Genomic DNA, 55,433 nt, shown 5'->3' with positions numbered 1-55,433 from the left:
GCACGGTCGGGCGGTCCTCGCCGTACCTGAAGACCACGTCCTCGAACCGCACCCCGACCGGCCGCGCGTCGTCCGCGGCGCCGGCCGGCTCGTCCGGCTCGGCCGGCAGGTCCTCGATCTCCTTGATCCGCTTCATCGCGGCGAGCCCCTGCTGGAGCTGGACGCCGCCCTGGACCAGCTGCCCGATCGGCGGCACGAGGTAGAACAGGTAGAGCAGGAACGCGATCAGCGACGACACCTCCAGCACGCCCGAGGCGACCCGGGCCCCGCCGACGGCCAGCACGCACAGGAAGGCGATCTGCACCGCCATGTACGTCGCCACCCCGGCCAGCGACGTCCACCCGGCGACCTGCAGCCCCCGGTCGCGGGCACGCACGGCCGCGTCGCCCACCACGGCGATCTCCCGCTCCTCCACGCCGCTCGCCTTGACGGTCCGGTACGCCTGCAGCGCACGGTCCAGCACCGCCCCCATCTCGCCCACGGCCTCCTGGGCCTGCGTCTGGGCGCGCTGGATCCGCGGCATGATCAACGCGACCAGCCCGCCGATCAGCACCACCACGAGCAACGTGACCAGCAGCAGCACGCCGTCCATGGTCGCCATCATGACGATGGCCCCGACCAGCATGAACACCGCGCTGACCGACTCGACGATGCCGTTGGTGAGCACGGCCCGCAGCAGCGTCGTGTCACCGGTCACCCGCGACAGCAGGTCGCCGGGCTTGAGCCGGTCCACGTCGGCGACCCGCAACCGCAGCATCCGGTCGACGAGCCTGCGCCTGGCGGAGAGCACGATGCCCTCGCCGGTGCGCTCCATCAGGTAATTGCCCACGGCCGACACGACGGCGCCGATCACGACCGCCACGACCAGTCCTAACAGCGGCGTGCTCATCGACTGTCCCGCGCCGAACGCGTCCACCACGTATTTGGCCAGCAACGGCATCGCGAGCCCCGCCGCTGAGCCGATCAAACCCAGCAGCCCGCCCAGGATCAGGATCTTCCTGTGCGGGCGGACGTAGGCGAGCAACTCCTTGACCACCGCAACCCCCTTCACGACATTTCCCGTCTTGCTCCAACGAACGGGAAGGCGCCGTCAACACCCCCCGCGAGGGTCAACCTAAATTGACGACCGGAGTATGTCAACTTTGGTTGACCCTCATTCTCAAGGAGGAGACGACATCCGGACGCGGCGGCCGGACGAATAGGGCGTCGAGGAACCCGGCCGGAACCTCGCACCTACACGATCAGCCCTTCGAAAGGACCGAACATGGAGCTCCGGATCAACCGGCGCGCTCTTGTCGGACTTGGCCTCGCCGCAGCGGTCGCCGCGTCGTCGTTGGCCGTGCTCCGCACCGACTCCGGCATTGCTTCCTCGCACCGCGAGGCTCCTGCCATCGCGGCCGACCCGCAGCACGACAACACCGACGTGTACGCGTTCGTCAGCCCCGACAAAGCCGACACCGTGACCCTGCTGGCCAACTGGATCCCGCTCGAGGAGCCCCAGGGCGGCCCGAACTTCTACCCGTTCGCCACGAAGTCCCGGTACAACATAAAGATCGACAACAACGGCGACGCCGTCACCGACATCACCTACCAGTGGACGTTCCGCAACGAGGACAAGCGCGGCAACACCACGTTCCTGTACAACAACGGCCCGGTCACCTCTCTGGACGACCCGAACCTGCTCTTCCGCCAGCGCTACACGCTCAAGCGGATCACCCCCGGCGGCGGCAAGACGCTGGTGGACGACGGCATCGTCGCGCCGAGCAACGTCGGCCAGGCCTCCATGCCCGACTACGCGAGCCTGCGCAACCAGTCCATCAAGAACCTGCCGGGCGGCGGCAAGACCTTCGCCGGGCAGTCCGACGAGGCCTTCTTCCTCGACCTGCGGGTGTTCGACCTGCTCTACCGCGGCGACCTGTCCGGGGTGGGCAACGACACCCTGAAGGGCTACAACGTCAACACGGTGGGCATCCAGGTTCCCGCCACCGACCTGGCGCTCAAGGGCGACGCCAAGCGCAACCCCGTGATCGGGGTCTGCTCCACCACCGACAAGTTCAACGGCAAGAACTTCGTGCAGGTCTCCCGCCTGTGCAACCCGCTGGTGAACGAGGTCGTGGCGCCCGCCGGCCTGAAGGACGCGTACAACGCGCTGGACCCGTCGAAGGACGCCGACGTCAAGGCCTTGGTGAACCGGGTCACCGACCCCGAGGTGGCCAGGCTGCTGGAGGCCATCTACGGCATCAAGGCGCCCCCGACCCCGCGCGACGACCTGGTCGAGATCTTCCTGAAGGGCATCGCGAAGCAGAACGGCCCGATCAAGGCCGACCTGAACTCGCAGATCCTCAACAAGGACGCGGGCAGGCTGCGTCCCTCCGAGCAGCTGCGGCTCAACATGTCGATCCCGCCCGCCAAGGACCCGAACAGGCTCGGCGTGCTGGGCGGTGACCTGCAGGGCTTCCCGAACGGCCGCCGTCTCTCCGACGACGTCGTGGACATCGCGCTGCAGGCCGTGGCGGGGGCCGCGCGGTCCGGCAAGCTCGTGCCCGGGCTGACCGACAAGGTGGACAAGAACGACAAGCCCGTCGGGCAGACGTTCCCGTACATCCCGCTGCCCAGCAACGTGGCAGTGAACACGCGCTAACCCTCGGGACCGGCCTGCTCCCTCTCCAAGCGGGCCGGTCCGTACCGGCGGCAGGCCTCCCGTCTCCCATCGTCTGCCGCCGACAGAAAGGGCCGGCCGGCCGTGCTCCCCGTCGCGGCCGGCCGGCCCCGCATCCCAGCAGCCCTGGAGCCTTGGACATGCGTGCCTTCGTGATATTCGCCGGCCTGGCCCTCATCGTGGCCATGGCCTTCACCGTCGTCTCCTTCTCAGCGGCGCCCGCGCCGGAACCGGCGGCGGCCGCACCCGACACCGAGACCCTGCAGCAGCGGCTCAAGCGGCTGCCGGCCGACTACCGCGGCTGGGCCCAGCTCGCCGTCCAGTACGTGGACCAGGCCAGGGTCACCGGCGACCCGTCGTACTACAACAAGGCGGAAGGCGCCCTCGACACCGCCGCCAAGCTGAAACCCGGTGACGACACCGTCCTCACCGGGCAGGCCGCGCTGGCCGCCGGCCGCCACGAGTTCTCCGACGCGGCGCGCCTGGCCGAGCGCGCCCTCGACGCCAACCCCTACAGCGCCGCGGCCCTCGGCGTGCTGGCCGACGCGAAGACGCAGCTCGGCGACCTGCGCGCGGCGCAGCGGGCCGTGGACGGCATGCTGGACCTGCGCCCGGGGGTGGCGGCCTTCGCCCGCGCCTCCTACGCGGCCGAGCTGCGCGGCGACGCGGCCAAGGCCCGCGAATACCTCGAACTGGCGCACGACGACGCCTGGGCCCCGGCCGACCTCGCCTACGCCCGCTACTACCTGGGAGAGCTGGCCCTGCACTCCGGCGACCTGGACACGGCCGCCGGCTGGTACGCCAAGGCCCTGCAGGCCTACCCCGCCTACACGCCCGCCCTCGCGGGACAGGCCAGAGCCGCGGCCCTGGACGGGCGGCCGACCGAGGCACTCGACCTGTACGACACCGTGGTCGAACGCCTCCCGCTCCCCCAATACCTCATCGAGCAGGGCGAGACCCGGCTCAAGGCGGGCCGGCCGGCCGACTGGACGCTGCTCAAGGCGCAGCGCAAGCTGTTCCAGACCGCGGGCGTGCGTGACGACCTGACGTGGGCGGAGTTCGAGGCCGACCACGGGGACCCGGAGCGGGCCGTGCGGTACGCCACGGCCGAGTACGAGCTTCACCCGAACCTGGTCAGCGCCGACGCCCTGGCCTGGTCCCTGTTCAAGGCGGGCAGGCCCGCCGAGGCGCTGCCGTACGCGGAGAAGGCCACCGCCACCGGGTGGCGCAACCCGCTGCTGAGCTACCACCGGGCCCGGATCGAGCAGGCCCTCGGCCGGCCGGTGCGGGTGGACCCCGGCTTCGATCCGACCCTGTCCGCCCTGGCGAGGTTCTCATGAGAGTCGTCCGGCTCGTCCTGCTGTCCGCCGTGGCGGCCCTGGCGTCGTCGCTGTGCGGGAGCGCGCTTCTGAGCACCCCGGCCGGCGCGCAAACCACGACCACCCTCCAGCAGGCCGCCCACCCGCTGGGGCGGTTCACCGTCAACCACTACAACGGCCTGCGCGTCACGGCCTCCGAGGTGCGCAACCTCGCCGTCGTGGACCTGGCCGAGCTGCCCACACTGCAGGCCAAGCCGTCCGTGACGGCCGGGTACGCGGCCGGGCGCTGCACCGCCCTGGCCGCCGCCCAGCGGCTGGTGATCGGCGGCCGCGTCGTGCCGTGGCGGGTCGAGAACGCCGGCTTCGCCTACGCGCCCGGTGAAGGCGGCCTGCCGACCAGCCGGTTGACCTGCCGGCTCGTGGCCGAAGTCCGCGCGGCAGGGGCCGTGGAGTTCAGCGACGGGTTCGAGCAGGACCGGATCGGCTGGCGCGAGATCGTCGCGGTCGGCGACGGGGTACGGCTGACCGGCTCGTCGGTGCCCACCGCGAGCGTCAGCCGGGAGCTCCAGGCATACCCGGAGGATCTGCTGGCGGACCCGCTGGACGTGCGCACCGCCACGTTCACCGTCGCCGGCCCCGGGCTCGCTCTGCCCGATGCGACCGGCTCCAACGCCCAGGGCGGCGGCGGACTGTCCGGTGAGATCGGGATCGGCGGCCCCATCGGGGACGCGCTGGCCGCACTGGACCGCACGTTCACCGGCCTGATCGGCTCGGACACGCTGACGGTGCCGCTCGGGCTGCTGGCGGTCGGGCTGGCCGTGGTGCTCGGGGCCGGGCACGCGCTGATCCCGGGGCACGGCAAGACCATCATGGCGGCGTACCTGGCCGGGCGGCGCGGCCGCCCGCGCGACGCGCTCGTGGTGGGCGCGACGGTGACGGCCACGCACACGCTCGGGGTGCTGGTGGTGGGGTTGCTGCTGAGCGCGTTCACGGCGCTGGCCGGAGAGTCGGTGCTGGGCTGGCTGGGGATCGCCAGCGGCGCCCTGATCGCCGCCATCGGCCTCCGCCTCCTCCTGAACGCCCGCAACCCCGGCTCACATGGCCACGGTCATGGTCATGGGCACGGGCACGGGCACGGGCATTCGCCCAACCCCAACCCCAACCTCGACCCCGAGCACGAGCACGAGCACGAGCACGAGCACGAGCACGGCGAGGGCCACGGCCACGAGCGCAGGCACCAGCGCACGGGCCTGGTGGGGCTCGGCATCGCGGGCGGGCTCGTCCCCAGCCCCTCGGCCCTGATCGTCCTGCTGGGAGCCATCGCGCTCGGCCGGACGTGGTTCGGGGTGGCGCTGGTGACCGCCTACGGCCTCGGCATGGCGGCCACCCTCACCGTCACGGGCCTGCTCCTGGTCAAGCTCGTGGACCGGCTGGAACGCCGCGCCTCGGCCGGCCGCCGCCTGGCGGCCCGGCTCTCGGGCCTGGCCCCGCTGGGCACGGCCACGATGGTCGTCCTGCTGGGCGCGGGCCTGGCCCTCCGCTCGGCGGCCGCCCTGTGACCCGGCGCGCCCCGGCCCACCTCATGGAACCATCAGGTGGGCCGGCGGCCGCGCCGGGTGGAGGGAAGATCGTGCCGGCCTGAGAGGAACTCCTGGAAGGCGATCTTGACCTTGATCGCCGGCCGCCGCCACCGTTCCTCCCGGCGGATGGCCCGGGCCAGCTTGCGCGGCGAGCGGGTGGCGAAGAACCAGTGGGCCCACGGGGAGCCGGGCCGCGCCAGCCGGATCGCGCCGACCAGCAGCATCGGCGGGACGAACAGGCCCGCCATCCCGGTCCAGATCTTGCCCTTGAGCAGGGTGACGACGGCGAGCAGCAGGTTGGCCACGATCAGCGCCGCGGGGTTGACCCAGGTGCCGTAGTTCCAGGTGAGGGGGCGCAGGCCGACGAGCAGCAGCCCGGTGACGGCGACCGCGATGAAGACCGCGTCCACCGAGGTGCGCCCCTCCTCCTCCCAGTAGACGTCATGCAGGTGCAGGAGCAGCGCGAACTCGTCCAGCACCAGCGCGGAGCCCAGGCCGAACAGGCACGCCGCGGCGGCCGCGCCGATCTGCGAGCTGGAGGAGACGATGAGCCCGGCGACGCCGCCCACCAGCATCAGCACCACCCCGAACACGGCGTGGTGGATGTGCATCTCGCCCACGTTCACGTTACGGAACCAGCCGACCTTCGCCCTGATCAGCCGGACGTTGATGCGGGTCGCGATGAAGGCCACGATGAGCGTGACGAAGTAACAGAACAGCGGCAGCCGTCCTGTCGCGATGATGCTCTGCTGAAACCATTGCTCCATGACCCTGAATCAGATGTTACGAGCCGTCTGCCCGTTCTAGGTCGCTTGCCGCAAACAGCATCGTCCGGAAAGCTCGGGAAAGTGAGACGGCGCACCGTCCTTGCCGCCGTGGCCCTGATCGCCCTGGCGGCGGCCGGCGCCGTGGTGGCGGGCAACCTCGATCCCGGCGAGCACGTCGGCTGGGGCGACGCCGCCCAGGTGCTGATCACCGTCTCCACGATCGCCGTGCCGCTGGTGCTGTGGATGCGGCGGCCCACCACGCTCGTCCCCGTGCCCGACGCCAAGGCCGCGCTGCGCGAGCTCGTACGCGTCCAGTGGCGCGACGAGGCGGCGGCCCGCTCCCTCAACGACCCCGGCCCCATCCCCGTCGACTGGTACGCCCACGGCCGCCCGGTGGGCGACCCGGTGGCCTGGTTCCGCACCCTGGGCCCGCGCCGGATGGTGATCACGGGCGGTGCCGGCACCGGCAAGACCACACTGGCCGTGCAACTCCTGCTGGGCCTGGCCGAGACGGCGGAGGAAGGCGAGCCCGTACCGGTGATGCTGTCCCTGACGGAATGGGACCTGTCCAGGTGGCCGGACCTGGCCGGCTGGGTGGCCGACCGCCTGGCCGCCAGCTACCCGGGCCTGCGCTCCCCCCAATATGGCGAGGACGCCCCCGCCTGGCTGGCGCACGGCGGTCACCTGCTGCCCGTGCTCGACGGCCTGGACGAGTTGCCCGCCGCGGCCAGGGCGGAGGTCATCACCCGCCTCAACCGCGGCCTGGGTGAGGGCGACCAGGTGATCGTCACCAGCCGGAGACCCGAGTACGACGCGGCGGTCAGGGAGGCGGGCCGGACGCTCACGGGCGCGGCGGTGATCGTGCCGAAGGCGCTGACCTCGCAGGTGGCGGCCGACTACCTGCGCTCGGCTCTCCCGGAAGGCGGGCAGCGGCCCTGGCTGGACGCGCTGCGGTCGAGGAGGTCAGCGGCGCTCGCGGCCGTGGCGGCCACGCCGCTCGGCTTATGGCTGCTCCGCACCGTCTACGCCGACCACGACCCCGACCCGGAGATCACCGAACCCGAGCTCTGGCACCACCTCCTGGACCGCCTCGTCCCGGCCCTGATGACTGCCAGACCACCGGCCGGCGCCCCCTCCCGGCCGCGCCACCGCTGGAGCCCCGAGGCCGCGACGACGTGGCTGCGCACGCTGGCCGGTCAGCCGGACGTGACCTGGTGGCGGATCGCCTCCCGGCTCACCACGCCCGCGGAGCGCCACCTGCTGCCGTTCGTCGCGGGACTGGCGCTCGCGGTGCTGACGGCCGGTCCCATGGCCGCCGCCGGCGCCGTCGCCCGCGTCACGTTCGGCATGAGCGAGGTGTGGCTGCTCGTCACGACGGCGGTCGCGCTGCCACTGATCTTCGCCCGGGCCGTGTACACGTGGTCCTCCGACAGTCCCGGCACGGTCACCCTGCGCCGCCACGTCATGCGCAGGCCCGAGGTGCGGGCCCTGCCCGTCGGTGTGGTCTCCGGCGCCGCCATCGGCCTGCTCGTCAGCCTCGGCGCCGGGGAGAGCGAGTCTCTTCTGGTCACCGTGGTCACCGGGATCGTCGGCGCCGTGGCCGTCGGTGTGCCCCTCGGGACCACCGTCTGGCTGGTGCAGTGGCTGGAGCATCCGACTCCCGACCTCTCGGCGGTGACCCCGCCCTCCTCCTGGCGGTCGGACCGGGCGCTCACCCTGGCGCGGGCGCTCGGCTCGCTGATCCTGGTCATCCCGCTGTCGTTGCTGGTGACCGTGGCGTCCGGCCCGCATGAGGGGGCGCCGTTCGTCTTCATGCTCGCCTGGCTCGCGGCCCTGGCCTTCGGGCTGCTCTTCGGCGGGCACCATGCCTGGGTGCTCTGCGTGCTCGCCGTGTGCCGCCTGGCCCTCACCGGCAGGCTGCCGTTCCGGTTGATGCCGTTCCTGGCGGACATGCACCGGCTGGGCGTGCTGCGCGCGGTCGGCCCCGTCTACCAGTTCCGCCACGAGCGGCTGCGCGCGCACCTGTCAGGACAGGAATGCCCGTAAGAGGGCGGCCGTGCCCTCCAGGTGCTCCGCCACCGCCTGCCTGGCCGCGTCCGGGTCCCCGGCGAGGATGGCCTCCACGATGGCCCGGTGCTGCGTGGCGGCGTGGTCCAGGTTGACCTGCAGCATCGGGATCGCGTTGAGCAGGTCGCCGACCCGGGAGCGGGCGTCCGCGCAGGTCGTGGCCAGCAGCGTCGAGCCGGTCAGCTCCGCGATGGACAGGTGGAAGGCCGTGTCGAGGCGGCGGTAGTCCTCCAGGCCGGCCGCGTCGAGGTCGGACAGCCTGCCGACCAGCACGGCCCGCTGATCCGGTGAGAGGCCGGAGGCGGCCAGCACCTGGGCGGCCCCGCACTCCACCGCCAGCCGGAACGTGAGCGCGTCGGCCACCTCGGCCATGCCCATCTTCGCCACGGCCTGGCGCAGCTCGCCGGCGCCCGGCTTGGGCGGGACATAGGTGACGAAGGCGCCGCCGTAGCGGCCGCGCCGTACGTCGAGGTAGCCCGCGTCGGACAGCGCGCGGATCGCCTCGCGCAGGGTGACCCTGCTGATGCCGAGCCGGACCGCGAGCTCGCGCTCCGGGGGGAGCTTGCCGCCCGGAGCCACCACGCCGAGCTTGATCGCCTGGAGCAGCCGTTCCACGGTCTCCTCGAAGGCGTTACCGGCCCTGACCGGGCGCAACACCGTCATCAAACGCGCCGACTCGTCCAACGTGTCCTCAGGTCTTGACAAGCGATCCCGCCATACACATCAATGGTCTGAGACTAGCCCAATTAACGGGAAAGCGCGTCAGGCCAGATCGGAGCGACGTAGCGTGAGCGAGCGAGCGAGCACCGGGTTCCTTTCCGCCGGCGAGCTACGCGACGAGGTGGATTCCGGGCGCATCGACACCGTGCTCCTCGCGATCGCCGACATGCAGGGCAGGCTGCAGGGCAAGAGGCTCTCCGCACGCTACTTTCTGGACGAGGTGCTGCACCACGGCTCCGAGGGCTGCAACTACCTGCTCGCCGTGGACGTGGACATGAACACGGTCTCCGGCTACTCCATGTCGTCCTGGGACCGGGGCTACGGCGACTTCGTGATGAAGCCGGACCTGGCGACCCTGCGCAGGGTGCCATGGCAGGAGGGCACCGCGATGCTCATGGCGGACCTGGCATGGGAGAGCGGCGGCGAGGTGGCCGCCTCGCCCCGCCAGATCCTCCGCCGCCAGCTCGGCCGCCTCGCCCAGCGCGGCCTTGCCGCCTACGTCGGCACCGAGCTGGAGTTCTGCGTCTACGAGGACACCTACGAGGAGGCCTGGAAACGCGCCTACCGCGACATGTCGCCGGCCAACCTCTACAACGTCGACTACTCGCTGCTCGGCACGGCCCGCGTCGAACCGCTGCTGCGGCGGATCAGGCGGGAGATGGAAGGCGCGGGCATGTACGTCGAGTCCGCCAAGGGCGAGTGCAACCTGGGCCAGCACGAGATCGTCTTCCGCTACGACGAGGCGCTGCGGACCTGCGACAACCACTCCGTCTACAAGAACGGCGCCAAGGAGATCGCCGCCCAGGAGGGCAAGTCGATCACCTTCATGGCCAAGCCCAACCAGCGTGAGGGCAACTCCTGCCACGTCCACATCTCGCTCAGGAGCCTCGACGGCGACCCGGTCATGGCGGGTGAGGGGCCGTACGGGCTGTCCCCGCTCGGCGCCCGGTTCATCGCCGGGCAACTGGCCTGCATGCGCGAGCTCACCCTGCTGTACGCCCCCAACATCAACTCCTACAAGCGCTACGTGCCCGGCAGCTTCGCCCCCACGGCCGTCAGGTGGGGCGTCGACAACCGCACGTGCTCGCTCCGGCTCGTCGGCCACGGCCGGTCGCTGCGCGTGGAGAACCGGGTGCCGGGCGGCGACGTCAACCCGTACCTGGCGGTGTCCGCGCTGGTGGCGGCCGGGCTGCACGGCATCGAGAACGAGTTGCCGCTGGAGGGCGCCTTCGAGGGCAACGCCTACGAGTCCGGCGGCGAGACCGTGCCGCACACTCTGCGGGACGCGCTGGCGCTGTTCGAGGGGTCGAAGACGGCCCGTGACGCGTTCGGCGAGGAAGTGGTCGAGCACTACGCCAACAACGCGCGGGTGGAGCTGGCCGCCTTCGACGCGGCGGTGACGGACTGGGAGCTGTTCCGTGGTTTCGAGCGAATGTGACAGGTGCCGATGAAGATCGTTAATCCGGCGACGGAGGACGTCGTCGCGGACGTCGAACTGGCCGACGCGGCCGAGGTCGATCGGGCGGTGGAGCGTGCCAGGAAGGCGTACGCGGCCTGGCGCGCGGTCGCGCCGGGCGACCGGGCGCGGTTGCTGCGCAGGTTCGCCGACCTGGTGGGCGAGCACGGGGAGGAGCTGGCGGGGCTGGAGCTGGCCAACGCCGGGCACCCGATCGGCAGCGCCCGCTGGGAGGCCGGCACCGTGCGCGACGTGCTGCACTTCTACGCCGGCGCCCCCGAGCGCGACCACGGCAAGCAGATCCCGGTGGCCGGGGGTGTGGACATCACGTTCCAGGAGCCGCTGGGCGTCGTGGGCGTGATCGTGCCGTGGAACTTCCCCATGCTGATCATGTCGTGGGGCGTCGCCCCCGCGCTGGCGGCGGGCAACACGGTGATCGTCAAGCCGGCCGAATGGACCCCGCTGACGGCGCTGAGGCTGGCCGAGCTGGCCCTGGCGGCGGGCCTCCCCGAGGGGGTGCTCCAGGTGCTGCCCGGGGCCGGGGAGGTCGCGGGGGCCCGGCTGGTCGAGCATCCCGACGTGGCCAAGATCGTGTTCACCGGCTCGACCGAGGTGGGCAAGGAGATCGCCGCCAAGGCGGGGGCGCAGGTCAAGCGGCTCACGCTGGAGCTAGGCGGCAAGTCCGCAAATATCATCTTTGCGGACTCAGACCTCGAAAAAGCGGCAAAAACCGCGCCTTATGCCGTCTTCGACAACGCCGGCCAGGACTGCTGCGCCCGCTCCAGGATCCTCGTCCAGGCCGCCGCGTACGACGAGTTCATGGCCCTGCTCGCCCCCGCCGTCCAGGCGGTGAAGGTCGGCGACCCGCTCGACGAGAGCACCGAGATGGGCCCGCTGATCAGCGCCGAGCACCTCGACCGGGTGCGCGGCTTCGTCCAGGGCACCCCCTACCTGCAAGGATCCTGCCCGCGGGGCAAGGGCTACTGGTTCCCGCCGACCGTGCTGACGCCCGAGGTCACGGATCCGGCGTTCACCGAGGAGATCTTCGGGCCGGTGGTGTCGGTGGTGCCGTTCGCGGACGAGGCGGAGGCCGTACGGATCGCCAACGACACCCCCTACGGCCTCAGCGGCTCCATCTGGACCCGTGACATCGGGCGGGCGCTGCGCGTGGCCAGGGCGGTCGAGTCGGGCGCGCTCTCGGTCAACTCGCACTCCTCGGTGCGCTACTGGACCCCCTTCGGCGGCTTCAAGCAGTCGGGGCTCGGCAGGGAGCTCGGCCCGGACGCCCTGGCGGCGTTCACCGAGACCAAGAACGTCTTCATATCGGCGGAGTGAAGGGCCGACGAAGGAGGCACTTCGCGAAGCGAACGAGGAGCGGTGAACGACCATGAGTACGAAGTGGAGGGCCGGCGAGGGAATGAGCGATCACATGCGGCGTTTGCAGGACCGGGTGGCGGTCATCACCGGGGCGGGCAGCGGGATCGGGCTGGCCACCGCCCGCCGGTTCGCCGCCGAGGGCGCCAAGGTGGTGTGCGCGGACATCGACGAGGAGACCGGCGCCAAGGCCGCGAGCGAGGTCGCGGGCCTGTTCGTCAAGACCGACGTGACCCGCGAGGACGATGTCGTCCGGATGTACGAGGCGGCCCACGAGACCTACGGCAGTGTGGACATCGCGTTCAACAACGCCGGCATCTCGCCGCCCGACGACGACTCCATCCTGGAGACCGGTATCGACGCCTGGCGCCGCGTCCAGGAGGTGAACCTGACCAGCGTCTACCTGTGTTGCAAGCACGTCATCCCGTACATGCGCCGCCAGGGCAAGGGCTCGATCATCAACACGGCCTCCTTCGTCGCGGTGATGGGCTCGGCCACCTCGCAGATCTCGTACACGGCCTCCAAGGGCGGGGTGCTCGCGATGTCGCGGGAGCTGGGCGTGCAGTTCGCCCGGGAGGGCATCAGGGTGAACGCCCTGTGCCCGGGGCCGGTGAACACGCCGCTGCTGCAGGAGTTGTTCGCCAAGGACCCGGAGCGGGCGCAGCGGCGCCTTGTGCACATTCCGGTGGGCCGCTTCGCCGAGGCGTCAGAGATCGCGGCGGCGGTGGCCTTCCTGGCCAGCGACGACGCGTCGTTCATCACGGGCAGCGAGTTCCTGGTGGACGGCGGCATCTCCGGCGCCTACGTCACACCGTTCTAGGAGGTAACACGCTCGTGCGCCGTCCCGTCATCGGCATCACGTCCTACGTCGAGCCCGCGAAGTTCACGGTGTGGGACCTGCCCGCCGCGTTGCTTCCGTACATGTACGTGGAGCAGGTCGTACGCGCCGGCGGCCAGCCCGTCATACTGCCACCGGCCGGCGATCCCGGCCCGGTCGTGAGCCGCCTGGACGGCCTGATCCTGGCAGGGGGCGGCGACATCGACCCGGCCAGGTACGGCGAACGGCCGCACGAGCGCACCGGCCACGTCCGCGAGTTCCGCGACGACGCCGAGTTCGCCGTGCTGCGCGCGGCCCTCGACGCGGGCCTGCCGTTCCTCGGCGTCTGCCGCGGCCTACAGGTCCTCAACGTCGCCCTCGGCGGCAGCCTGCACCAGCACCTCCCCGACGTGGTCGGGCACCCGGGTCACTCCCCGGAGCCCGGCCGCTTCGGCCACCTGCCCGTCACGCCGAGGTCCGGCACCCGCCTGGCCAAGGCGCTGGGCACGGATCCCGTGACGGTCCCGCACTACCACCACCAGGCCGTCGACCGCCTGGCCCCCGGGCTCACGGTCACCGCCACCGCCGACGACGGCACGATCGAGGCGGTCGAGCCGGACTCCGGCGGCTTCGCCATGGCCGTGCAGTGGCACCCGGAGGCGGCCGAGGACTGCGCGCTCTTCGAGGCGCTGGTGGCCGCCTGCTGACCCGACGCGGGCCGGGAACGTGCCCACCGCGGCCCCGCACCCCCTGATCGGCACCCACCTGATCGGCACCCACCGCCGCACGTCCGCCCGGTTCACTCCCTGATCATCGGTCGTTCACTCACTTCACCGGCTGCAGCACGCTCTCGAACTCCACGACGCCCGCGCCGTACCGCTCGTCGGCGGCGCGGCGCTGTTCGTCGGTGGCGAGCCAGACGCCGACCTCCACCCGGTTCCGCGGCACGCTGGAGGACGCCGTGATCAGGGCGTCGCCCAGCCCGCTCTGGACCCGCTCCTGGATCGAGTTCAGCTCGGCCTCGGTCCGCCGCGCGCCGCTCACGCACAACGCTCCGCCCCACACTTCGCGGATCCACGCCTCGCGCTCCGACAGATCACCGGTGAACCTCAGGTTCAGCACCAGCCGCGCGGGGTCGTTGGCGTCCGGTGAGTCCGCGCCCCGCTCGCCCAGGTAGTCCTGGTCGAGCCAGGCCCCCGCGAACTCCTCGGCCGTGCCCGCCCGCGCGATGGCCCGCTCCAGGGCGGGCTGCGTGGCCTTGGCCGGATCGACCGGCCGCCAGCCGCCGGTCGGCGCCGGGCACGGGCTGGAGAAGTCCTCCGCCGGCGGAGTCTTCCGCTCGGGCGGGCCCGGCGGCTCGGTGAGCGTCAGGCTGGCCCCGTCCCAGGTGCCGACCACCCGGTAGTCACCCCATCTCACGCCGGCCTTCGACTCGTACCGCACCGCCTCCCAGTCCCAGCCGACGACGTCGGGGCCGCCGCACTGCGGCGGCAGCGAATCGGCCACCGCGGAGCAGATCTGCGGCCCGTGGCCGCCGCCTTCGAGCACGGTCACGCTGGCCTCGTAGCGGGCCTGCGCAGTGGCCTCGTGGCGGGGCTGCGCGGGCGGCGCGCCGGCCTCCCCGGTGCCACAGGAGGTGAGCGTCAGAGTGGCCGCCAGGCCGAGGGTCGCCGTTCGCCGGTTCATACTCGATACGACGCCACCACCTTCCAGACGGTTCACCTCAGGCCCGAACGCGACAACACCCCCGCGACAGCACTAGGCTTGACGGACATCACCGGCGAAACCGTGCGGGAGAGCACCCTGACAGCCGGTCAGGGTCCCTGAAGGAGCAAGCCCTCCCCGCGAACCTCTCAAGGCAAAGGACCGCACGGCCGAGGTGACCTCTGGAAAGCAGGCCTGTCGGCCTCGCCGAAGGTGAAAGTCCGGTAAAAGTCGGGCGAAGCTCTCAGGCATCGATGACAGAGGGGGAGGATGCTGGCATCCAATCCTGTCCTGAGGTGCGTCAAATGTCCCGACCTACACCGCTACGAGACGTTCACGAGAGCCTCGGCGCCACGCTCACCGACTTCGCGGGATGGCTCATGCCACTCCGGTACGGGAGCGAATCCGCGGAGCACAGGGCCGTCCGCGAGGCCGCCGGGCTGTTCGACCTCTCGCACATGGGGGAGATCTTCCTGACCGGGCCGCAGGCCGGGCAGGCGCTGGACTACGCGCTGGTGGGCCACCTGTCGGCGCTGACGCCCGGGCGGGCCAGGTACACCATGATCGTGAACGAGCGGGGCGGGGTGCTCGACGACCTCATCGTCTACCGGCTTGAGGACGAGCAGTTCATGGTCGTGGCAAATGCCTCGAACTACGAAAAAGTCGGAAATGAGCTGACTAATCGTGCGAAGGCGTACGACGTGGTGGTCGAGGATCGCTCGGACCAGTACGCACTGATCGCCGTCCAGGGTCCCCGCGCCCAGGAGATCCTCGCCACGCTCACCGACGCCGACCTCGCCGGGCTCAAGTATTACGCGGGCCTGCCGGGGCTGGTCGACGGGCGGCAGGCTCTCATCGCCCGTACCGGCTACACCGGCGAGGACGGGTTCGAGCTGTTCGTCGCCAACCAGGACGCGGTGCCGCTCTGGCACGCGCTCATGGCGGCGGGCGAGCCTCACGGGCTCAAGCCGGCGGGCCTGTCCAGCCGGGACACCCTCAGGCTGGAGGCGGGCATGCCGCTGTACGGCAACGAGCTCGGCCCGGAGCTGACCCCGTTCGACGCGGGGCTGGGCAGGGTGGTGAAATTCGACAAGCCGGGCGACTTCGTCGGCAGGTCGGCGCTCGAGGCGGTCAAGGACGACCAGCCGCGGCGCAGGCTCGTCGGCCTGGTCGCGCGGGGCCGCCGGGTGCCGCGCCACGGTTACCCGGTCACCAAGGACGGCGCCGTCGTCGGCGAGGTCACCAGCGGTGCGCCTTCCCAGAGCCTGGGCAGGCCCATCGCGATGGCCTACGTGGACGCCGGGGCCGGCTCAGGCCTGGCTGTGGACATCCGGGGCAGCCATGAACCCATGGACCTGGTCGAGCTGCCCTTTTACAGGAGGAACAAGTGAGCAACATCCCCGACGAGCTGAACTACACCAAGGAACACGAGTGGGTGGCCGGTATCGACGACGGCCTCATCGTGACCGTCGGCATCACGGCCTTCGCCGCCGACGCCCTTGGTGATGTCGTCTTCGTGCAGCTCCCCGAGGTCGGTTCGAACGTCGAGGCGGGCGACTCCGTCGGCGAGGTGGAGTCGACCAAGTCGGTGAACGAGATCTACACGCCGGTCGGCGGCGAGATCGTCGAGGTGAACCCGGCCGTGGTGGACGACCCGAGCCTGGCCAACAGCGACCCGTACGGTGACGGCTGGATGTTCCGGGTGCGCATGGAGGGCGACCCCGAGGACCTGCTGTCCCCGGAGGAGTACACCGCTCTCACCGCCGGCGAGTCCTGACCCCGCCCGGCGAGAGACCTGCTCACCACCCTGCCACCTACTGTGTCGGACCATAGCGGCAGGCCGGCAAGCAGATTTCCGCATTGGCCCGCCGGGGCCCCCGACACCGGGCCCCGGCTCCTTCGAAGGGACGCGTACATCAATGGCGATCAGCGTCTTCGACCTTTTCAAGATCGGTATCGGCCCGTCGAGCTCTCACACGGGAGGCCCGATGGCGGCCGCGCACAAGTTCGCCCGCGGGCTGCACGAGGACGACCTCCTGCCGCGCGTGGCGCGCGTCGAGGCCATCCTGTACGGTTCGCTCGGCCTGACCGGCAAGGGCCACGGCAGTGACAAGGCGGTCCTGCTGGGCCTGTCCGGCGAGAAACCCGAACTGGTCGACGTGGACTCCGTCGAGGCCCGGGTGGCCGAGATGCGCGACACCGGTCTGATCAAGCTCTACGGGACCCACGAGATCCCCTTCTCCGTGGGCATGGACCTCGTCTTCGAACGCAAGATCTCCCTCCCCGAGCACCCGAACGGCATGCGCTTCACCGCCTTCGACGCGGCCGGCGAGCGGCTGCGGGAGAAGGTCTACTTCTCGGTCGGCGGTGGCTTCGTCGTGGACGAGAAGGCCACCGGCGCCGACCGCATCAAACCGGACGACACCGTCCTGCCCTACCCGTTCACCACCGGGGAGGAGCTTCTCAAGCTCTGCTCCCAGACGGGCCTGTCGATCTCCGCCCTGATGATGGAGAACGAGAAGGCGTTCGGCCGTACGGAGGAGGAGATCCGTACGGGCATCCTCCACCTCTGGCAGGTCATGTCGGAGTGCGTGCGCCGCGGCATCTCCAAGGAGGGCGTGTTGCCCGGCGGGCTCAAGGTCAAGCGCCGCGCCAACCAGCTCCACCGCCGCCTGCAGTCGGAGTCGGCGGAGAAGGACCCGCTGCAGGTGATGGACTGGGTGGCGCTGTTCGCGCTGGCGGTCAACGAGGAGAACGCCGCCGGGGGCCGCATCGTCACCGCCCCCACCAACGGTGCCGCCGGCATCATCCCGGCCGTACTGACCTACTACACGCGCTTCGTCCCGCGCGCGGACGACGACGGCGTGGTCCGCTTCCTCCTCACGGCCGCCGCCATCGGCGTCCTGTTCAAGGAGAACGCCTCGATCTCGGGTGCGGAGGTGGGCTGCCAGGGCGAGGTCGGCTCGGCCTGCTCGATGGCCTCTGCCGCCCTCACGGAGGTCCTCGGCGGCACGCCGGAGCAGGTGGAGAACGCCGCCGAGATCGGCATCGAGCACAACCTGGGGCTGACCTGCGACCCGATCGGCGGCCTGGTCCAGATCCCGTGCATCGAGCGCAACGCGGTCGCCTCCAACAAGGCGATCACGGCCGCCAGGATCGCCCTGCGCGGCGACGGCCGCCACTACGTGGCCCTGGACAAGGCCATCAAGACGATGCGGGACACCGGCCGCGACATGCTCGACAAGTACAAGGAGACCTCACGCGGCGGCCTGGCCGTCAACGTGATCGAGTGCTGACCACGCTTTCGAGTGGTACCATAATGTTGTACCACTTGAAAGGAGCGTGGATCGTGTCCATCACCGCCAGCGAGGCACGCCGCCGACTGTTCCCGCTCATCGAAGAGGTCAACAACGATCGCACCGCCGTGGAGATCGTCTCCAAGAGCGGCAACGCCTACCTCGTGGCCGCAGAGGAATACGAAGCCCTCCAGGAGACGGCCTACCTGCTCCGCTCACCCGCCAACGCACGCCGCCTGATCGAGTCCTACCAGGAGGCGGTCGCCGGGCGCCACGAGCGGCACGAACTGCTGGACGACGAGACCCCTCGGTGAAAGTGGCGTTCACCAGCCAGGGCTGGGCGGACTACGTCCACTGGCAGACGGCCGACCGGCAGATCCTCAAACGGATCAACCGGCTCATCGAGGACACCCTGCGCGATCCGTACGAGGGCATCGGCAAGCCCGAGCCCCTCAAGTACGGACTGGCGGGCGCGTGGTCGCGACGCATCACCGACGAGCATCGCCTGGTCTATCTGGCGGTGGACGACGAGATCGTCATCTTGCAGGCTCGTTACCACTACGAATAGCGGCGGCCTGGCCGTTCAACGTGATCGAGTGCTGAGAAACTGTAAGAACCTTACAGAACTCAAGGTTTCCGCCTAGGCTGGGGAACATGGAAACCGTCCCGCTCCAGGAGGCGCGCGAGAAGCTCGGCGTGCTCGTCGCGCAGGCCCACCACGCCCATCACCCGGTGACGATCACCCGCCACGGCAAGGCGGAGGCCGTGCTCGTCTCGGCCGCGGACTATGCCGAGCTCAAGGAGCGACTGCGGCGACTCCAGGACGAGGAGGATCGTCGCGTCATTAGGGAGGGCATCGCTCGGATCGAACGCGGGGAGCCCGATCCGGAGGGTACCGTTGTCATCACAGCCAGTTCACGTGAAGAGCTGGAAGCCAAGTTGGCCGCATCGCTCGGACTCACCGAGGAGTGATCCTGCGCACCGTCATCTGGGAGCCCCCAACCCATGAGGTCGCTTCTTGCCTCCCTGTCCGAGTCCGCCGCTTACTGATGAGCCTGGTGGCCGATCTGGCCACCGGCCCGATACCTCCAAAGGACGCGCTGTCCAACGCTCACATCCCTGAGGCTTACGAGATCCATACCTCGGCACTGACCGTGAAGTTCACCATTTATGAGGACGAAGTGCGCCTCCTGGTGATCCGCTCCAACAGCTGAGTCAGCGGCGCACGTGCAGGCGGACGACGGTGGGGGCGTCGTCGTCGACGATCTCGCGGCGGATCCGGCCCACGATGTCCTGGTCCAGCTTGCTCACCACCGCGCCCACATCTGACGGCGACGGGCAGGTCAGGCCGATGCGCAGGCCGTCCGTCCCGACCCGTACCCGCACCCGGCCCAGTCCCTCCACGCCCTTGAGGCCGACGAAGAGCATCGCGGTGCCCGTGCCGCTGGAGTCGCCCCGGCGACCCCAGCCCAGGCAGAGCAGCAGCCAGCGGAGCGCCACCAGGGACAGGAACAGCAGGGCGGAGGCCAGCGCCCACAGCGGCCAGGGCTCGTCGGCGAGGCTCCGGTGGACGTGGCCCGGCAGGACGCGGGCGTTCGGCGGCAGGTCGAAGAAGCGGTCCTGGCCGCGTAGCCAGGCGTAGGCGCCCAGTCCCGCCAGCGTCGCGCCCACGAGGGCGAGGCCGACGCGGTTGCCGGCGTACTGGCGCATCACCCGTCCCTCCGCCGCAGCCGGACCACGACCTCGCCCGTGCCGAGGGTGCCGACACCCGCCAGCCGGTCCCCCACCGCGGTGCCGACCTGCCGGAGCATCGCTCCCGAACTCTCCGCCGAGGTCATGACGGTGACCTCGATGGTGCGCCTGCGCAGCCGTACCCGGGCTCGGTCGACCCCGGCGACCTGCTGGGCGGCGGCGCGCAGCGTGCGGCGCAGGCCCGAGCGGGTGATGCCGACGACGATCAGCGGGTCGGAGGTCTCCACCGGCACCAGCGTGCAGCGGCCGGGCACGGCCGCCAGCAGCAGCATCAGCGTGCCCACCGCCACGAGCGACAGTGCCGTCTGGGACAGCTCCGGCCACGTCGTCCTGCTCGCGAGCTTGACCGCGTCGTCCACGGGGACCCAGCCGAGTGGCGCGCCGAGCAGACCTGAGACCACCTCGGCCGCCGTCGCCGCGGACGCGGCGGCCAGGGTGAGCGAGACGAGGGCCCCGGGCAGCGTGCGCGCCGGCCTGAGCACTCTGCTCGCCCTGCGCAACCCCGTGCGCTGCGGGGTGACGGCGGCACCGGGAAGTATCTGCTGAAGCGTGGTCATCACAACGACAGACGTACATGGAGCCCCGATCGCCCGGACCGCGCCCCCGCCGCCGATTTGCCCGAACATTACGGGGCCAGACGCCAACATGAACCAGCCTCATATTTATTTGCCCCATATGCCGTTACGCTGCTGGTATGGATGACCGCCAGCGCTACGACCGCGCCACAGCGGCTCTGGAGCCGCCGTTCGCCGTCCTCGACCTGGCGGCCATGCGGGCCAACGCGGCGGACCTCGTACGGCGGGCGGCGGGCAAGCCGATCCGGGTGGTCAGCAAGTCGGTACGCAGCCGCCCGCTCCTCGAACGCATCCTGGCCATGGACGGCTTCCACGGCCTCATGGCCTACACGCTGCCCGAGGCGCTCTGGCTGGCCGCGCACGGCTTCACCGACATCCTGGTCGCCTACCCCACGGCCGACCGGCGGGCGCTGCGGGCCCTGGCCGGGGACGCGCAGGCGGCCGGGCAGATCACGGTGACCATCGACTCTCCCGCCCACCTGGACTTCATCGAGGCGGCCGTGGCCGCGGTCCAGCCACGCGCAGAGATCCGGATATGTATGGACATTGACGCCGGATATATCGCCCTCAGCGGGAGGTTCCGGGCTGGCGCCCTCCGCTCCCCCATCCGCGAGCCCCACGAAGCCGCCGACCTGGCCGCCGACCTCGCCGGGCGCCCCGGCTTCCGGCTGACGGGGCTGCTGGCGTACGAGGCCCAGATCGCCGGACTCGGCGACGCCCCGCCCGGGAACGCCGCCCGCACCCGGGCCATCCGCCTCATGCAGTCACGCTCGGCCAAAGAACTCATCGTCAGGCGCGGCCACATCGTCAACGCGGTGCGCCGGCTCGCCGACCTGGAGTTCGTCAACGGCGGCGGCACCGGCTCGATCGAGCGCACCGCACGCGAGAAGGCCGTCACGGAGGTGGCGGCCGGATCGGGGTTCTTCCACCCGAGGCTGTTCGACTTCTACCGCCGGTTCACCGGCCACCCGGCTGCCCTGTTCGCCCTGCCGGTGGTGCGCCGGCCGACTCTGGACTCGGTCACCGTGCTCGGCGGCGGCTATCTGGCCTCGGGCGCTCCCGGCCCGGCCCGCCTGCCGCAGCCGTACCTGCCCGCGGGGCTGCGCTACGTCCCGGACGAGGGCGCGGGCGAGGTGCAGACGCCGCTGCTCGGCCAGGCGGCGCAGGACCTGCGGATCGGGGACCGGGTGTGGTTCAGGCACGCCAAGGCGGGCGAGTTGTGCGAGCACTTCGACACGCTGCACCTCATCGAGGGTGACACCGTGGTCGAATCGGTCCCCACGTATCGGGGCGAGGGGCGGACCTTCCTCTGACGGCAGGTCAGCGGCGCTTCCTGCGCCGCCGCCAGAGCACGATGGCGGCCCCGACGACCAGCACGGCGCCGATCCCGATCAGCACCGGCGCGAGGTCGGGCGGCTCCTCCTCCCACACCTCCGAGTCCTTGCCGTAGTCGACCGGCCGCGGCGTCACCCCCAGGGCGTCGCCCACGGACGCCACCAGATGCTCGGCCTTGTGCCTGACGTCGGCCACCGTACGCTCGGCGACCCGCCGGGGGCTCACCCGGTCGGCGATGGCGTCGACCGTCTGGGCCAGCTCCGCGCGCGTCCGCGCGATCCGCCGCTCCAGCTCGTCGGGATCGGTGTCAGCCATGGCTCTCCTCTCGACCGTGCGCGTGGCCGCGCCACTCCGCGTGCCGTGCGAGCTCCGTCCGTTTGTCGTCGCGATCAGTCTGTCAGGTTGCGACACCGTACGGCACGGCGCCCCGGTCCGGCATGTCGCCCGATCTCCTGGTCCGTCACCCGGACCCGGACGACCGGGCGGGCCGGTAGGTTGGCGTCAGGAACTCAGGAGGGCCCATTGACCGAAACCAAGCTCGCGCCCGGCGACGCCGCGCCCGAGTTCACACTGCCCGCGGCCGACGGCACCACCGTCTCCCTCGACGCCTACCGTGGCAAGCGGGTGATCCTCTACTTCTACCCCGCGGCGATGACGCCGGGCTGCACCAAGCAGGCCTGCGACTTCCGTGACAGCCTGAGCCGGCTCACGGCCGAGGGTTTCGTCGTCCTCGGCGTGTCGAAGGACAAGCCGGCGAAGCTGGTCAAGTTCGCCGAGCGCGACTCCCTGACCTTCCCGCTGCTGTCCGACCCGGAGCTGACCGTGCACCAGGCCTACGGTGCCTACGGCCCCAAGAAGCTCTACGGCAAGGAGGTGGTGGGCGTCATCCGCTCGACGTTCGTCATCGACGGGGACGGCAAGATCGAGCAGGCGCTCTACAACGTGAAGGCCACCGGCCACGTGGCCTCGCTGCAGAAGAAACTCGGCCTGGCCTGACCCGCGAAGCGGTTGATGCGCCAGGCAGGATATTTGACCTGATCTGGTAATTCCGTTCAGGGAGAAAAGGTCGGCGGCGTTTTCCGGGCAGGCGTTCTGTTGTCCCTGCCGCGAGCGGCCGGCAGGTGCGGCACGCATTCTCGAAAGCCGCTCGCGGAAAGGCGCCGCCGAGTCCTGCGGCGTCACCGGCACGCGGGCCAGACACACGAGCGTCGGCCAGGCCCGCATCGGCCGCCCGTGCAGCGCCCCGCCGAATTGACACCCTCCTTCGTGGGCAGGGTCGGCAGCGTCTTGTTCCCGCATGCCCTGACCAGCGAGTTCTCGCGTTTCCCGCCCTCCTGGGACCACCCGCGCGCGTTGCCGCTCCCTGCCCGAAGCCGGGTCCCGGACGCGTGCGCAGGCTGTAAGATTGCGCACGTGGCAGGGAAATCCGCCGGCTCTCCATGTCGACCGCTCAGGCGGTGACCATACGGAGAATCCACGGATCCATGCCCGAATCGCCGGTCCCCGAATGAAACGGGAAAGGCGAAAAGGGGTCGTAGCCCAATGGCAGAGGCGCAGTCTTTAGGTGGCTGTTAGTGTGGGTTCGAATCCCACCGGCCCTACACACGCGATATTTCTTTGTCAATGAAGGCGGCCGGGCAGTGAGACCGCGGGCTAACCGGTGCGGGTGGGCACCGGCCTGACGGTGACCGGCGGCAGAGGGTCACCGATCGGCGGCGGCACGACGCAATAGACGCCGTCGGACCGGGGTCCGCAGGACGACACGATGCCGCCGGGGTGGTGGAAGTCCTGCCTGGGACCCCAGCCGGGAGCCCAGCGCGCCTCGGACGGGGCGTTCCGGTCCGTGACGCTGCTGACGAACAGCACGGCGCCACCGCCGAGCAGCCCGCCGACGACCAGGCCGATGAGCCCCGCACCGATGATCTGGGCCTGCTTCTGCCGGAAGAAGTCCCCGAAGGTGGACTCGCGCTCCCGAGCGCCCGGCCCAGGCACACCCGGCATGGTGTCCTGTTGCCGCCGATAGCCCGATCGCGGTCCGGGGCCTTCCAGGAATTCGCCGTAGCGCAGCCGGTCGCCCGGCTCCTCCGGCGGCTGCCGGAGGCCGCCGGTGCCCTCTGATGGGGTCGGGTCGCGCGGTGCTTCCTCTTCACCGCGCGACCCGGCGTTTTGATCATGATCCGCCATCACGATCTCCCTTTACTCGCCCGCGAAGGGCGCTCCCAGAAGACAGCATGCCCCAACCCCCGTAAGCCCGGCGTAAGACCCGGAGCGCATAAGACCTGGGTCGTACTCGCACTTCCACCTCCAGGCGGAACCGGGCCGGGCCGGGGGTACATATCGTGATGATGTGTTCGGCAGGATGCGGGCGCGGTCGCGCCGCCACGAGAAGCTGACGACCGTCTCCCGGGTGGCGCCGCTGGCCGTGTTGTGCCTGATCCTGGTCATCCCGTTCGTGACCAGCAAAGGGCCCGACCTCTACTCCGCCCTGGCCCGCTATCTGGGTTTGTCGGCGGTGCTGCTGCTGCCGCTGGCGTGGCGCCGCCGGCCGCTCACCTCCTTCGCCGTCATCGCGCTGATCAGCTTCGGCCAGTGGCTGGCGCAGCTCACCCCGATGCCGGCGAACCTGGCGATCCTGATCGCGCTCTGGGCGGTGGCCTACCAGTGCACGTTCCGCTGGGCGCTCGCGGCGGTGCTGGTGACGGAGCTGGGTGTGTTCCTGGCGCTGGTCAAATGGCAGACGCCGACACTCGGCATGTTCTTCAGCGGCTCGATCTTCGTGGTGACGGTATGGCTGTACGGACTGTACGCCAGCACCCGCCGGCGCTATCTGGAGGGCCTGGAGGAGCGGGCCGAGCGGGCCGAGCACGAGCGGGACCAGCAGGCCAGGATGGCCGCCGCGGCCGAGCGCGCCAGGATCGCCAGGGAGCTGCACGACGTCGTGGCGCACAATGTCAGTGTGATGGTGGTGCAGGCCGACGGCGCCGGCTACGCCCTGGACAGCGACCCCGAGGAGGCCCGCCAGGCGGTCAGGAACATCTCCAGGACCGGCCGCGCCGCCCTCGCTGAGATGCGCAGGCTGGTCGGGGTGCTGCGCGCGGACGAGACCACGAGCACCGACTACACCCCGCAGCCCGGGCTCGGGCAGCTCGAAGAGCTCGTACGCGGCTCGGCCGTACCGGCCCGGCTGCACATCGGCGGGGTGCCCTGCGACCTGCCGGAGGGCCAGCAGCTGGCCGTCTACCGCATCGTCCAGGAGGCCCTGACGAACACCCTCAAACACGGCGGCCCCGGTGTGCGAGCGTCCGTGGAGGTCGACTACGGGGGCCCGGAGCTGGTCGTACGCGTGACCGACGACGGCCGGGGCGCGGCGGCCCCGAAGAGCCTCGACGGCCACGGCCTGATCGGCATGCGCGAGCGGGTCGGCATGTTCGGCGGCACCCTGGCCGCGGGCCCCGGGCAGGGCGGCGGCTTCGAGGTGCTGGCCCGGTTGCCCATGGTCAAGGCGGCGTAGGAAAGGAGGGCCCGGGGTGATTCGCGTGATGCTGGTCGACGACCAGGAGCTGTTGCGGGCCGGGTTCAGGATGGTGCTCGGCGCCCAGCCGGACATCGAGATCGTGGCGGAGGCCGGCGACGGGCTCGCGGCGCTGGAGCTGCTGAAGACGACCGAGGTGGACGTCGTGCTCATGGACGTGCGCATGCCGCACATGGACGGCGTGGAGGCCACCCGGCGTGTCGAGGGGCCGAAGGTGCTCATCCTGACCACGTTCGACCTGGACGAATACGCGTTCGCGGCGATCAAGGCGGGTGCGGCCGGATTCCTGCTGAAGGACGTGCCGCCCGACGACCTGGTCAACGCCATCAAGCTCGTGCACGCGGGCGACGCGGTGGTGGCGCCGCGTACGCTGCGGCGCATGCTGGACAGCTTCGCCGCGCATCTGCCGACCGAGGAGCTGGCGGCGGTCAGCGACCTGACGCCGCGCGAGCGCGAAGTGCTGCTCATGGTGGCCCGCGGTCTGTCCAACGCGGAGATCGCGGCCGGCCTGGAGGTCGCTGAGGCCACGGTGAAGACGCACCTGGGCCGGGTGCTGGCCAAGCTGGGGCTGCGGGATCGGGCGCAGGTGGTGGTCTACGCGTACGAGGCCGGGCTGATCGTGCCGTCGCATCGGCCGAAAGTCTGACCGGAGGTCATCCAGCCGCGTACGCGAAGTCCCTCCTCAGGGCCCATGAACGGCGAATTTTCCACTCCTAACGTGGTTTGCGCTGTTAACCCCCGACAAGGAGTGACCGTGACGCTCACGGAGAACCGGCGCCAGGCCCCACCCGCCGTGGTGGCCACCGATCTGACCAAGGTGTACGGCCAGGGCGACGCCGGCGTGCACGCCCTGCGCGGAGTGAACGTGGCCTTCGCCACGGGCGCGTTCACCGCCATCATGGGCCCGTCGGGCTCGGGCAAGTCCACCCTGATGCACTGCCTGGCCGGCCTCGACGCCGCCACCTCCGGCACCGTGCACATCGGCGACGTGGAGCTGACCGCGCTGGACGACCGGCCGCTCACCCGGCTGCGCCGCGAGCGGATCGGGTTCGTCTTCCAGGCGTTCAACCTGTTGCCCACGCTGACCGCCGAGCAGAACATCCTGCTGCCCCTGGAGATCGCCTCCCGGCAGGCCGACCAGTCGCTGTTCGACCGGGTCATCGACACCGTGGGGCTGCGGGACCGGCTCTCGCACCGGCCGGCCGAACTCTCCGGCGGCCAGCAGCAGCGGGTGGCCGTGGCCAGGGCGCTCATCAGCAAGCCACAGGTGATCTTCGCCGACGAGCCCACGGGCAACCTCGACTCCCGCAGCGGCGCCGAGATCCTGTCCTTCCTGCGCACCTCCGTACGCGAGCTGGGCCAGACCATCGTCATGGTCACGCACGACCCGGTGGCGGCCGCGTACGCCGACCGGGTGGTGTTCCTGCGCGACGGAGAGCTGGTCACCGAGCTCGCCACGCCGACGCCGCAGTCCGTGCTGGACACGCTCGTGAAGCTGGAGGCGTGAGGTGCTGAGAACGGCACTCGCCGGGCTGGGCGCGCACCGGCTCAGGCTGATGCTGACCGCGCTGGCGATCCTGCTGGGGGTGGGCTTCATCGCCGGCACGTTCGTGCTGAACGACGCCGTCCAGGTGTCCTTCGACCAGCGCGTCACGGCCGACGCGGACAAGGTGGACGTGGCCGTGCTGCCCGAGGACGCGGACGCCGTGCTGCCCGAGCGGCTGCTGGACCGGATCCGCGCGCTGGACGGCGTGACCGACGCCCAGGGCCTGGTCCGCGGGCCGGCGCCGCTGCTGGGCAAGAACGGCAAGACCGTCGGCGTCCTGCCCACCACAGCACTGTCCGTGGCCCGGGGCCCGCTCGACCGCACGAACGTCGTCTCCGGCACCGGCCCGGGCACCGACGACCGGGCCGCCGTGCTCGACGAGAACACCGCCAAGGCCCAGGGCTTCCGGGTCGGCGACACGATCACCGTGCTCGACCACGAGCGGGCCGAGCACCGGTTCAGGCTTGTCGGGCTGATCGACACCGGCGTGGACCAGACCCTGGGCTACACCGGCGCGCTCGGCTTCACCACCGCCACCGCGCAGCGCCTGACCGGCGCGAAGGGCTACCGCGAGATCGACGTCGTGGGCGAGGCCCCCAGGCTGGAGCAAGCCGTCGCGGCGGCCGCGGGCACCGGCAACGTGGTCAAGACCGGCGAAGAGCTGGCCGCCGACCTGGCCAGGGCGGCCGGGCTGGAGGCGCGCTCGTTCACGCTGGCCCTGCTGCTGTTCGGGGTCGTGGCGATGATGGTGGCCGCGCTCGTCATCTACAACACCTTCAACATCCTGGTCGCGCAGCGCACCAGGGAGATGGCGTTGCTGCGGTGCGTGGGGGCCACCCGGGCGCAGGTGTTCGGCTCGGTCCTGCTGGAGTCAGCCGTGTTGGGCGTGCTCGCCTCCGCGCTGGGCCTGCTCGCCGGATACGGTCTGGCCACGCTCGCCCTGACCGTGCTCAGCGGGTTCGACACCCCGCTGCCCGCCGACGCGACCGTCACGCTCACCCCTGGCACGATGGTCATCGGCCTGGCCGTCGGCCTGCTGGTCACGGTGGGCGCCGCCGTGCTGCCCGCCAGGGCGGCCACCCGGGTCCCGCCGATCGCGGCGCTGCGTGCCCAGGCGGAGGAGCCGGCCTTCCGCGCGGGCCTGCCGCGCCTGATCGTCTCCGGTCTCCTCCTCGTGGCCGGGCTCGGCACGACCGTCGCGGGCGTGCTGATGTTCGACCCGGGGCAGTTCGCGCTCATCGTCGTGGCGGCCGGGGGCGTGTCGACCTTCCTGGCCGTGCTGGTCCTCGGCCCGGTGCTGGTCAAGCCGCTGAGCGCGGTGACCGGCTGGCTGCCGGCCAGGCTGTTCGGGGTGCCTGGACGGCTCGCGGTGGAGAACTCGGCGCGCAACCCGAAGCGGGCCGCGACCACGACCGTGGCGCTGACGATCGGCGTGACGCTCATGACGCTGATCTCGGTGGTCACCGCGTCCACCAGGACGACGGTGACGGCGCAGCTCGACGAGCAGTTCGGGGTCGACTACCTGCTGGCCAGCCAGGAACGCGAGTCCATCGTGCCCAGATCGGTGGCGGCAGAGCTGCGCGAGCGGCCCGAGCTGGCCTCGGTGGTGCAGATGCGCGAGGTCAAGGCCACGCTCGCGGGCCGGCGGGTCGACGTCGGCACCTACAGCGGGCCGTTCACCCCCGCCGTCGTCTCCGGCACCATGACGGGCTTCGGCGCCGGGCAGGTGGCGCTCGACCAGACCACGGCCGAGCGACTCGGCGCGCGGATCGGCGACTCGCTCTCCCTGGAGACGGCCGAGGCGGGGCAGGTCGCGCTGAAGGTGACCGCGCTGCTCGACGCCTCCCTGTCGTCGCTGCCGCCCGTCACGGTGGCGGAAGGGGCGTTCGACCGGTACTTCGGCGCGGTGCCGGACAGGATGGTGATGGTCAGCATCAAGGACGGCGTGCCGCCGGAACGGGCCAGGAAGGTGGTGGACGCCGCCGTGGCCGCGTACCCGGTCGTGCAGGTGACGAGCTCGACCGAGATGCGCGGCGAGTTCGACGAGACGCTGAACATGGTGCTCATGATCATCACCGGGCTGCTCGGGCTGGCGATCCTGATCTCCCTGCTGGGCATCGCGAACACGCTCTCGCTGTCGGTGCACGAGCGGACCAGGGAGTCGGCGCTGCTGCGTGCCCTGGGGCTGACCCGGCGGCAACTGCGCGGAATGCTCTCGATCGAGGCGCTGGTGCTCGGGCTGATCGGCGCGCTGATCGGGGTGGTGCTCGGCGGGGTCTTCGGCTGGGCGGCCATCATGGCGATGCTGGCCGGCGCGGTCCTCACGGTGCCCGTGCCGCAGGTCGTGCTGTTCGTGGCGCTGTCCGGGCTGGCGGGCGTGCTGGCCGCCGTGCTCCCGGCACGCCGGGCCGCGCGGGCCTCGATCGTCGACTCCCTCGCGACCGGGTGAACCGGGCGTCCAGAGTGCCTCAGCGGGGCGTACGGCCCGGCCAGAGCTCCGCGACCGTCTCCGGATCGAGCAGCGGCCGGGCCACCACCTCACCCGTGGCCCGGTCGATCACCACGCACCCGCCCCCGAGCGTCTCCGGCAGCAGGGAGGGATCGTCGGGGTCGAGGTCGCGCACCCACGCCACATAGCCGCCGGGAAACCCGTGCACCCCCACCGACAGGGCCTCGTCCAGCGGCCGCACGCCGTTGAAGTATTCTTCGGCCAGTGCCCTGGCCTGGTCATGGTTCATCGTGGCCGTCCCTGCCGGTCGATTATCACGCAGAACACCCCGGTCACCGTCGTGTACGGCGGCTCGACGGACATGTGCCCCCGCTGGGCGTCGATCCAGATCACCTCGCCGCCGGTGTTGACCGCGTTCCAGACGTGGCAGCCGCCGCCGGGCCAGCGCACCACGATGACCGCGGCCGCTCCGTGCCCGGCGTCGCCCAGCCGCCGGGCGATCATCGGGTAGGCGTGCCGGCCCTGGCCCGCGTACTGGAGGCGGTGCCCGACCCAGCACTCGATCCTGGCCGTGCCGCCGCGCTCGCCGGTCAGCAGAGGCCGGCCGATGCGGTCGTACTCGGGCAGCCTGGGCGCGGCCGCAGCGGGCTCGCCGTGCCAGGTGGACAGGACGGCCAGCGCGCAGTCGGCGGCGTTGGTGGCGCGGAACGGGTCGTCGGCGGGCCCGCCGCCGTTGACCAGCCGCACCCAGGTGCCGCGCGGGTCCGGAAAGCGCGCGCCGGGCCGCAGCGACTCCGCCAGGTCCCGCTCCACCTGCGGGTCCGGCCGCGCGAGCCCGCCCGGCACGCCGTACGGCCGGGAGCCGGCGAGCCGGGGCGGCCGCTGCTCCCGGTCGAACCAGTCGTGCTCCGCGTGCTCCGCAGGCTTCACGGGCTCCAGCGGCTCTCCCGGCTTCGCGGTGGCAGGAGCGGCCGCGGGCTCCGGGGCGACCGCCGCGGCGGGAGGGGCGGGATCGGCGTCGGTCTCGGCGGCCCGCTCGTAGTCGAGCCACCGCACCCCCTCCGCCACCGCGGGGTTGTACCGGCCTTCTGGTAGGACCCACCGGACACTCGGCTTGCGCTCGCGGAACACGGCCTGCCTCCTGTCATGCTCGACGAACGATCGTAGAGGCGTCACCGTGACAGGGAGGCGAAGTCGGCCAGATTCGCCGCCAGAACCACCCGCTCTACCTGGGCAAACGCCTCAAACGCGGGCGGCCGCCGGCTCAGGCCGCCTGCACCGTGATGGTGTGCCAGCCGGTGGCGCCGTCCGGCGCGGGCGGGGCGAGCTGCTCGGTCTGGGTGTATCCGGAGGCGTCGGTCGCCCGTACCTGGATCGTGTGGTCGCCGGCGGCCAGGTCCCAGTCGATCGACCACTGCCGCCACGTGTCGGGACCCGGCACCTGGGCCAGCGTCGCCTGCTTCCACTGCCCGCCGTCGACCCGCACCTCCACCGCGTCCACCCCGGTGTGCTGCGCCCACGCCACGCCGGCGATCTTGGTACGGCCGGCCCGCAGCGAGTCGCCCGACCCGGGCACGTCGATGCGTGACTGGGTCTTGATGGGACCCTTGGCTGACCAGCCGCGCGGCGTCCAGTACGCCTCGTCGGCGTCGAACGTGGTGACCTTGACGTCCACCACCCACTTGGTGGCCGACACGTAGCCGTACAGGCCGGGCACCACCTGGCGCACCGGGAAACCGTGCTCGACGGGGAGGGCCTCGCCGTTCATCGCGACGGCGAACAGCGCCTCGCGCCCGTCCATGACCACGTCCACCGGGGTGCCGCAGGTGAAGCCGTCGGTGGAGGTGGACAGGAGCATGTCGGCGCCGGAGCGCAGGCCCGCCCGGCGCAGCACCTCGGCCATGCGCACGCCCAGCCAGCGGGCGTTGCCGACGTAGGGGCCGCCGACCTCGTTGGAGACGCAGGTGAGCGTGACGTCCGCCTCGGTGAGCGGCATCTTCAGCAGGTCGTCGTACGTGAGCTCGACCGGGCGGTCGACCAGGCCGTGGATGCGCAGCGTCCAGTCGGCGGGGTTCACCTGGGGGACGACGAGCGCGGTGTCCACCCGATAGAAGTCCTGATTTTTCGTGAAAAATGGCGACAAGCCGTTGATGCGGAGGTCGGTACCCGCCGGGAGGGGCTTGGCGGGGATCGCGGCCTTGGGCAGGGCCACCCCCACCCGCGCGGCGTCCACCGCCTGCCGCCCGCCGAGCTGCCGCCCGAGCACGGTCGCCGCCCCCGCGACCACCACCCCGCCGGCCACTCCGGTCAGCAACCGCCGCCGGTCGAAACCATGCGGCTCCGTCCCGGCCCGCATCACCGCGGGCCGCTCCACAGCGCCGTCATCCCCGTGCCGGACCGCCACGGCCCGCCTCGCATCGGCATCCTCCGCAGCCTCGCCTGCGCCCCCGTGGCCAGTCGTGCCGGAACCGGGCGTGGCGGAAGCCGTTGTGGCGGAGGTGCCGGCGCGGGAGTCCGCCAGGACGGGTTCGCCGAGGCCTTGCCCGCCCCCCGCCCGCCGTACCAGCCAGGAGAGGGTCCAGACGGCGGCCGCCACGCCGAGCACGGTCGGCAGCGCGTCCAGGACCCCGGCGTCCGGCCGGGTCAGCACCGCCAGCAGGCCGACCACCCCGAACGCGGCCAGCCCCGCGTAGCCGTAGGCGAGCGTGCGACGGGCCAGGATTCCGATGACGGCGGCGATCCCGGCGAGCACCACGAGAACGCCGCCGACGAGGACCGCCTTGTCGTTCTCGCCGAACGTCCTGATCGCGAACTCCTTGAGCGGAGCGGGCGTCAGGTCCACCGTCAGGTCTCCGACGGCCACCACCGGAAAGGTCTCCGGCCCCACGACACCGGCCACGAGCTGCGCGATCCCCAGGGCGACGCCCCCGGACACCAGCCCCGCCAGGGCGCCGGCCCAGACGGGCACCATCTCATTCCTCTGCACGATCCGAACGTACGCCCTGACGCGCCGCGGGTTTCTTACGCGGTGGTTACGAGCTGAGCAGCTCCCGGACGACCGGCGCCAGCGCGCGGAAGGCCCGCCCGCGATGGCTGATGGCGTCCTTCTCGTCCGGCGGCAGCTCGGCCGTGGTGCGCTCCTCGCCGTCGGGCACGAAGATCGGGTCGTAGCCGAACCCGTTGCTCCCCCGCGGCGTGGTGACGAGGTGACCCCGCAGCACGCCCTCGGCCACACGGAACTCCCCCGTGGGCAGCGCCAGCGCGGCACAGCAGGCGAAGTGCGCGCCCAACCGGTCGGCGGGCACGTCGGAGACCTGGGCCAGCAGCAGGTCGAGATTGGCCCGGTCGTCGCCGTGCCGACCGGCCCAGCGGGCGGAGAAGACCCCCGGCATGCCGTTGAGCACGTCGACGCACAGCCCGGAGTCGTCGGCCACGGCGGGCAGCCCGGACTCCTGGGCGACGGCGTGCGCCTTGAGCAGGGCGTTGGCCTCGAACGTGACCCCGGTCTCCGCGACCTCGCCGATCGAGGGGAACTCCTCCAGCCCGAGGATCTCGAACCCGGACAGGATGCGGCGCAGCTCGTCGATCTTGCCCGCGTTGCGGGTGGCCAGCACGATCTTCATGACGCCAGCGCCTCCTGCTGGATCAGTGTCAGCTCCGCGCAACCGGACACGGCCAGGTCGAGGAGCTTGTCCAGCACCCCGCGGTCGAACGGGGCGCCCTCGGCGGTGCCCTGCACCTCGACGAAGCTGCCCTCGCCGGTCATCACGACGTTCATGTCGGTCTCGGCGGCGACGTCCTCGGTGTAGCAGAGGTCGAGCATCGGCAGCGCGCCGACCACCCCGACGGACACCGCGGAGACGGAGGCGATCAGCGGGTCGCCCGGGCACATCCGGCGCTTGCGCATCCAGGCGATCGCGTCGGCCAGCGCCACGTAGGCGCCGGTGATCGCGGCGGTCCTGGTGCCGCCGTCGGCCTGCAGCACGTCGCAGTCGAGCAGAATGGAGTTTTCGCCTAGCGCTTTGTAATCGACGCAGGCCCGCAGCGAGCGCCCGATCAACCGGGAAATCTCATGCGTCCTGCCGCCGATTTTGCCGCGAACCGATTCTCGATCGTTACGAGTATTCGTCGCTCGTGGCAGCATCGCATATTCGGCTGTAACCCAGCCCTGGCCGCTGCCTCTTCGCCAGCGCGGCACGCTGTCCTGGACCGATGCGGCGCACAACACCCTGGTGCCGCCGAACTCGACCAGCACCGAGCCCTCGGCATGAGTCAGCCATTGCCTGGTGATGGTGATGGGACGTAGCTGGTCAGGGTTGCGGCCATCCTGTCGGGACATGCAGATCACCCTATCTCCGTGCCGCGACACCCTTGACCAAATGTGTCCGCGACATGGATCCTTACGCAATGACAACGGGGGTGTTGCGAAACCCTGACTTCCGTCGGTTCGTCAGTTCGCATGTCGCGAACGAAGTTGGCTCGAATATCTCACGGGTGGCTCTTCCACTGGTGGCGGTATTGCTGCTGCACGCCGGTCCGGCGGAGGTCGGCGTGTTGTCCGCGCTGCAGACGACCGCGTTCCTGCTGCTGGGCCTGCCCGCGGGAGTGTGGGTCGACAGGCTGCGCCGGCGACGGGTGATGATGGCGGCCGACCTGGCCAGGTTCGTGCTGCTCGGCAGCATTCCTCTCGCGGCCGAGATCGGGCTGCTGTCGATCGGGATGCTGTTCGTGGTGGCGCTGCTGGTGGGGGTGGCCCAGGTCTTCAACGACGTGGCCGACAAGAGCTACCTGCCCGATGTGGTCAGCACCCGGCAACTCGGCGACGGCAACTCCACACTGGAGGTCGTGCGCTCGGGAGCGTCCCTGGCCGGGCCGGGGGTCGGGGGCATGTTGGTGCAGTTGCTGGGCGCGTCGCTCACGATGACCGCCACCGCGCTGGGCGCGCTGGCCTCCGTGTTCTTCCTCCGCTCGATCAAGGTGCCCGACAAGCCGCCCGCGCTCACGAAGCCCACGCCGCTGCTGCGTGGCATCGGCGAGGGACTCGCGTACGTGTGGCACGACCGGCTGATGCGCATGCTGACGACCTCATCGGCCGCCATCAACCTGTGCGTCAGCGCCGTGGTGAGCTTATCGGTGCTGTTCCTGGCCAACGTGGTCAAGTTGGCGCCGGGGCTGATCGGCCTGCTGCTCATGTCCGGCGGGATCGGCGGCGTGCTCGGCGGCCTCACGAGCGGCTGGTTATCCAGGAGGTACGGCACCGCCAGGACGACCTGGCTGGCCGTCATCGTGGCCTCACCCTTCGGCCTGCTGCTGCCCCTGACAGAGGCGGACTGGCGGATGGTGTGCTTCGCGATCACCTCGATGGCGCTCTCGTGGAGCGCGGTCGTGTCGAACGTGGGCCAGATCACCTACCGGCAGACCGTCGCCCCCGAGCACCTGCTCGGCCGGATCAACGCGTCGGTGCGGTTCGTGGTCTGGGGCACTCTGCCGCTGGGCGCGCTGCTCGGCGGCCTGGTCGCCAACCAGATCGGCGTCCGGGCGGCGCTGTGGGTGTTCATGGGGGCCAGGCTGCTGGCGTTCCTGCCGCTGGTGTTCTCCCCGCTGCCGCACATGCGCGACTTCACCGAGACGCCTGCCAGATCGTAGACGTCCCCGTTCAGCCCAGGTCGTAGACCGCCCCGCTGCGGGCCAGCTCCACAGGGCCGTCATAACCTCCTGCCGCGGCCTCCTCCAGCACGACCACCGGGTCGTTCCAGGGGACGAGGTGGGTGAGCACGAGCCTGCCGACGCCGGCCTTGACGGCGTGCTCGGCGGCCTGGCGGCCCGTCAGGTGCAGGCCGGTGGGCAGGTCGGGGCCCTCGACGAAGGACGCCTCGCACAGCAGCAGGTCGGCGTCCGCGGCCAGCTTCACCAACTCGGCGGACTCGCCGGTGTCGCCGGAGTAGGCCACGCAGCTGGTGCCGTTGGCCACGCGGAAGCCGTACGCCTCGACCGGGTGGTTGACCAGCCCGGCGGTGAGGGTGAACGGCCCGATCTCGAACGACCCCGGCGACAGCGGCACGAAGTCGAAAGCGGTCTCCAGGCCGGGCTCGTCAGGCATGCCGTAGGCGGCCGCCAGCCGGGCGGGCGCGTCGGCCGGCGCGTAGACGGGCACCGGTGGGTAGGGCGCCTGCGGCCCGTAGGTGCGGGCCACGTGATAGCCGCAAATGTCGAGACAGTGGTCGGCGTGCAGGTGGGACAGGCATATCGCGTCCACGTCGTACAGGCCGATGTGGCGTTGGAGCGCACCCAGCGAGCCGCTGCCGAGATCGAGCAGCAGCCGGAATCCTGCCGCCTCGATCAGATAGCAGGACGCGGGGCTGTCGGGGCCGGGGTAGCTGCCCGAACATCCAACGATGGTCACCTTCATGTGGGCTCCTTCTCTCTGTGCGACGCTCCGCGTCGCGGCTCAACCGCTCAAACCCGGCGTCTTCCCTCGTCACTCTGGTCGCTGCGTTCCCGCCGCTCCTCAGCCCAGACACCGGCGCGGCCGAGCGGCTCTTGCGACGCTCCGCGTCGCGCCTCGGCCGCTCAGGCCTGGCGTCGTCCCTCGTCGCGCTGGACGCCGCGCTCAGACCCGGTGTCTTCCCTCGTCGCGCTGGACGCCGCGCTCCCGCCGCTCCTCGGTCCAGACACCGGCACGGCCGAGCGGCCGTTAAAGCTAGTACCCCCCACTGGTGCGACTTCGACCGCATCGATCTCCGGGCCCAGGAAACGCCGCCCGAGGCGGGCGAAGAGCAAGGAGTCGCCGGTGGCGCGGAAGCGGTGCCGGGGGGTGGCCTCGCTTCCCGCCGCCAGATCGCGGTCATGCAGGATTCGATAGACGTCCTTGGCCGTCTCTTCGGCGCTGGAGACCAGCGTCACTCCGTCCCCGGCGACATACGAGATGGCGCCGGTGAGCAGCGGGTAGTGGGTGCAGCCGAGGATGAGGGTGTCACACCCGGCGGCCCTGACGGGTGCCAGGTAGTCGCGCACGACCTCGATGAGCTCGTCACTCATCGTCTCTCCTCGTTCGACGTACTCCACCAGGCGTGGGGCGGCCACGCCGGTGAGTCGCACGTCGGGCGCCGCGGTGAAGGCGTCGTGATAGGCCATCGAGTCGATGGTGGCTCTGGTGGCTATCACTCCCACCCTGCCGTTGCGGGTGGCTCGCACCGCGCGCCTGGTGGCGGGCTGGATCACCTCGACGACCGGCACGTCGTAGCGCTCGCGGGCGTCGCGCAGCACGGCGGCGCTGGCGCTGTTGCACGCGATCACGAGCATCTTGACGTCGTGCTCGACGAGGTGGTCCATCACCTCCAGGGCGTAGGCGCGGACCTCCGCGATGCGTCTCGGCCCGTACGGCTGACGGGCCGTGTCGGCCACGTAGGTGATCGATTCGTGGGGCAGTTGGTCGATGATCGCCCGGGCGACCGTCAAACCACCGACTCCGCTGTCGAAGATCCCAATACTCGCGTCCGGCACGCTCTTGAGGGTAGGCGACCTGGGCGATCAACACTGCGTAAGAATGCTCACAGCTGCGACACGTGAGCCTGTTGCGGTGTTGTCTTGCTCACATTTGTCACCCTCAGCCCCTTCCGACCCGGGCGAGCTGGCGGCACTGGGCGACCAGGCGGCCGGTGGAGTCGCGTACTTCGACGTCCTCGTCGAACCAGCCGCCGGAGATCAGCCGGCCGCCGCCGAGCAGCGTGAGCCAGCCGGGGGCGGGCAGCGCGCGCAGGTGCCAGGTGAGCTCCACGGTCGGCGCCCAGCCCCGCAGACCGGCCGAGAACACCACGGGCGGCAGCGAGTCCACGGCCAGCGCCAGCACGTACGGGTCCGGGTCCTGCGGCTCGGCCATCCGGAAGTACGCCCGGGACTCGGGACTGCCGGTGGGCGCGCCCTTCAGCCAGCCGATCGTGGGCGGGTCGAAGAGCAGCTCCATCTGGGCGTTCAGCGTCATGTTGGACTCGGGCTTGGGGTCGGGCAGCTTGGCGCAGTCTTCGATGTCGGGCATGCCGGACGCCGGGGCCGCGGTGTAGACGGGCTCGGCCTCGTTCAGCGTGGCCGTGGTGATCAGGCTCTCGATCTGCGCCACGCCGTCCTGCACGAGCGTGGCCCTGGCGAACGCGGCCGTCCTGCCCGACTTGAGCGGCTCGACCCTGACCTGCGCGGGACCGGGGACGGGCGCCTTGAGGAACTGGGCGCTCGTGCTCACCGGATGCTCGAACGGAGAGGCGTCCACCGCCGCACGCAGGATCACGGCCAGGAGGTAGCCGCCGTTGAGCGGGCCCCCGATCGCGTATCCGGGATCCAGGCACACGTCGTAGCAGCCCTCCTCGACCCGGATCGCCTGCGTGGCCTCGTCGAACTTGGTCATCCGCGCCTGCCTCACGTCTGGAACCTTATTCTGTTGCTCCCCTACTTTACGGCGGGCCGCGCCCCGGGCCCCGCCGGGTGCCCGGGTCCATGCCGCTTGATCGCTTTATCAGCGCGCCTACCTGCGAAAACGCTATTCGGCTGAGAAGGTTCGATCATGACAAGTGTCACCGAACTCATCGGTCAGTCCGTTTGGGACTCGAACGGGGTGTGGGTCGGTTTCGTCGTCGACATCCGCGTCATCAAGCACAAGGGCGAGCTCCAGCAGAGCCACACCGTCTACGGCCTGGTCGTCTCCAGCCGGCGCGGGCCGCTGCTGCTCGGGCTCACCCGCGACCGCGAGGGCCGCGCGTCCTGGTTCCAGCGGACGGTGGCGCGGCTGGTGTACGCGGGCTGCACGTTCGTGCCGTGGTCCTGCGTCGCGGACTATGGCGGCGGCGAGGTTCACATCGGCGTGCACAGAAAACAACTGAACCGCGTGTAACAGCGTTTTCACTACATTGCAAGCGCCCCATTAGCAACATCAGCTACCTTCACTGTGGTCAAAAGTCCACATTGTGAGTTGAGTGATGTCTGCGAATAACCCCCCTTATGGCCAAGATCCCGAGCGGACCACGGCCTACAACTGGAACCAGGGGCAGCAGCCGGAGAACCCCCCGACCATGCCGCTGCCGCCCGGCCAGCCGTACCCGCCCCAGCAGCCCCACCCGCCGCAGCAGTCCTACGGCCAGCAGGGCCCTCAGGAACAGCAGCAGGGGGGCTACGGCCAGCAGGCGTACCAACCCCAGCAGCCCTACGGCCAGCAACCCTCCTACGGCGCCTCGTACCCGCAGCAGGGCCAGCAGGTCTGGCCGCAGCAGGATCAGGGCGGCTGGCAGCAGCAGCCCCCGCAACAGGGCTGGCAGCAGGGACAACAGCAGCAGGGGTGGCAACAGGAAGCACCGCAACAGGGCTGGCAACAGCAGGGCCAGCAGGGCCAGTACGCCCAGGGCGGCTGGCAGCAGCAGGGCCCCGACGGCTTCGGCCCCGCACAGCCCGCCAAGAACAACCGCAAGACCTGGATCATCGCCGCGGCCGCGTCGCTGGCCGTGATCCTGTTCGGCGGCGGCGCCGTCTGGGCCGTGGGAGCCATCGGCGGCGGCGGCACGCAGCCGGACGCGGTGCTGCCCGCCAACGCGATCGCCTACGCCCGGCTCGACATGGACCCGGCCGCGAACCAGAAGGTGGCGCTGTTCGAGATCGCCAGGAAGTTCACGGTCACCAAGGACTCCTTCTCCGGCGAGGACCCGCGCCAGGCGCTGTTCAACCTGATCAACTCCGACTCCGACAGCAAGCTCGACTTCGCCAAGGACGTCGACCCGTGGCTGGGCAGCAGGATCGGCTTCGCCGCCGTGCCCTCCGGCAAGGCGGAGCCCGACTTCGCGGTGGCCGTCCAGGTCACCGACCAGGAGCAGGCCAAGGCCGGCATCAAGAAGATGATGGAGGGCGACACGTACGGCATCGCCTTCCGTGAGGACTACGCGCTGATCTCGTCCAGCCAGCAGCTCGCCGACAAGTACGCCCAGGCCGAGGGCAGCCTGGCCGAGAACGCCGAGTACGCCGACGACATGGGCGCGGTCGGCGAGCAGGGGGTGCTGTCGTTCTGGGCCAGCATGAGCGGGCTGCTCGACCTGGCCAAGGGCAGCGTGCCCGCCGGCCAGGAGGCGGCCGTGGAGCAGCTCAAGAAGGCCAGGGTCGCCGGCGCGCTGCGCTTCGACAGCGCCTACGCCGAGCTCACCGGTCTCGTCCGCGGGACCGAGGGGCTGACCCCCGACGGTGACATGCCCAACACCACGCTCTCCACCCTTCCCGAGTCCACCGCGGTCGCCCTGTCGATCTCCGGCATCGACCAGCTCATCACCAAGCAGTGGGCCCAGCTGGAGAAGCAGGCCGCCGCGAACACGGAGGTCAAGGGGATCTTCGACGCGTTCACGAGCCAGACCGGGCTGAACCTGCCCGGCGACCTGGCCACCCTGCTCGGCCAGAACCTCACGGCCGCGCTGGACAGCGAGGGCCTGGCCCAGCAGCAGTTCAAGGTGGGCGCGCGCGCCGTCACCGACCCGGCCAAGGCGCAGGCGATCCTCGACAAGATCCTCACGGCCAACCAGCCCGCTCTCCAGCTCGCCAAGATCGCCGGTGACGGCGTCCTCACGGTCGGGACGACGGACGAGTACGCCAAGAAGCTCGCCGAGGACGGCACGCTGGGCGACTCGGAGACGTTCCAGACGGCGATCCCCGAGGGGGACGAGTCCAGCTACGCGGTCTACGTGGACCTGGACAAGGTGGAGAGCCTCTACCTCGCCTCCATGCAGGGCGACGAGAAGGCCAACCTGCAGGTGCTCAAGGCGGTCGGACTGAGCACCAAGCTGACCGACACCGAGGCGGCGGTCTCGCTGCGGGTGCTGTTCAACTAGCGGGCGCAAGGGGTGAGGCGGCCGGTCGGCGACCGGCCGCCTCTCTCATGCCCGGACCCAGCCGCTGGCCCAGAGCCGGCCCTTCCCGGAGACGGCCCCTCGCTCAGGCGCCCAAGAGCCGACCCCCTTCGCTCAGGCCCAGAGCTGGCCTTCGAGGCGCTCTTCCGCCTCGTCCAGCGTGCCCTCGTAAGCGCCCGTGGACAGGTATTTCCAGCCGCCGTCGGCCACCACGAACACGACGTCGGCGCGCTCGCCCGCCTTGACCGCCTTTCCGGCGACCCCGAGCGCCGCGTGCAGCGCCGCCCCGGTCGAGACCCCGGCGAAGATGCCCTCGGTGGCCAGCAGCTCCCGGGTGCGCCGCAGCGCGTCGGCGGAGCCGACCGAGAAGCGGGTGGTCAGCACGGACTCGTCGTAGAGCTCGGGGATGAAGCCCTCGTCCACGTTGCGCAGCCCGTAGACCAGCTCGCCGTAACGCGGCTCGGCGGCCACGATCCGCACGTCCGGCACTCGCTCGCGGAGGAACCGCCCTACCCCCATCAGCGTCCCTGTGGTGCCGAGGCCGGCCACGAAGTGGGTGACGGTGGGCAGGTCCGCCAGGATCTCCGGACCCGTGGTCTCATAGTGGGAGCGCCAGTTGGCCGGGTTTCCGTACTGGTAGAGCATCACCCACGACGGATTCTGCTCAGCCAGCTCCTTGGCCCTGCGTACGGCCTCGTTGGAGCCGCCCGCGGCCGGCGAGGAGATGATCTCCGCGCCCCACATGCGCAGGAGCTGGCGCCGCTCCTCCGAGGTGTTCTCCGGCATGACGCAGATCAGCCGGTAGCCCTTGAGCTTGGCCGACATCGCGAGCGAGATGCCGGTGTTGCCGCTGGTGGGCTCCAGGATCGTACAGCCGGGGGTGAGCAGACCTTCCTTCTCCGCCTCCTGGATCATCCAGAGTGCGGGCCTGTCCTTGATCGAGCCGGTCGGGTTGCGGTCTTCGAGCTTGGCCCAGATCCGCACCTCCGCGGAGGGCGACAGGCGTGGCAGTCCGACCAGGGGCGTACGGCCGACCGAGTCGATCAGCGAGTCGAAACGCATGTCACCCACCGGCGACGGCGGGCAGTACGGTCACCGTGTCACCGTCGGACAGCGGCGTCCCGAGGCCGCCCAGGAAGCGGACGTCCTCGTCGTTGAGGTAGACGTTGACGAAGCGGCGCAGCTTGTCCTGCTCGACGAGGCGGTCCTTGATACCGGGGTGGCGGGACTCAAGATTGCTGATCAGCTCGTCGAGGGTGGTCCCTTCGGCGTCGACGGCCTTGGCGCCGTCGGTGTAGTTGCGCAGGATGGTCGGAATGCGAACCTCGATGGCCATCGCGGTCAGTCTCCTCAGGTCATATGTCGCGGACCGGCGACTTCTCATGCGTCGCGGACCCGGCGACTTCAGAAAGTCGTCGTCGTCGTCCCATCGGCAGCAACACCGACGGTTGGATCCAGATTCCAGAACACTTCTGACGAGAAACCTGCTCCTCGGCCTGCCCGCCCACGCGTGCCCGCTCAGGGTCGCGGCGACAGTCCGCTCGGCAGATTTCTCGAAGGACAGTCGTAGACGACGACAGCCGGGGTATGCGCGAAGAGGAAGCTCTGTACGGCCCGCCCCATCATGGGATAAATCTTACCTCTTCCTCTGTGATCACTCCTTCGAGGATGCGGTATGACCGGAACTCCACCTCGTTCTCGTCCCTGGTGGAGACCAGGACGTAGTGGGCGTCCGGCTCGGAGGCGTAGGACACGTCGGTGCGCGACGGGTAGGCCTCGGTGGCGGTGTGGGAGTGGTAGATCACGACGGGTTCCTCGTCGCGGTCGTCCATCTCACGCCAGACTCGGAACTGCTCCATCGAGTCGAAGGCGTAGAACGTGGGAGAACGCTCGGCGTTCTGCATCGGGATGAAGCGCTCGGGCACGCCGTTCTTGCCCGCGATGACGCCACACGCCTCGTCGGGGTGGTCGGCCCGGGCGTGCGCGACGATCTTGTCCACGAGTTCCTGCGAGATCGACAGCATGCCCGGAAATTACCAGAGGGCCCGGACCAGACTGTCCTGGAGGTACGTCAGCCAGTCGTAGGTGACGTAGGCCGGGTAACGGGGGTCGTCCTCGGACATCATCGCGATCTCCTCGTGCACCTCTTCGGTCACCTCCAGCTTGGTGCCGAGCGTGAGGCGTAGGTCGTTGAGCGCGCGCAGCCACGCCTGGGCCTGCTCGGCCGTGAGCTCGGCGCGGCCCGACCTGGCGGTGTCGAAGACGGCCTGGGCGTCGGCCCGCTTGCCGTCACGCAGCGTGGCCTCGGTGTAACGGCGGAACTCCGCCGCCTCCTTGTCGTCCTCGTAAGCCGACGGGAACAGCCTGGCCAGCACCGGATCCGAGGGCGCTTCACCCGCCCCGATGCCGAGGGCCCGCTCCAGCGGGTCGTCGCTCGTCTCCCCCGGCGAGACCAGGCCGAGCATCATCGAGACCAGCGACCGCAGCAGCGAGACCTCCGCGGCCTCGAACTCCGCGACGACGCCGCCGTTCTTGCCCTGCGAGAACCCCGAACTCACCCGACCCGCCTCACTATTTTCATGCTCATTTGACCGAGTCCGGCTGGAGCGTCGCCCACAGGCCGTAGGAGTGGAGAATCTGCACATCGCGTTCCATCTCCTCGCGTGTGCCACTGGACACGACCGCCTTGCCCTTGTGGTGAACGTCCAGCATGAGTTTCTCGGCCTTCTCCTTGGTGTATCCGAAGACCGTTTGGAAGACATAGGTCACGTAGGACATGAGGTTGACCGGGTCGTTCCAGACGATGGTCACCCATGGCAGATCGGGTCGGACGTCCGATGACGGACGCTCAACGGCGATTGGAGCGGTGCTACCCACATCCCCGAGTCTGCCCTATCTGGGCCGTAGTCTTCGAGTCGTGACAATGACCATGAGCACTGCGTTGCTCACAGATCACTATGAGCTGACGATGCTGCAGGCCGCGCTCCGGAGCGGGGCGGCACATCGGCGCGCGGTTTTCGAGGTGTTCGCCCGGCATCTTCCGGGCGGGCGGCGTTACGGGGTCGTCGCGGGCACGGGACGTGTCCTGGACGAGCTCGCACGCTTCCGTTTCGGTGAGAAAGAGCTCACCTACCTGCGTGAGAACCGGGTGGTCGACGAGATCACCCTGGCGTTTCTCGCCGATTACCGGTTTTCCGGGAACATCTACGGCTACCGCGAGGGCGACCTCTACTTCCCGGCCTCCCCGATCATGGTGGTGGAGGGCACGTTCGCGGAGGCCGTGCTGCTGGAGACGATCACGCTGTCGATCCTCAACCACGACTGCGCGATCGCCTCGGCCGCCTCCCGGATGACCAACGCCGCCGGCAAGCGGCCGCTCATCGAGATGGGTTCGCGCCGCACGCACGAGGCCGCGGCGGTGGCCGCCGCCAGGGCCGCCTACATCGCCGGATTCGCCTCGACCTCCAACCTTCAGGCCGGGCAGGCGTACGGGGTGCCCACCGCCGGTACGGCGGCGCACGCGTTCACGTTGCTGCACGACTCGGAGCGGGCGGCGTTCGAGGCCCAGATCGCCACCCTCGGGCCGGAGACGACGCTGCTGGTGGACACGTACGACGTGCCCGCCGCGGTGCGGACGGCCGTCGAGCTGGCCGGTCCCAAGCTGGGCGCGGTCCGCATCGACTCGGGCGACCTGGCAGCGGCGGCCCAGGAGGTACGCGAGCAACTCGACGCCCTGGGCGCCTTCAACACCCGCATCATCGTCACCTCCGACCTCGACGAATACGCCATCGCCGCGCTGGCCGCCGCCCCCGTGGACGGCTACGGCGTCGGCACCTCCCTCGTCACCGGCTCCGGCGTCCCCACCGCGGCCCTCGTCTACAAGCTGGTGGCCAGGGAGACGGCCACGGGCAAACTGGAGCCTGTGGCCAAGCGCTCGGTGGGCAAGCCCTCGCGCGGCGGCCGCAAGGAGGCCTACCGGCTGCTGGACGCCGCCGGCCACGTGGAGACGGAGCTGATCACCACCGGCGGCCCGCCCCCCGAGGGCGGCATCCCCCTGCTGCACGAGCTGGTGCGCGACGGCCGGATCGTCGGCGGCGAACCCCTGCGGGCCGCCCGCGAACGCCACGCCGCGGCCATCGCCTCCCTCCCCCAGGAAGCCCTCCACCTCGGCAGGGGGTACGCGGCCATCCCCACAGAGTTCGTCTGACGTATCGTGCTGCTTATGGGCACCGCGTTGATCATCGTCGATGTGCAGAACGACTTCTGCGAGGGCGGCAGCCTGGCCGTGGCCGGCGGCTCGGAGGTGGCCGCGGCGATCACCCGCCACGTGGCCGCCCACCCCTACGACCACGTGGTGGCGACCAGGGACTACCACGTCGAGCCCGGTCGCCATTTCTCCGACACCCCCGACTACGTCTCCACCTGGCCCGCCCACTGCGTGGCCGGCACGCCAGGGGCGGACTTCCACCCGTCGCTCGACGTGTCGGCCGTGGCGGAGGTCTTCAGCAAGGGCGCCTACGCGGCGGCGTACAGCGGTTTCGAGGGCGCCTCCGGCACCGGCGTGCCGCTGGCGCAGTGGCTGGAGGAGCGCAGGGTGCACGAGGTGGACGTGGTGGGCATCGCCACCGACCACTGCGTCCGGGCCACGGCGCTCGACGCGGTCAAGAACGGCCTGGCGGTGCGGGTCCTGCTGGACCTGACGGCGGGCGTGTCCGTGACCACCACCGAGGCGGCGCTGGCCGAGATGTCGGACGCGGGCGCCACCCTGCGGGGAGCGCCCGCGGTCGGCTGATCCGCCCCCTCCGGCCCACTGGCCTCGATGCGTCTCCCACGTCACCATCGACCACGAAGAGTATGCGGTGTGCAACTCTCAGGTCATGTGATATCCAAGAGGGCGAACCCTCTCCGAATCCGCGCTAATACGGAGAGTCACACGTCTTCATACTCGTGGGAGGTTCTTTCATGCTGGCCCTCTCCCTTGGTGTGGCCTGGCTCCTCCTCGCCCCTCTCAGCCTGTGGTTGCTCGTCAGGGGCACCAACGGCGAGCGAGCGGGCGCGATCGTGACACTGGCGCTGCTGGAGGGCGGCACGATCGCGATGAACGCCGTCCTCCAGCCCTCCGCCCCAGCTCCGCCGCCCGCGGCGGCGCACGCGCTCCCGCCCGCGCCGACGTCCTGCGACGCGCGCGCCCCGGTCCCCGAGTCCGCGAAGGTGGGTCGCGAGGTCGTGCTGAGCTGGACGGCCGCACCCCGCGAGTGCGGGACCGCCGACGTCGTCGTCCGCGCCAAGGACAGAAAACTGCTGGTCTGGCTGTACGAGAGCCCGGCAGGTCAGGGCCGTGCCACCACGCTGACGCTGAGTGACCGAAAGTCCTACACCCTCCCCGTACGCATCCACGACGGCGTCGCCGCGCTAGTCATCCCGTTACACGGAAAAGCCGGATATGTCCCAATTGACGGCCGCAGCGGGCGGCAGATACCGAAATCTGTCAATTCAGCAAGCCCCGCGGCCAGGTGAGGCCGACCTAGGTCGTCGAAACGGCCAGCCGCAGGGCGTCGTCGAGCCTCGCGAACACCTCGAACGCGTGACGCAACCCGGTGATCGACAGCACCCGCGCCATGACGCCCTGCACGCCGCCGAGCAGCAGCCTGGTGCCCCGCGCCTCACAGCGCTGCATGACGCTGATGAGCTCGCTCATCCCCATCGAGTCACAGAAGGCGACGCTGCCGAAGTCGATGATCAGAAAGGGCTTAGGCGGAAGTTCCCATATTCGCCGCATATGCTCCTGCAGCACCGGCACCGCGTTGACGTCGAGTTCACCTTCGAGCCTGACGATGACGGCGTTCCGGGTGAGGCCGGAAGAAACGACCAGCACCGACCTTCCGGAAGCCCCAGACGACATGGGCAAATCCCTCTACCTATCCCAAAGACAGCCAAGTGTGTTGTTGCCGCTTCTGTCGAGCTTCTAACAGATGGCCACCGCTCTGTGGCCAAATGCACAGAATCACGCATCGTAACGGCCTCCGGCTCGACCCTCGCGCGCACCTGCGCCGGGGGGCGAGCGCGACGGCTCCCACCCCGCTCATATGGCGATCACAAGGGCCCTGAGCAGGACGGTTCGGAGGCCCCCGTGCCCATCATTCGGAGGGACCCGCACGAACTCCGCCCGGGAGCACGCCGCCTCATGCTCCGCCGGCTCCCCCGCAACCCGCCAAACACCGACATCTCGCCCACGGCACGCCTGACCGCAGCAGTTCGCCAGAACTCCTCAGACAGCCCCAGCCCGCCTGGGAAGCCACCGCCGGCTCACACCCGTAACCCGGCGGGTCTGGACCTGTGGACCGGCCCCGTCAGCGGCGTTGGGTGGCCCAGCGGCGGATCGTGTCGATGCGCTCCTGGATCTGCTCGGCCGTGGCCTGCGCGATCGGCGGGCCGCCGCACGAGCGGCGCAGGTCCGAGTGGATCACGCCGTGCGGCTGCCCCGTGCGGTGGTTCCACGCACCCACCAGGCCGTTGAGCTCGCGTCTCAGCTCCGCGATCTGCTCGTGCGGGGCCAGCGCCGGCTGCGGCTCCTGCATGGTCTGCTTGCGCTTGGCCGCCTGCTGGTCGGACTGCCGCTTGCGCAGCAGCGTGGCCACCTGGTCGGGCTCCAGCAGCCCGGGCAAACCGAGGAAGTCCTCCTCCTCGGCCGAGCCGACCTCCGCTCCCGTGCCGAACTCGCCGCCGTCGAACAGCACCCGGTCGAACGTGGCCGAGGTCTCCATCGTCTCGAACGGGAGCTCGTCGCCAAGGACGTCGGGATTGTCCTTGTTGCGGTTGGCCTGCTCCAGCAGGCTGTCGTCGAGGCCGTCCTCCGGAGGCTTCTTGTTGAGCACGTGGTCGCGCTCCGCCTCCATCTCGTTGGCCAGCCCCATGAGCGTGGGCACCGAGGGGAGGAACACCGAGGCGATCTCGCCGCGCTTGCGGGCACGCACGAAGCGGCCCACGGCCTGGGCGAAGAAGAGCGGGGTGGAGGTCGAGGTGGCGTAGACGCCCACGCACAGGCGGGGGATGTCGACGCCCTCGGAGACCATGCGGACCGCCACGAGCCAGCGGTCCTCCGAGGCCGCGAACTGCTTGATCTTCTTGGAGGCGCCGGGGTCGTCGGAGAGCACCACGGTGGCGCCTTCGCCGGTGATGTTGCGCAGGTGGCGGGCGTAGGCGCGGGCCGTCTCGTGATCCGTGGCGATGACCAGGCCGCCGGCGTCGGGCACGCCCCGGCGCACCTCCGTCAGGCGCCGGTCGGCGGCCTGCATGACCTGGCGGATCCAGTCGCCCTTGGGGTCGAGCGCTGCCCGCCACGCCTGCGAGAGCTGGTCCTTGGTGAGCGGCGTGCCGAGCGTGGCGGCGATCTCGTCGCCGGCGCGGGTGCGCCACTTCATCTCGCCGGAGTAGGCCAGGAAGATCACTGGCCGGACGACGCCGTCGTCGAGGGCCGGGCCGTAGCCGTAGGAGTAGTCGGCGACGCTGCGCTTGAAGCCCTCGCTGTCCTCCTCGTAGCCGACGAACGGGATCGGGTTGTCGTCGGACCTGAACGGCGTGCCGGTGAGCTGGAGCCGGCGGGTGGCGGGCTCGAATGCCTCGCGCACCCCGTCGCCCCACGACTTCGCGTCGCCCGCGTGGTGGATCTCGTCGAAGATCACCAGCGTCTTGCGGGCCTCCGTGCGCGCCCTGTGCAGGGCCGGGTGCATGGCGACCTGCGCGTACGTCACCGCGACCCCGGTGTAGTCGCGCGAGGTCGTGCCCTGACTGTTCTTGAACTCGGGGTCGATGCCGATGCCGACCCGCCCGGCGGCGTCGGCCCACTGGCGCTTGAGGTGCTCGGTGGGCGTGACGATGGTCACCGCCCTGATCACCCCGTTGGCGAGCAACTCGCTGGCGATGCGCAGGGCGTAGGTCGTCTTGCCGGCGCCCGGCGTCGCCACGGTGAGGAAGTCACGCGGCTCGCGCCTGAAGTAGAGGTCGAACGCCTCCTGCTGCCATGCGCGCAGCTTGGGGGCGGTGCCCCATGCGGCTCGGTCTGGATAGGAAGGCGAAAGGTGGGACGCGGCGAAGGTGCTCACCGCATCACCTCTGGGGTTCGTGTGCTTCGCTCTCTCACAGTGACCCAAGAGTAGACGGGCTCACCGACAAGACGTGCCGTGAGCCGTGGATTCTGGCCAAGGTCTTTCACACGTGCTATGCGGCTTATTGGATGCTCTTCATGACCGCGTCGAGGGCCTGCCTGCGGCTGGTTTCCTCGGGTTGGAGCAGGCCGACGAGCAGCACGGCCCGCGCCCGGGCGGGCGCGGCCCCTTCCCCGCGCGTGAGCAGCATCACCCGCAGGTACGCGGGCCGGTTGACCACGTCCCGATATTCCGCCCGCAGCGCCCGGGTGTGACCGCCGGGGAGCGTCTTGTCCTCGACGACCGTCACCTTGTCCCCCTTGAGCAGGAGCCTGGAGTACAGCTCCGCCGCCTCCGCCGTGGCCTTCTTCGCGTTCTCCACCGGCCCGGGAACCGGCCGGGCCATGACGACCCCTCCGCCCCCGTCCCTGATCACCGACGTGAACCCCGTCACCGGCGCCACCGCCCCCGCGCGCCACCCGAGCGGCAGGGTCACCGTCACCCCCGCCAGCGAGTCGTTCAACCGCCCCGTCTCAGGTGTGGGCGCGGTGAGCCGCAGCACCAGGGCGGTCGTCCCGGCCACCAGCGCCACGCCGGCCGCGCCGGCGACCAGCACGCCCCGCCACCGCCGCCACGCCCGCCCACCGCCGCGGCGTGGCCCCGGCTCCTTCGGAGAGCCATGGATCCGAGCAGAGGGGGGTAATGACTCCCAATCCCCGTCCGCGGGCTCCGTGGCGCGTTCCAGGCCGCGCGGAGCGGTCCTGCTGATCCGGGGGTTCCACGGCTCCTCGTCCTCGGACACCAGATCCAGCGGATGCGACCGCCCGCGAGCCCCCGAACGCCCCCGCCCAGTCCCCCCGTCCCGGGACTCCCCCCACGCAGGCTCAGAATCCTCCCAAGCGGACTCCCACCCCTCCCAGGCCGCCCCCAAACCCTCCGACACGGCCTCCCGGCCCCTCCCGGCGGCCTTCTGACCCGCCGGCCCGGACTCCGAACCCTCCCGCACGGTTTCCCGGTCTCCCGAGGCAGACCACGAACCCCCCGACACGGCCTCCCGGCCGCTCCCGGCGGACTCCCGGGCCTCCTCCCGCTCTGACCCCCGGTCCACCCAGGCGGACCACGAGCCCTCCCACGCCGACTCCCGATCCCTTCCGGCAGACCCCCGGGCCTCCGCCGCGAGCTCCCGGCCCTCCGGCGTGGGCGCCGGGTTCTCCGACGGCGGCTCTTGGTCCTCTGGAGGAGTGCGGCGGTGTCTGGCCCTGGTTCGTGGTGGCGGCCAGACACGGTGATCGTCCTCCATGGCCCCTCCTCCTCGTCCCGCTTGTCCTATCACTCCTCGCCACGGGCATCAGGAGAACCGTGATCGCTGTGACGGGAGGGACGGAATTCAGCGGATGCGCCGGAATGAAGGCGTCACGTGGGATTTCAGCAAGTACGCGCGGCGAGTTCCGCAGGGCACAAGGGATCAGCGGGCACGCGGGAGGTCAGCAGGTGCGAGGAGGGTCAGCGAGTACGTCCCGCCAGCAACGTGGCCATCAGCGCTATACCTCCCATGAGCGCGCAGATGACGACGAAACCGGTGGCGATCTGGCCGGCGGAGTGCCCGATGACGTTGACCAGCGCGCCAGCGACCCCGATCGACAGCGCGGAGCCCAGTTGGTCCGACACCGACAGCGCCGCCGAGTTGGCCCCCTGCTCGCTCACCGGCGACTGCTGCAGCGCCGTGACGCTGACCGTGGTCATGCCGAACCCCATCCCGAACCCGGCCGCGATCCACGCGGGCACCGCGATCCACCCGGTCACCCCGGGAAGGACGCACAGCAGGCAGACCAGGATCGCGATCATGAGGCTTGCCGCGCCCAGCCGGATCCTGCGGTGCGCCGCAGCCCCGTCCTGCCTGCTCTGGAGGTACGACCCCGCGGACCACCCCAGCGCCCCGGTCGTCAGCGCGACCCCCGCCTGGCTCAGCTCGAAGCCCTTGACCACCTCCAGCGCCAGTGGGATGAAGGAGTTCACGCCGAAGAAGGCCGCCGAGAAGAACCCCCGCATCAGCACGGTCGTGGGCAGCCCGCGGACGAACCGCAGCGCCCCCGGAGGCAGCAGCCGGTAGAGCCCGTAGACGAGGAACGCCAGCCCCACCACCGCCTCGACCGTCCCGGGCACCGGAGTCAGATGCACCCGGTCCACGCCGTGCAGCAGCACCCCGGCCCCGCCCGCGGTGGCCGTGGCGGCCAGCGTCATCGCCACCGGCCGCGAACGCGGCCCCCGAACGGACTCGTCCGACGCGGACCGGCCGGACGCGGACTCACCCGACGAGGAGCCGGCGGACGCGTCGACCGCGGACTCGCCCGACGCGGATCGGCCTGATGTCGACTCGGCCGGCGCGGACTGCAGCCGCAGGGCCGGGACCAGCATCACCAGCGCGGGCACCACCAGCGGGATGATCCCGTAGAAGACGAACCGCCAGTCCCACTGGGTCGCCACGAACCCTGCCACGGCCGGCCCCACCATGGCGGGCAGCACCCAGGCCGCCGAGACGGCCGCGAACGCCCTGGGCCGTACGTGCCCCGGATAGACCCGGGCGATCATCACCAGCAGCGCCACGACGGCGGCTCCGGCACCCAGTCCCTGCACGGCCCGAGCCACCAGGAACATCACCGCCGACTGAGCCGCCCCGGCCAGCGCCATCCCGGTCACGAACAGCACCACCCCGGCCAGGAACGGCAGTGGGTAGCCGCGCCGGTCCGACCACAGCCCGGCCACCACGTTCGCGAAGAGGCTGGCGATGAGGAAGGCCGAGAAGCTGATCCCGTAGAGGTCCAGCGCGTTCAGTTCCTTGGCGATGTCGGGCATGACGACGCCGACCGACATGCCCTCGAAGGCGATCAGCGTGATCACCAGCAGGATGCCGAGCGTGGCCGCACGATATTCGGGGCCGAAGATCGAGGGAGGTCGGTGGGGAGCGTCGAGTGCCTTCGGTACTGTCACCCGGACATCGTAAATTGCCGCGAAACTCAGGCAGCGGCGGTGTTGCGGTAGACCGCCCACATCTCGTGCATGCGCACCGCCTGCCCCGGCGTGAACTCCGACATGCACCCGTCGTGGGCGTAGTCCATGAAGTTGTGCGAGGGGTCAGCGCCCGGTCGCGAGCAGGTGTCCTTGCCCGGCTGGCACGCCTCGCTCGGCCTGGCCTCGGCCGGGGTGTCCTCGATGCCGTCGCCCGGCGACTCGCAGCCGTTCTCGAAGGTGTGGAAGAGACCGAGCCAGTGGCCGATCTCGTGTACGCCGGTGAACCCCAGGTTGTAGTTGCCCCTCGTGCCCCCGGGCAGGCTGCGCCAGTCGATCACCACGCCGTCGAGCTCGGGCGCGCCCGCGTACCAGTAGGGGTAGCTGGCGAAGCCCAGCATGAGCTCGTCGAGCCGGGCGATGTACAGGTTGAGCGTGTCGGCCCCGCCCTGGTGCAGGGCCTGCTTCATGGCCTTCTCGTGGCCGACGGGGTCGGCGTACCACTCAGCGTCCTCCTTGACGTCGATGCCGTCCAGGCGGAACCGCACGCCGGTGTCCACGCCGCCGAAGGCGCCGCCGTACGCGGAGTTGAGCGTGCCGATCTGGGCCCGGACGGTGTCGTCGGTGACCTGGCGCTCGTCCCGGATGATGAGGTGCACGCGGGTCGGCACGATGATCTGGGTGGGCGGGGTCATGCCGGCCAGCCGCTCGTCCAGCTCGGCCATGACCTTGGCCACGTCTCCCGGCCTGGGCGAGCGGGGCTGCGGCGAGTTCGAGTGCGGCGGGTTGGAGTGCGGCGAGTTGGAGCGCGGCATCCGCGCGGCGGCGGGAGCGGCGCACCCGGCCGCCAGGGCAGCGCCGGGCCGGAGCGGCGGCATGAGCCCGGCCGCGAGCAGGCATGCCAACGAGACGGCGGTCGCGCGCCGGGCCATGCGGTCTCCCCATGATGTGACCTGATCCGGTTACCGACCGTAACGTCAGGCTGGGGAATTACCGCTCAACAACACTCACTGCTTGTTGTCGTCGCCCTCGCCACCGCCCTGGGGCAAGCCCTCGTAGATCTCCTTGCACTCCGGGCAGACCGGATATTTCTTCGGGTCGCGGCTGGGCACCCAGATTTTGCCGCACAGGGCGCGGATGGGCGTGCCCGTCACCATGCTTTCGGTGATCTTGTGCTTGTCCGCGTAGTGGGCGAACCGTTCGTGGTCGCCGTCGCCGTGCGACGTCCGCGGAGTGGTCTCCTGCTCTGGGAGGATCTTCGTGGTGCTCACACCACCGAGTTTATGCCCGCCCACGAGCGCCCCCCGACACACACGCACGACCGCCGCGAGCGCGTCCCGGCACATGCGTACGGCCCCCGCCAGGTGGCGAGGGCCGCACGGGAGCCCTGGTCAGCCCATGTGGACCGGCGCGCCCTCGGTCTTCCTGCCGGCCTTGACGAACAGCGTCAGGGCCGCGGTCAGCACCGCGATGCCGGTGCTCACCAGGAAGGCCAGATGCATGCCGTCCATGAAGGACAGGTGAACGGCGTCACCGATCTGCTGCGGCACCCCGGGGGGCACCGCCCCGAACGCGGCCGCCTTCTCCAGCGCCGTCATCTGGTCCGCCGGAACCTCCTGGGCCGCGGGGCCGAGGTAGCCGGGAAGCTTGCTGGAGATCTCACCGGCCATCACGGCGCCCAGGATCGCGGTGCCGAGCGCGCCGCCGACCTGCATGGCCGACTGCTGCACACCACCGGCGACCCCGCTCAGCTCCACCGGAGCGTTGCCCACGATGATCTCCGTGGCGCCCACGAAGACCGGCGACAGGCCGAAGGCCAGCAGCACGAACGGGATGCCGCTCTCTATGAACGAGGCGTCGATGCTGAGCTGCGACATGAGGAACATCGACAGCGCGGTGATCAGCAGACCACCCGCCATCGTGATCTTGGGCCCGAAGCGGCCGATCGCCATGCCCGCCAGCGGGGAGGCGACGATCATGCCGGCGCTCATCGGCAGCATGCGCAGGCCGGCCTCCAGCGGGGTCAGCCCGTGCACGCCCTGGAAGAAGAAGCCCAGGAAGAACATCGCGCCGAACATGGCGAAGGCGACCATCATCATCAGCACCGTGCCGATGGAGATCGAGGGGTTCCTGAACAGCGACAGCGGGACCAGCGGCTGGCGCGCCCTGGACTGCCAGAGGATGAAGCCCGCGATGAGCACCGCGAACGCCGCCAGGAAGCTCAGCGTCGTGGAGTCGCCCCAACCCCATTCGGGGGCCTTGATGATCGTCCAGACGAGCGAGAACATCGCGCCGGACAGAAGCAGCACGCCGAGCCAGTCGATCCTGGCCAGCGTCTGCACGCGGTTGTCCTTGATCAGGAAGATGCCCATGACCAGGGCGATGATCCCGACGGGCGCGTTGATGAAGAAGACCGACTGCCAGCTGACGTTCTCGACCAGCACACCGCCCACGATCGGGCCGGCGGCGCTGGACAGGCCGATGATCGCCCCCCAGGCGCCCATCGCCTGGTTCAGCTTCTCCCCCGGGAACGCCGAGCGCAGCAACGCCAGGGCGGCGGGCTGCAGCAACGCGCCGAACAGACCCTGCAGCACCCGCAGCCCGATCAGCGCGCCGACCGGCGTGACGCCGGGAATGAGGTCGGACAACTCCGCGCTGAGAGCGATGCCCACCGAGGAGACCGCGAACCCCGCCACACCGATGAGGAAGACCCGCTTGTGCCCGAAAAGGTCACCCAACTTGCCCGCGGTGATCAGGAACACCGCCAGCGCCAGCAGATAGCCGCTGGTCACCCACTGCAGGTCGGACAGCGAAGCCTTCAGCTCGACCTGGATGACCGGGTTGGCGATACCCACAACGGTGCCGTCGAGCATCACCATGATGACGCCCAGGCTGACCGCCAGCAGCACCAGCCATGGATTGCCCCCGGTCCCCGTCTTCGTGGGGCCGGGCGACGACGGCGCGTCGACCGCCTTCGCATGAGCCATGAAGTCCCCCTGAGTCCACATAAGCCCCACACCGGGGCGTATATCTCGTTAGTCCCAAGGTAATTTATGTCAGTCGATGACAGATCGCAATTGACTTTCAATCGACTGCCTATGACTTATGGCACACTGTGACAGAAAGGTTTCGAAGGAGTGACGGTGGGTCTACGGGAGCTGAAGAAGGAACGCACGCGACTGGCAATCCTCGACGCCGCGATCGACCTATTCCTCGAACAAGGATACGAGTCCACCACGGTGGAGCAGATCGCGGGGGCCGTGGAGATCTCGCCCCGCACCTTCTTCCGCTACTTCACCAGCAAAGATCACCTGGTGCTGTGGTTCCACGACCACGGCGAGGAGATCATGCTGGAGACCCTGCGGTCCCGGCCGTCCGACGAGCCGCCGTTCACGACGCTCATGCATGCCGTACGCGCGGTGCTGAACGACATGCGTGATTCAACGTCCGCGGACGCGCAGAGGTTCCTGAAGCTGCGCCGGCTCCTTGAGGATCACCCGCACCTCATCGGGCTGTCGGTGGCCCGGGGCGCCGACACCGAGCGCCGCCTGGCCGAGCTGATCGCCGCCCGCCGGGGCACCGACCCCGACGAGGACCAGCTCTGCCACCTGATCGTGGCCTACGCCGTGGCCACGATGCGGGTCGGTTTCGAGTGCCCGCGCCGGGACAGCACGGTCGAGGAGGTCATCGCCCGCATGTCCGAAACCATCGCCCTGGCCGAACGCTCCCTCCGACCGGGCTGGGACCTCTGACCGAAACCCCAACCGGTCCTCGGGACCGCAGGCCGGCCGGTCCGGCGGGGCGGGACAGCCGGTCCGGCGGGGCGGGACAGCCGGTCCGGCTAGTTCATCGTCGGGTCGTCCGGGCAGGTCGCCACGAAGGCCAGTTCGCCGCGCTGGCGCCGCAACACGTGCCGCCAGAGCGAGCCGGGATCGCCGTGAAAGGTGTCACCGACTTCGGAGTCGACGACATACCAGGCACCCTCCGCGATCTCGCTCTCAAGCTGACCCGACGACCACCCCGCATACCCGGCGAAGATCCGCATCTGGGCGATCTCCCCCTGCAGGATCTCGGGCGGAGCGTCCAGGTCGACCGTCCCCAGCCGCGAGACGGCCGGGGTGCCCGCGTGCAGTCTGCGCCAGCCGAGCGGCTCCTCCCCGCTGGGCACCGCCGCCAGCGCCAGCGCGCTGTCCGTCTGCACCGGCCCACCCTCGAACAGCACGGACGGCCCCGTCACCAGGGGATCCCAGACGGGGAGCACCTGGGTCACCGAGATGTCGCTCGGCCTGTTGAGGACCACCCCCAGGGTGCCGCCGTCGAGGTCGTGTTCGAGGATCAGCACGACGCTACGCCGGAAGTTGGGGTCGTCGAGAAGCGGCGTCGCCACCAACAAACCGCCGACGTAGATCGCTTCCGCCATACATCCATCATGAAGGGTAATGGGGGGCGTGCGCTCCCCCAGTGCAC

General features: G+C 70.5%; 57 protein-coding genes, 1 tRNA gene and 1 riboswitch (1 of these 59 cut by a window edge). Of the genes, 29 read left to right on the top strand and 29 right to left on the bottom strand.

The window, feature by feature from the left end:
* On the bottom strand, window positions 1-1,051 hold the 5' portion of the coding sequence (locus ABGB18_RS24210; RefSeq protein WP_347697855.1) for an ABC transporter ATP-binding protein. It extends 674 nt beyond the left edge of the window; 1,051 of the gene's 1,725 nt are visible here — the first part of the coding sequence; the start codon lies at window positions 1,049-1,051; the stop codon falls past the left edge of the window.
* A 213-nt stretch (window positions 1,052-1,264) separates the two neighbouring features.
* Here ABGB18_RS24210 and ABGB18_RS24205 point away from each other — a divergent pair, with 213 nt between their 5' ends.
* The 3 genes from ABGB18_RS24205 (at window position 1,265) to ABGB18_RS24195 (ending at window position 5,537) form a co-directional block, all read left to right on the top strand.
* Complete coding sequence (locus ABGB18_RS24205) at window positions 1,265-2,641, top strand: DUF4331 domain-containing protein (protein ID WP_347697854.1); 1,377 nt, start codon at window positions 1,265-1,267, stop codon at window positions 2,639-2,641.
* A 158-nt stretch (window positions 2,642-2,799) separates the two neighbouring features.
* Complete coding sequence (locus tag ABGB18_RS24200; RefSeq protein WP_347697853.1) at window positions 2,800-3,999, top strand: tetratricopeptide repeat protein; 1,200 nt, start codon at window positions 2,800-2,802, stop codon at window positions 3,997-3,999.
* Window positions 3,996-5,537 carry a High-affinity nickel-transporter gene (locus ABGB18_RS24195; RefSeq protein WP_347697852.1) on the top strand — a complete coding sequence of 514 codons (1,542 nt, stop codon included), beginning with the start codon at window positions 3,996-3,998 and terminating at the stop codon, window positions 5,535-5,537. The genes ABGB18_RS24200 and ABGB18_RS24195 overlap by 4 nt, the downstream gene beginning before the upstream one ends.
* A 32-nt stretch (window positions 5,538-5,569) precedes the next feature.
* On the opposite strand, the gene ABGB18_RS24190 is transcribed toward ABGB18_RS24195, so the two are convergent.
* Window positions 5,570-6,325 carry a hypothetical protein gene (locus ABGB18_RS24190; protein ID WP_347697851.1) on the bottom strand — a complete coding sequence of 252 codons (756 nt, stop codon included), beginning with the start codon at window positions 6,323-6,325 and terminating at the stop codon, window positions 5,570-5,572.
* 81 nt (window positions 6,326-6,406) lie between these two features.
* On the opposite strand from ABGB18_RS24190, the gene ABGB18_RS24185 reads away from it, so the two are divergent.
* Window positions 6,407-8,371: an NACHT domain-containing protein gene (locus ABGB18_RS24185; RefSeq protein WP_347697850.1), complete on the top strand. Its 1,965-nt coding sequence runs from the start codon at window positions 6,407-6,409 to the stop codon at window positions 8,369-8,371.
* Here the strand turns inward: ABGB18_RS24185 and ABGB18_RS24180 are convergent.
* A complete protein-coding gene (locus tag ABGB18_RS24180) occupies window positions 8,351-9,055 on the bottom strand; it encodes an FCD domain-containing protein (RefSeq protein ID WP_347697849.1) in 705 nt (234 codons plus the stop codon). The genes ABGB18_RS24185 and ABGB18_RS24180 overlap by 21 nt on opposite strands.
* 124 nt (window positions 9,056-9,179) lie before the next feature.
* Between ABGB18_RS24180 and ABGB18_RS24175 the strand changes: the two genes are divergently transcribed.
* From ABGB18_RS24175 to ABGB18_RS24160, 4 genes are all read left to right on the top strand, one after another.
* Window positions 9,180-10,550 carry a glutamine synthetase family protein gene (locus ABGB18_RS24175; protein WP_347697848.1) on the top strand — a complete coding sequence of 457 codons (1,371 nt, stop codon included), beginning with the start codon at window positions 9,180-9,182 and terminating at the stop codon, window positions 10,548-10,550.
* Window positions 10,551-10,559: 9 nt separating this feature from the next.
* Window positions 10,560-11,903 (top strand): aldehyde dehydrogenase family protein, encoded by a 1,344-nt coding sequence (locus ABGB18_RS24170; RefSeq protein ID WP_347697847.1) that lies wholly within the window; start codon window positions 10,560-10,562, stop codon window positions 11,901-11,903.
* A 94-nt stretch (window positions 11,904-11,997) separates the two neighbouring features.
* Entirely contained in the window at window positions 11,998-12,762 is a 765-nt protein-coding gene (locus ABGB18_RS24165) for a 3-oxoacyl-ACP reductase (RefSeq protein WP_347697846.1), read from the top strand.
* Window positions 12,763-12,776: 14 nt separating this feature from the next.
* Complete coding sequence (locus tag ABGB18_RS24160; protein WP_347697845.1) at window positions 12,777-13,466, top strand: gamma-glutamyl-gamma-aminobutyrate hydrolase family protein; 690 nt, start codon at window positions 12,777-12,779, stop codon at window positions 13,464-13,466.
* 118 nt (window positions 13,467-13,584) lie between these two features.
* Here the strand turns inward: ABGB18_RS24160 and ABGB18_RS24155 are convergent, their stop codons facing one another.
* Window positions 13,585-14,445 carry a hypothetical protein gene (locus ABGB18_RS24155; protein ID WP_347697844.1) on the bottom strand — a complete coding sequence of 287 codons (861 nt, stop codon included), beginning with the start codon at window positions 14,443-14,445 and terminating at the stop codon, window positions 13,585-13,587.
* Window positions 14,446-14,540: 95 nt separating this feature from the next.
* Window positions 14,541-14,638: riboswitch (glycine riboswitch) on the top strand.
* A gap of 130 nt (window positions 14,639-14,768) precedes the next feature.
* Between ABGB18_RS24155 and gcvT the strand changes: the two genes are divergently transcribed.
* From gcvT to ABGB18_RS24120, 7 genes are all read left to right on the top strand, one after another.
* Entirely contained in the window at window positions 14,769-15,854 is a 1,086-nt protein-coding gene (gene gcvT / locus ABGB18_RS24150; protein ID WP_347697843.1) for a glycine cleavage system aminomethyltransferase GcvT, read from the top strand.
* Window positions 15,851-16,240 carry a glycine cleavage system protein GcvH gene (gene gcvH, locus ABGB18_RS24145; RefSeq protein WP_347697842.1) on the top strand — a complete coding sequence of 130 codons (390 nt, stop codon included), beginning with the start codon at window positions 15,851-15,853 and terminating at the stop codon, window positions 16,238-16,240. The genes gcvT and gcvH overlap by 4 nt, the downstream gene beginning before the upstream one ends.
* A 142-nt stretch (window positions 16,241-16,382) precedes the next feature.
* Window positions 16,383-17,759 carry an L-serine ammonia-lyase gene (locus ABGB18_RS24140; RefSeq protein ID WP_347697841.1) on the top strand — a complete coding sequence of 459 codons (1,377 nt, stop codon included), beginning with the start codon at window positions 16,383-16,385 and terminating at the stop codon, window positions 17,757-17,759.
* Window positions 17,760-17,812: 53 nt separating this feature from the next.
* A complete protein-coding gene (locus ABGB18_RS24135) occupies window positions 17,813-18,073 on the top strand; it encodes a type II toxin-antitoxin system prevent-host-death family antitoxin (protein WP_347697840.1) in 261 nt (86 codons plus the stop codon).
* Window positions 18,070-18,327 (top strand): Txe/YoeB family addiction module toxin, encoded by a 258-nt coding sequence (locus ABGB18_RS24130; protein WP_090935735.1) that lies wholly within the window; start codon window positions 18,070-18,072, stop codon window positions 18,325-18,327. The genes ABGB18_RS24135 and ABGB18_RS24130 overlap by 4 nt, the downstream gene beginning before the upstream one ends.
* Before the next feature lie 86 nt (window positions 18,328-18,413).
* Window positions 18,414-18,731 carry a type II toxin-antitoxin system Phd/YefM family antitoxin gene (locus ABGB18_RS24125; RefSeq protein WP_347697839.1) on the top strand — a complete coding sequence of 106 codons (318 nt, stop codon included), beginning with the start codon at window positions 18,414-18,416 and terminating at the stop codon, window positions 18,729-18,731.
* 77 nt (window positions 18,732-18,808) lie between these two features.
* Window positions 18,809-18,973: a hypothetical protein gene (locus ABGB18_RS24120; protein ID WP_347697838.1), complete on the top strand. Its 165-nt coding sequence runs from the start codon at window positions 18,809-18,811 to the stop codon at window positions 18,971-18,973.
* 1 nt (window position 18,974) lies between these two features.
* Here the strand turns inward: ABGB18_RS24120 and ABGB18_RS24115 are convergent, their stop codons facing one another.
* Both ABGB18_RS24115 and ABGB18_RS24110 read right to left on the bottom strand, forming a co-directional pair.
* The gene (locus ABGB18_RS24115) at window positions 18,975-19,469 is read right to left on the bottom strand and encodes a hypothetical protein (RefSeq protein ID WP_347697837.1); all 495 of its coding nucleotides are present in this window, start codon (window positions 19,467-19,469) and stop codon (window positions 18,975-18,977) included.
* Window positions 19,469-20,068, bottom strand: coding sequence for a DUF6286 domain-containing protein (locus ABGB18_RS24110; RefSeq protein WP_347697910.1), 600 nt, complete (start codon window positions 20,066-20,068; stop codon window positions 19,469-19,471). The genes ABGB18_RS24115 and ABGB18_RS24110 overlap by 1 nt, the downstream gene beginning before the upstream one ends.
* Before the next feature lie 137 nt (window positions 20,069-20,205).
* Between ABGB18_RS24110 and ABGB18_RS24105 the strand changes: the two genes are divergently transcribed.
* Window positions 20,206-21,399 (top strand): amino acid deaminase/aldolase, encoded by a 1,194-nt coding sequence (locus ABGB18_RS24105; protein ID WP_347697836.1) that lies wholly within the window; start codon window positions 20,206-20,208, stop codon window positions 21,397-21,399.
* Window positions 21,400-21,406: 7 nt separating this feature from the next.
* On the opposite strand, the gene ABGB18_RS24100 is transcribed toward ABGB18_RS24105, so the two are convergent.
* Window positions 21,407-21,736 (bottom strand): DUF3618 domain-containing protein, encoded by a 330-nt coding sequence (locus ABGB18_RS24100; protein ID WP_347697835.1) that lies wholly within the window; start codon window positions 21,734-21,736, stop codon window positions 21,407-21,409.
* A 207-nt stretch (window positions 21,737-21,943) separates the two neighbouring features.
* Here ABGB18_RS24100 and bcp point away from each other — a divergent pair, with 207 nt between their 5' ends.
* Window positions 21,944-22,417, top strand: a complete 474-nt coding sequence (gene bcp / locus ABGB18_RS24095; RefSeq protein ID WP_347697834.1) for a thioredoxin-dependent thiol peroxidase — start codon at window positions 21,944-21,946, stop codon at window positions 22,415-22,417.
* A gap of 532 nt (window positions 22,418-22,949) precedes the next feature.
* Window positions 22,950-23,022: transfer RNA gene (locus ABGB18_RS24090), tRNA-Leu, on the top strand.
* 52 nt (window positions 23,023-23,074) lie between these two features.
* Here the strand turns inward: ABGB18_RS24090 and ABGB18_RS24085 are convergent.
* Window positions 23,075-23,605 carry a hypothetical protein gene (locus ABGB18_RS24085; RefSeq protein WP_347697833.1) on the bottom strand — a complete coding sequence of 177 codons (531 nt, stop codon included), beginning with the start codon at window positions 23,603-23,605 and terminating at the stop codon, window positions 23,075-23,077.
* Between the two features lie 163 nt (window positions 23,606-23,768).
* Between ABGB18_RS24085 and ABGB18_RS24080 the strand changes: the two genes are divergently transcribed.
* The 4 genes from ABGB18_RS24080 (at window position 23,769) to ABGB18_RS24065 (ending at window position 28,948) form a co-directional block, all read left to right on the top strand.
* Complete coding sequence (locus tag ABGB18_RS24080) at window positions 23,769-24,932, top strand: histidine kinase (protein WP_347697832.1); 1,164 nt, start codon at window positions 23,769-23,771, stop codon at window positions 24,930-24,932.
* A 16-nt stretch (window positions 24,933-24,948) separates the two neighbouring features.
* Window positions 24,949-25,599: a response regulator transcription factor gene (locus tag ABGB18_RS24075; RefSeq protein ID WP_347697831.1), complete on the top strand. Its 651-nt coding sequence runs from the start codon at window positions 24,949-24,951 to the stop codon at window positions 25,597-25,599.
* Between the two features lie 108 nt (window positions 25,600-25,707).
* Entirely contained in the window at window positions 25,708-26,460 is a 753-nt protein-coding gene (locus tag ABGB18_RS24070) for an ABC transporter ATP-binding protein (RefSeq protein WP_347697830.1), read from the top strand.
* A gap of 1 nt (window position 26,461) precedes the next feature.
* A complete protein-coding gene (locus ABGB18_RS24065; RefSeq protein ID WP_347697829.1) occupies window positions 26,462-28,948 on the top strand; it encodes an FtsX-like permease family protein in 2,487 nt (828 codons plus the stop codon).
* A gap of 19 nt (window positions 28,949-28,967) precedes the next feature.
* On the opposite strand, the gene ABGB18_RS24060 is transcribed toward ABGB18_RS24065, so the two are convergent.
* The 5 genes from ABGB18_RS24060 to rph all read right to left on the bottom strand — a co-directional run bounded on the left by ABGB18_RS24060 (window position 28,968) and on the right by rph (window position 33,287).
* Window positions 28,968-29,237 (bottom strand): hypothetical protein, encoded by a 270-nt coding sequence (locus ABGB18_RS24060; protein WP_347697828.1) that lies wholly within the window; start codon window positions 29,235-29,237, stop codon window positions 28,968-28,970.
* Complete coding sequence (locus ABGB18_RS24055) at window positions 29,234-30,124, bottom strand: toxin glutamine deamidase domain-containing protein (RefSeq protein ID WP_347697827.1); 891 nt, start codon at window positions 30,122-30,124, stop codon at window positions 29,234-29,236. The genes ABGB18_RS24060 and ABGB18_RS24055 overlap by 4 nt, the downstream gene beginning before the upstream one ends.
* An 88-nt stretch (window positions 30,125-30,212) precedes the next feature.
* The gene (locus tag ABGB18_RS24050) at window positions 30,213-31,934 is read right to left on the bottom strand and encodes a molybdopterin-dependent oxidoreductase (RefSeq protein ID WP_347697826.1); all 1,722 of its coding nucleotides are present in this window, start codon (window positions 31,932-31,934) and stop codon (window positions 30,213-30,215) included.
* Window positions 31,935-31,980: 46 nt separating this feature from the next.
* Window positions 31,981-32,571, bottom strand: coding sequence for an RdgB/HAM1 family non-canonical purine NTP pyrophosphatase (gene rdgB / locus ABGB18_RS24045; RefSeq protein ID WP_347697825.1), 591 nt, complete (start codon window positions 32,569-32,571; stop codon window positions 31,981-31,983).
* Window positions 32,568-33,287, bottom strand: coding sequence for a ribonuclease PH (gene rph, locus ABGB18_RS24040; protein ID WP_347697824.1), 720 nt, complete (start codon window positions 33,285-33,287; stop codon window positions 32,568-32,570). The genes rdgB and rph overlap by 4 nt, the downstream gene beginning before the upstream one ends.
* A gap of 53 nt (window positions 33,288-33,340) precedes the next feature.
* Here rph and ABGB18_RS24035 point away from each other — a divergent pair, with 53 nt between their 5' ends.
* Window positions 33,341-34,594, top strand: coding sequence for an MFS transporter (locus ABGB18_RS24035; protein WP_347697823.1), 1,254 nt, complete (start codon window positions 33,341-33,343; stop codon window positions 34,592-34,594).
* A gap of 10 nt (window positions 34,595-34,604) precedes the next feature.
* On the opposite strand, the gene ABGB18_RS24030 is transcribed toward ABGB18_RS24035, so the two are convergent.
* The 3 genes from ABGB18_RS24030 to ABGB18_RS24020 form a co-directional block, all read right to left on the bottom strand.
* Entirely contained in the window at window positions 34,605-35,357 is a 753-nt protein-coding gene (locus tag ABGB18_RS24030; protein WP_347697822.1) for an MBL fold metallo-hydrolase, read from the bottom strand.
* Window positions 35,358-35,518: 161 nt separating this feature from the next.
* Window positions 35,519-36,451 carry a glutamate racemase gene (gene murI, locus ABGB18_RS24025; RefSeq protein ID WP_347697821.1) on the bottom strand — a complete coding sequence of 311 codons (933 nt, stop codon included), beginning with the start codon at window positions 36,449-36,451 and terminating at the stop codon, window positions 35,519-35,521.
* A 103-nt stretch (window positions 36,452-36,554) separates the two neighbouring features.
* Entirely contained in the window at window positions 36,555-37,346 is a 792-nt protein-coding gene (locus tag ABGB18_RS24020) for a thioesterase family protein (RefSeq protein WP_347697820.1), read from the bottom strand.
* 156 nt (window positions 37,347-37,502) lie between these two features.
* Here ABGB18_RS24020 and ABGB18_RS24015 point away from each other — a divergent pair, with 156 nt between their 5' ends.
* Window positions 37,503-37,829: a hypothetical protein gene (locus tag ABGB18_RS24015; RefSeq protein ID WP_347697819.1), complete on the top strand. Its 327-nt coding sequence runs from the start codon at window positions 37,503-37,505 to the stop codon at window positions 37,827-37,829.
* An 85-nt stretch (window positions 37,830-37,914) separates the two neighbouring features.
* Window positions 37,915-39,798 (top strand): DUF3352 domain-containing protein, encoded by a 1,884-nt coding sequence (locus tag ABGB18_RS24010; protein ID WP_347697818.1) that lies wholly within the window; start codon window positions 37,915-37,917, stop codon window positions 39,796-39,798.
* 132 nt (window positions 39,799-39,930) lie between these two features.
* Here the strand turns inward: ABGB18_RS24010 and ABGB18_RS24005 are convergent, their stop codons facing one another.
* The 5 genes from ABGB18_RS24005 to clpS all read right to left on the bottom strand — a co-directional run bounded on the left by ABGB18_RS24005 (window position 39,931) and on the right by clpS (window position 42,693).
* A complete protein-coding gene (locus ABGB18_RS24005) occupies window positions 39,931-40,878 on the bottom strand; it encodes a cysteine synthase (protein ID WP_347697817.1) in 948 nt (315 codons plus the stop codon).
* A 1-nt stretch (window position 40,879) separates the two neighbouring features.
* Window positions 40,880-41,152: a MoaD/ThiS family protein gene (locus tag ABGB18_RS24000; protein WP_347697816.1), complete on the bottom strand. Its 273-nt coding sequence runs from the start codon at window positions 41,150-41,152 to the stop codon at window positions 40,880-40,882.
* A 286-nt stretch (window positions 41,153-41,438) separates the two neighbouring features.
* Window positions 41,439-41,840 (bottom strand): M67 family metallopeptidase, encoded by a 402-nt coding sequence (locus ABGB18_RS23995; protein ID WP_347697815.1) that lies wholly within the window; start codon window positions 41,838-41,840, stop codon window positions 41,439-41,441.
* 9 nt (window positions 41,841-41,849) lie between these two features.
* Entirely contained in the window at window positions 41,850-42,374 is a 525-nt protein-coding gene (locus ABGB18_RS23990) for a DUF2017 domain-containing protein (protein ID WP_347697814.1), read from the bottom strand.
* Between the two features lie 25 nt (window positions 42,375-42,399).
* A complete protein-coding gene (gene clpS / locus ABGB18_RS23985; RefSeq protein WP_090935661.1) occupies window positions 42,400-42,693 on the bottom strand; it encodes an ATP-dependent Clp protease adapter ClpS in 294 nt (97 codons plus the stop codon).
* A 46-nt stretch (window positions 42,694-42,739) separates the two neighbouring features.
* Here clpS and ABGB18_RS23980 point away from each other — a divergent pair, with 46 nt between their 5' ends.
* The 3 genes from ABGB18_RS23980 (at window position 42,740) to ABGB18_RS23970 (ending at window position 45,333) form a co-directional block, all read left to right on the top strand.
* Entirely contained in the window at window positions 42,740-44,023 is a 1,284-nt protein-coding gene (locus ABGB18_RS23980) for a nicotinate phosphoribosyltransferase (protein ID WP_347697813.1), read from the top strand.
* A gap of 15 nt (window positions 44,024-44,038) precedes the next feature.
* Window positions 44,039-44,608 carry a pyrazinamidase PncA gene (gene pncA / locus ABGB18_RS23975; protein ID WP_347697812.1) on the top strand — a complete coding sequence of 190 codons (570 nt, stop codon included), beginning with the start codon at window positions 44,039-44,041 and terminating at the stop codon, window positions 44,606-44,608.
* 170 nt (window positions 44,609-44,778) lie between these two features.
* Window positions 44,779-45,333: a hypothetical protein gene (locus ABGB18_RS23970; protein WP_347697811.1), complete on the top strand. Its 555-nt coding sequence runs from the start codon at window positions 44,779-44,781 to the stop codon at window positions 45,331-45,333.
* 7 nt (window positions 45,334-45,340) lie between these two features.
* Here the strand turns inward: ABGB18_RS23970 and ABGB18_RS23965 are convergent, their stop codons facing one another.
* The 7 genes from ABGB18_RS23965 to ABGB18_RS23935 all read right to left on the bottom strand — a co-directional run bounded on the left by ABGB18_RS23965 (window position 45,341) and on the right by ABGB18_RS23935 (window position 53,953).
* Window positions 45,341-45,718 carry an STAS domain-containing protein gene (locus tag ABGB18_RS23965; protein WP_347697810.1) on the bottom strand — a complete coding sequence of 126 codons (378 nt, stop codon included), beginning with the start codon at window positions 45,716-45,718 and terminating at the stop codon, window positions 45,341-45,343.
* Between the two features lie 448 nt (window positions 45,719-46,166).
* Window positions 46,167-47,918 carry a DEAD/DEAH box helicase gene (locus tag ABGB18_RS23960; protein ID WP_347697809.1) on the bottom strand — a complete coding sequence of 584 codons (1,752 nt, stop codon included), beginning with the start codon at window positions 47,916-47,918 and terminating at the stop codon, window positions 46,167-46,169.
* A gap of 124 nt (window positions 47,919-48,042) precedes the next feature.
* Complete coding sequence (locus ABGB18_RS23955; protein WP_347697808.1) at window positions 48,043-48,762, bottom strand: hypothetical protein; 720 nt, start codon at window positions 48,760-48,762, stop codon at window positions 48,043-48,045.
* A 701-nt stretch (window positions 48,763-49,463) separates the two neighbouring features.
* Window positions 49,464-50,948, bottom strand: coding sequence for an MFS transporter (locus ABGB18_RS23950; protein WP_347697807.1), 1,485 nt, complete (start codon window positions 50,946-50,948; stop codon window positions 49,464-49,466).
* Window positions 50,949-50,974: 26 nt separating this feature from the next.
* A complete protein-coding gene (locus ABGB18_RS23945; protein WP_347697806.1) occupies window positions 50,975-51,898 on the bottom strand; it encodes a zinc metalloprotease in 924 nt (307 codons plus the stop codon).
* Between the two features lie 75 nt (window positions 51,899-51,973).
* Window positions 51,974-52,237, bottom strand: a complete 264-nt coding sequence (locus tag ABGB18_RS23940; RefSeq protein ID WP_347697805.1) for a DUF3039 domain-containing protein — start codon at window positions 52,235-52,237, stop codon at window positions 51,974-51,976.
* Between the two features lie 120 nt (window positions 52,238-52,357).
* Window positions 52,358-53,953 carry an MFS transporter gene (locus ABGB18_RS23935; RefSeq protein ID WP_347697804.1) on the bottom strand — a complete coding sequence of 532 codons (1,596 nt, stop codon included), beginning with the start codon at window positions 53,951-53,953 and terminating at the stop codon, window positions 52,358-52,360.
* 156 nt (window positions 53,954-54,109) lie between these two features.
* On the opposite strand from ABGB18_RS23935, the gene ABGB18_RS23930 reads away from it, so the two are divergent.
* A complete protein-coding gene (locus ABGB18_RS23930) occupies window positions 54,110-54,718 on the top strand; it encodes a TetR family transcriptional regulator (protein WP_347697803.1) in 609 nt (202 codons plus the stop codon).
* Between the two features lie 89 nt (window positions 54,719-54,807).
* Here ABGB18_RS23930 and ABGB18_RS23925 read toward each other — a convergent pair whose 3' ends face one another.
* On the bottom strand, window positions 54,808-55,386 hold the full coding sequence (locus ABGB18_RS23925; RefSeq protein ID WP_347697802.1) for a YqgE/AlgH family protein: 579 nt from the start codon (window positions 55,384-55,386) through the stop codon (window positions 54,808-54,810).
* Window positions 55,387-55,433: the final 47 nt, after the last annotated feature.

The organism is Nonomuraea sp. B12E4 (assembly GCF_039871825.1).
Classification (GTDB): Bacteria; Actinomycetota; Actinomycetes; order Streptosporangiales; family Streptosporangiaceae; genus Nonomuraea.
This window is presented reverse-complemented; position numbering and strand designations above follow the sequence as displayed.

What these genes read in the sequence shown, in the direction of transcription:
- ABGB18_RS24205 (WP_347697854.1), top strand. Translation starts at nt 1,265, where the DNA reads ATGGAGCTCCGGATCAACCGGCGCGCTCTTGTCGGACTTGGCCTCGCC.
- ABGB18_RS24200 (WP_347697853.1), top strand. Translation starts at nt 2,800, where the DNA reads ATGCGTGCCTTCGTGATATTCGCCGGCCTGGCCCTCATCGTGGCCATG.
- ABGB18_RS24195 (WP_347697852.1), top strand. Translation starts at nt 3,996, where the DNA reads ATGAGAGTCGTCCGGCTCGTCCTGCTGTCCGCCGTGGCGGCCCTGGCG.
- ABGB18_RS24190 (WP_347697851.1), bottom strand. Translation starts at nt 6,325, where the DNA reads ATGGAGCAATGGTTTCAGCAGAGCATCATCGCGACAGGACGGCTGCCG.
- ABGB18_RS24180 (WP_347697849.1), bottom strand. Translation starts at nt 9,055, where the DNA reads ATGACGGTGTTGCGCCCGGTCAGGGCCGGTAACGCCTTCGAGGAGACC.
- ABGB18_RS24170 (WP_347697847.1), top strand. Translation starts at nt 10,560, where the DNA reads ATGAAGATCGTTAATCCGGCGACGGAGGACGTCGTCGCGGACGTCGAA.
- ABGB18_RS24165 (WP_347697846.1), top strand. Translation starts at nt 11,998, where the DNA reads ATGCGGCGTTTGCAGGACCGGGTGGCGGTCATCACCGGGGCGGGCAGC.
- ABGB18_RS24155 (WP_347697844.1), bottom strand. Translation starts at nt 14,445, where the DNA reads ATGAACCGGCGAACGGCGACCCTCGGCCTGGCGGCCACTCTGACGCTC.
- gcvT (WP_347697843.1), top strand. Translation starts at nt 14,769, where the DNA reads ATGTCCCGACCTACACCGCTACGAGACGTTCACGAGAGCCTCGGCGCC.
- ABGB18_RS24140 (WP_347697841.1), top strand. Translation starts at nt 16,383, where the DNA reads ATGGCGATCAGCGTCTTCGACCTTTTCAAGATCGGTATCGGCCCGTCG.
- ABGB18_RS24125 (WP_347697839.1), top strand. Translation starts at nt 18,414, where the DNA reads ATGGAAACCGTCCCGCTCCAGGAGGCGCGCGAGAAGCTCGGCGTGCTC.
- ABGB18_RS24120 (WP_347697838.1), top strand. Translation starts at nt 18,809, where the DNA reads ATGAGCCTGGTGGCCGATCTGGCCACCGGCCCGATACCTCCAAAGGAC.
- ABGB18_RS24115 (WP_347697837.1), bottom strand. Translation starts at nt 19,469, where the DNA reads ATGCGCCAGTACGCCGGCAACCGCGTCGGCCTCGCCCTCGTGGGCGCG.
- ABGB18_RS24110 (WP_347697910.1), bottom strand. Translation starts at nt 20,068, where the DNA reads ATGACCACGCTTCAGCAGATACTTCCCGGTGCCGCCGTCACCCCGCAG.
- ABGB18_RS24105 (WP_347697836.1), top strand. Translation starts at nt 20,206, where the DNA reads ATGGATGACCGCCAGCGCTACGACCGCGCCACAGCGGCTCTGGAGCCG.
- ABGB18_RS24100 (WP_347697835.1), bottom strand. Translation starts at nt 21,736, where the DNA reads ATGGCTGACACCGATCCCGACGAGCTGGAGCGGCGGATCGCGCGGACG.
- ABGB18_RS24085 (WP_347697833.1), bottom strand. Translation starts at nt 23,605, where the DNA reads ATGGCGGATCATGATCAAAACGCCGGGTCGCGCGGTGAAGAGGAAGCA.
- ABGB18_RS24060 (WP_347697828.1), bottom strand. Translation starts at nt 29,237, where the DNA reads ATGAACCATGACCAGGCCAGGGCACTGGCCGAAGAATACTTCAACGGC.
- rdgB (WP_347697825.1), bottom strand. Translation starts at nt 32,571, where the DNA reads ATGAAGATCGTGCTGGCCACCCGCAACGCGGGCAAGATCGACGAGCTG.
- rph (WP_347697824.1), bottom strand. Translation starts at nt 33,287, where the DNA reads ATGTCCCGACAGGATGGCCGCAACCCTGACCAGCTACGTCCCATCACC.
- ABGB18_RS24035 (WP_347697823.1), top strand. Translation starts at nt 33,341, where the DNA reads ATGGATCCTTACGCAATGACAACGGGGGTGTTGCGAAACCCTGACTTC.
- ABGB18_RS24030 (WP_347697822.1), bottom strand. Translation starts at nt 35,357, where the DNA reads ATGAAGGTGACCATCGTTGGATGTTCGGGCAGCTACCCCGGCCCCGAC.
- ABGB18_RS24020 (WP_347697820.1), bottom strand. Translation starts at nt 37,346, where the DNA reads ATGACCAAGTTCGACGAGGCCACGCAGGCGATCCGGGTCGAGGAGGGC.
- ABGB18_RS24015 (WP_347697819.1), top strand. Translation starts at nt 37,503, where the DNA reads ATGACAAGTGTCACCGAACTCATCGGTCAGTCCGTTTGGGACTCGAAC.
- ABGB18_RS24010 (WP_347697818.1), top strand. Translation starts at nt 37,915, where the DNA reads ATGTCTGCGAATAACCCCCCTTATGGCCAAGATCCCGAGCGGACCACG.
- ABGB18_RS24005 (WP_347697817.1), bottom strand. Translation starts at nt 40,878, where the DNA reads ATGCGTTTCGACTCGCTGATCGACTCGGTCGGCCGTACGCCCCTGGTC.
- ABGB18_RS24000 (WP_347697816.1), bottom strand. Translation starts at nt 41,152, where the DNA reads ATGGCCATCGAGGTTCGCATTCCGACCATCCTGCGCAACTACACCGAC.
- ABGB18_RS23995 (WP_347697815.1), bottom strand. Translation starts at nt 41,840, where the DNA reads ATGCTGTCGATCTCGCAGGAACTCGTGGACAAGATCGTCGCGCACGCC.
- ABGB18_RS23980 (WP_347697813.1), top strand. Translation starts at nt 42,740, where the DNA reads ATGACCATGAGCACTGCGTTGCTCACAGATCACTATGAGCTGACGATG.
- pncA (WP_347697812.1), top strand. Translation starts at nt 44,039, where the DNA reads ATGGGCACCGCGTTGATCATCGTCGATGTGCAGAACGACTTCTGCGAG.
- ABGB18_RS23970 (WP_347697811.1), top strand. Translation starts at nt 44,779, where the DNA reads ATGCTGGCCCTCTCCCTTGGTGTGGCCTGGCTCCTCCTCGCCCCTCTC.
- ABGB18_RS23965 (WP_347697810.1), bottom strand. Translation starts at nt 45,718, where the DNA reads ATGTCGTCTGGGGCTTCCGGAAGGTCGGTGCTGGTCGTTTCTTCCGGC.
- ABGB18_RS23945 (WP_347697806.1), bottom strand. Translation starts at nt 51,898, where the DNA reads ATGGCCCGGCGCGCGACCGCCGTCTCGTTGGCATGCCTGCTCGCGGCC.
- ABGB18_RS23935 (WP_347697804.1), bottom strand. Translation starts at nt 53,953, where the DNA reads ATGGCTCATGCGAAGGCGGTCGACGCGCCGTCGTCGCCCGGCCCCACG.
- ABGB18_RS23925 (WP_347697802.1), bottom strand. Translation starts at nt 55,386, where the DNA reads ATGGCGGAAGCGATCTACGTCGGCGGTTTGTTGGTGGCGACGCCGCTT.